Origin of the sequence: Peptoniphilus vaginalis (assembly GCF_900176605.1) — a bacterium.
Classification (GTDB): Bacteria; Bacillota; Clostridia; order Tissierellales; family Peptoniphilaceae; genus Peptoniphilus_A; species Peptoniphilus_A vaginalis.
On sequence record NZ_FXLP01000004.1, the window covers coordinates 1 to 57,671 of the forward strand.

52 protein-coding genes and 1 pseudogene (1 of these 53 running past the window's edge) are annotated in these 57,671 nt (G+C 35.4%); 14 read left to right on the forward strand and 39 right to left on the reverse strand.

Annotated elements, in window-relative coordinates; all coding sequences use genetic code 11:
• Positions 1–420: 420 nt before the first annotated feature.
• The 7 genes from CAN42_RS01450 to CAN42_RS01480 form a co-directional block, all read right to left on the reverse strand.
• Positions 421–1,221, reverse strand: a complete 801-nt coding sequence (locus CAN42_RS01450; RefSeq protein WP_085875237.1) for a putative ABC transporter permease — start codon at positions 1,219–1,221, stop codon at positions 421–423.
• Positions 1,222–1,283: 62 nt separating this feature from the next.
• Positions 1,284–1,811, reverse strand: coding sequence for a LuxR C-terminal-related transcriptional regulator (locus tag CAN42_RS01455; protein ID WP_085875238.1), 528 nt, complete (start codon positions 1,809–1,811; stop codon positions 1,284–1,286).
• Positions 1,808–2,818 carry a LacI family DNA-binding transcriptional regulator gene (locus CAN42_RS01460; RefSeq protein WP_085875239.1) on the reverse strand — a complete coding sequence of 337 codons (1,011 nt, stop codon included), beginning with the start codon at positions 2,816–2,818 and terminating at the stop codon, positions 1,808–1,810. The genes CAN42_RS01455 and CAN42_RS01460 overlap by 4 nt, the downstream gene beginning before the upstream one ends.
• Before the next feature lie 10 nt (positions 2,819–2,828).
• Positions 2,829–3,722, reverse strand: a complete 894-nt coding sequence (locus CAN42_RS01465) for a diacylglycerol/lipid kinase family protein (RefSeq protein ID WP_085875240.1) — start codon at positions 3,720–3,722, stop codon at positions 2,829–2,831.
• A 58-nt stretch (positions 3,723–3,780) separates the two neighbouring features.
• Positions 3,781–4,275, reverse strand: a complete 495-nt coding sequence (locus CAN42_RS01470; protein ID WP_062571025.1) for a hypothetical protein — start codon at positions 4,273–4,275, stop codon at positions 3,781–3,783.
• Between the two features lie 17 nt (positions 4,276–4,292).
• Positions 4,293–4,850 (reverse strand): YtxH domain-containing protein, encoded by a 558-nt coding sequence (locus tag CAN42_RS01475; protein ID WP_085875241.1) that lies wholly within the window; start codon positions 4,848–4,850, stop codon positions 4,293–4,295.
• 356 nt (positions 4,851–5,206) lie between these two features.
• The gene (locus tag CAN42_RS01480; protein WP_085875242.1) at positions 5,207–6,103 is read right to left on the reverse strand and encodes an RluA family pseudouridine synthase; all 897 of its coding nucleotides are present in this window, start codon (positions 6,101–6,103) and stop codon (positions 5,207–5,209) included.
• 75 nt (positions 6,104–6,178) lie between these two features.
• Here CAN42_RS01480 and CAN42_RS01485 point away from each other — a divergent pair, with 75 nt between their 5' ends.
• The 4 genes from CAN42_RS01485 (at position 6,179) to CAN42_RS01500 (ending at position 10,177) form a co-directional block, all read left to right on the forward strand.
• Positions 6,179–6,979 (forward strand): NAD(+)/NADH kinase, encoded by an 801-nt coding sequence (locus CAN42_RS01485; RefSeq protein WP_085875243.1) that lies wholly within the window; start codon positions 6,179–6,181, stop codon positions 6,977–6,979.
• A 53-nt stretch (positions 6,980–7,032) separates the two neighbouring features.
• Positions 7,033–7,599 (forward strand): helix-turn-helix domain-containing protein, encoded by a 567-nt coding sequence (locus CAN42_RS01490; RefSeq protein ID WP_085875244.1) that lies wholly within the window; start codon positions 7,033–7,035, stop codon positions 7,597–7,599.
• Entirely contained in the window at positions 7,563–8,417 is an 855-nt protein-coding gene (locus CAN42_RS01495) for an IS3 family transposase (protein ID WP_135100538.1), read from the forward strand. The genes CAN42_RS01490 and CAN42_RS01495 overlap by 37 nt, the downstream gene beginning before the upstream one ends.
• Positions 8,418–8,617: 200 nt before the next feature.
• Positions 8,618–10,177 carry an IS1182 family transposase gene (locus tag CAN42_RS01500; protein WP_085875246.1) on the forward strand — a complete coding sequence of 520 codons (1,560 nt, stop codon included), beginning with the start codon at positions 8,618–8,620 and terminating at the stop codon, positions 10,175–10,177.
• Between the two features lie 176 nt (positions 10,178–10,353).
• Here the strand turns inward: CAN42_RS01500 and CAN42_RS01505 are convergent, their stop codons facing one another.
• The 4 genes from CAN42_RS01505 to CAN42_RS01520 all read right to left on the reverse strand — a co-directional run bounded on the left by CAN42_RS01505 (position 10,354) and on the right by CAN42_RS01520 (position 16,062).
• Complete coding sequence (locus tag CAN42_RS01505) at positions 10,354–11,952, reverse strand: CTP synthase (RefSeq protein ID WP_062571021.1); 1,599 nt, start codon at positions 11,950–11,952, stop codon at positions 10,354–10,356.
• An 8-nt stretch (positions 11,953–11,960) separates the two neighbouring features.
• Entirely contained in the window at positions 11,961–14,033 is a 2,073-nt protein-coding gene (locus CAN42_RS01510; RefSeq protein WP_085875247.1) for a glutamine synthetase III domain-containing protein, read from the reverse strand.
• A 119-nt stretch (positions 14,034–14,152) separates the two neighbouring features.
• Complete coding sequence (locus tag CAN42_RS01515; protein ID WP_085875248.1) at positions 14,153–15,370, reverse strand: sensor histidine kinase; 1,218 nt, start codon at positions 15,368–15,370, stop codon at positions 14,153–14,155.
• A complete protein-coding gene (locus tag CAN42_RS01520; RefSeq protein ID WP_085875249.1) occupies positions 15,370–16,062 on the reverse strand; it encodes a response regulator transcription factor in 693 nt (230 codons plus the stop codon). The genes CAN42_RS01515 and CAN42_RS01520 overlap by 1 nt, the downstream gene beginning before the upstream one ends.
• 86 nt (positions 16,063–16,148) lie before the next feature.
• Between CAN42_RS01520 and CAN42_RS01525 the strand changes: the two genes are divergently transcribed.
• Positions 16,149–17,057, forward strand: coding sequence for a YihY/virulence factor BrkB family protein (locus tag CAN42_RS01525; protein WP_085875250.1), 909 nt, complete (start codon positions 16,149–16,151; stop codon positions 17,055–17,057).
• Positions 17,058–17,059: 2 nt separating this feature from the next.
• Here the strand turns inward: CAN42_RS01525 and CAN42_RS01530 are convergent, their stop codons facing one another.
• Both CAN42_RS01530 and recD2 read right to left on the reverse strand, forming a co-directional pair.
• Positions 17,060–17,662: a ComF family protein gene (locus CAN42_RS01530; protein WP_085875251.1), complete on the reverse strand. Its 603-nt coding sequence runs from the start codon at positions 17,660–17,662 to the stop codon at positions 17,060–17,062.
• Positions 17,643–19,820 (reverse strand): SF1B family DNA helicase RecD2, encoded by a 2,178-nt coding sequence (gene recD2 / locus CAN42_RS01535; protein WP_085875252.1) that lies wholly within the window; start codon positions 19,818–19,820, stop codon positions 17,643–17,645. Before recD2 ends, CAN42_RS01530 begins: the two co-directional genes overlap by 20 nt.
• Before the next feature lie 156 nt (positions 19,821–19,976).
• On the opposite strand from recD2, the gene CAN42_RS01540 reads away from it, so the two are divergent.
• Positions 19,977–21,536 (forward strand): IS1182 family transposase, encoded by a 1,560-nt coding sequence (locus tag CAN42_RS01540; RefSeq protein ID WP_085875246.1) that lies wholly within the window; start codon positions 19,977–19,979, stop codon positions 21,534–21,536.
• A gap of 171 nt (positions 21,537–21,707) precedes the next feature.
• Here the strand turns inward: CAN42_RS01540 and CAN42_RS01545 are convergent, their stop codons facing one another.
• The 6 genes from CAN42_RS01545 to CAN42_RS01570 form a co-directional block, all read right to left on the reverse strand.
• Positions 21,708–22,004, reverse strand: a complete 297-nt coding sequence (locus CAN42_RS01545) for a PspC domain-containing protein (RefSeq protein WP_085875253.1) — start codon at positions 22,002–22,004, stop codon at positions 21,708–21,710.
• Between the two features lie 58 nt (positions 22,005–22,062).
• The gene (locus tag CAN42_RS01550; protein ID WP_085875254.1) at positions 22,063–25,488 is read right to left on the reverse strand and encodes a pyruvate carboxylase; all 3,426 of its coding nucleotides are present in this window, start codon (positions 25,486–25,488) and stop codon (positions 22,063–22,065) included.
• A gap of 127 nt (positions 25,489–25,615) precedes the next feature.
• Entirely contained in the window at positions 25,616–26,008 is a 393-nt protein-coding gene (gene rpsI / locus CAN42_RS01555) for a 30S ribosomal protein S9 (protein ID WP_062571012.1), read from the reverse strand.
• Positions 26,009–26,020: 12 nt separating this feature from the next.
• Entirely contained in the window at positions 26,021–26,449 is a 429-nt protein-coding gene (gene rplM / locus CAN42_RS01560) for a 50S ribosomal protein L13 (RefSeq protein ID WP_085875255.1), read from the reverse strand.
• Positions 26,450–26,554: 105 nt separating this feature from the next.
• A complete protein-coding gene (locus CAN42_RS01565) occupies positions 26,555–28,060 on the reverse strand; it encodes a 4Fe-4S dicluster domain-containing protein (RefSeq protein WP_085875256.1) in 1,506 nt (501 codons plus the stop codon).
• Between the two features lie 16 nt (positions 28,061–28,076).
• Positions 28,077–28,349, reverse strand: coding sequence for an NAD(P)H-dependent oxidoreductase subunit E (locus CAN42_RS01570; RefSeq protein ID WP_019108415.1), 273 nt, complete (start codon positions 28,347–28,349; stop codon positions 28,077–28,079).
• A 116-nt stretch (positions 28,350–28,465) separates the two neighbouring features.
• Here CAN42_RS01570 and CAN42_RS01575 point away from each other — a divergent pair, with 116 nt between their 5' ends.
• Positions 28,466–29,110 (forward strand): Crp/Fnr family transcriptional regulator, encoded by a 645-nt coding sequence (locus CAN42_RS01575; RefSeq protein ID WP_085875257.1) that lies wholly within the window; start codon positions 28,466–28,468, stop codon positions 29,108–29,110.
• Positions 29,111–29,150: 40 nt separating this feature from the next.
• On the opposite strand, the gene CAN42_RS01580 is transcribed toward CAN42_RS01575, so the two are convergent.
• From CAN42_RS01580 to CAN42_RS01615, 8 genes are all read right to left on the reverse strand, one after another.
• Positions 29,151–29,657: a phosphatidylglycerophosphatase A family protein gene (locus CAN42_RS01580; protein WP_062571008.1), complete on the reverse strand. Its 507-nt coding sequence runs from the start codon at positions 29,655–29,657 to the stop codon at positions 29,151–29,153.
• A gap of 8 nt (positions 29,658–29,665) precedes the next feature.
• Entirely contained in the window at positions 29,666–30,163 is a 498-nt protein-coding gene (locus tag CAN42_RS01585) for a hypothetical protein (RefSeq protein WP_085875258.1), read from the reverse strand.
• An 8-nt stretch (positions 30,164–30,171) separates the two neighbouring features.
• A complete protein-coding gene (locus CAN42_RS01590; RefSeq protein WP_085875259.1) occupies positions 30,172–31,299 on the reverse strand; it encodes an FAD:protein FMN transferase in 1,128 nt (375 codons plus the stop codon).
• Positions 31,300–31,546: 247 nt separating this feature from the next.
• Positions 31,547–32,470, reverse strand: coding sequence for a branched-chain amino acid transaminase (locus CAN42_RS01595; protein ID WP_085875260.1), 924 nt, complete (start codon positions 32,468–32,470; stop codon positions 31,547–31,549).
• 574 nt (positions 32,471–33,044) lie between these two features.
• Entirely contained in the window at positions 33,045–34,052 is a 1,008-nt protein-coding gene (locus CAN42_RS01600; RefSeq protein WP_062571004.1) for an electron transfer flavoprotein subunit alpha/FixB family protein, read from the reverse strand.
• 13 nt (positions 34,053–34,065) lie between these two features.
• Positions 34,066–34,863, reverse strand: coding sequence for an electron transfer flavoprotein subunit beta/FixA family protein (locus tag CAN42_RS01605; RefSeq protein ID WP_062571003.1), 798 nt, complete (start codon positions 34,861–34,863; stop codon positions 34,066–34,068).
• A gap of 18 nt (positions 34,864–34,881) precedes the next feature.
• Positions 34,882–36,024: an acyl-CoA dehydrogenase gene (locus CAN42_RS01610; protein WP_085875261.1), complete on the reverse strand. Its 1,143-nt coding sequence runs from the start codon at positions 36,022–36,024 to the stop codon at positions 34,882–34,884.
• Positions 36,025–36,415: 391 nt separating this feature from the next.
• On the reverse strand, positions 36,416–36,850 hold the full coding sequence (locus CAN42_RS01615; RefSeq protein WP_085875262.1) for a universal stress protein: 435 nt from the start codon (positions 36,848–36,850) through the stop codon (positions 36,416–36,418).
• Positions 36,851–37,388: 538 nt separating this feature from the next.
• On the opposite strand from CAN42_RS01615, the gene CAN42_RS01620 reads away from it, so the two are divergent.
• The 3 genes and pseudogenes from CAN42_RS01620 to CAN42_RS01630 all read left to right on the forward strand — a co-directional run bounded on the left by CAN42_RS01620 (position 37,389) and on the right by CAN42_RS01630 (position 40,680).
• Positions 37,389–37,946 (forward strand): TetR/AcrR family transcriptional regulator, encoded by a 558-nt coding sequence (locus CAN42_RS01620; RefSeq protein ID WP_085875263.1) that lies wholly within the window; start codon positions 37,389–37,391, stop codon positions 37,944–37,946.
• Positions 37,933–38,967, forward strand: a complete 1,035-nt coding sequence (locus tag CAN42_RS01625; protein WP_085875264.1) for a DUF2871 family protein — start codon at positions 37,933–37,935, stop codon at positions 38,965–38,967. Before CAN42_RS01620 ends, CAN42_RS01625 begins: the two co-directional genes overlap by 14 nt.
• A 269-nt stretch (positions 38,968–39,236) precedes the next feature.
• Positions 39,237–40,680 (forward strand): annotated as a pseudogene (locus CAN42_RS01630) (IS1182 family transposase).
• A 30-nt stretch (positions 40,681–40,710) separates the two neighbouring features.
• Here the strand turns inward: CAN42_RS01630 and CAN42_RS01635 are convergent.
• The 3 genes from CAN42_RS01635 to CAN42_RS01645 form a co-directional block, all read right to left on the reverse strand.
• Positions 40,711–42,708 carry an S-layer homology domain-containing protein gene (locus CAN42_RS01635; RefSeq protein ID WP_085875265.1) on the reverse strand — a complete coding sequence of 666 codons (1,998 nt, stop codon included), beginning with the start codon at positions 42,706–42,708 and terminating at the stop codon, positions 40,711–40,713.
• 345 nt (positions 42,709–43,053) lie between these two features.
• The gene (locus CAN42_RS01640) at positions 43,054–44,139 is read right to left on the reverse strand and encodes a SpoIIE family protein phosphatase (protein WP_085875744.1); all 1,086 of its coding nucleotides are present in this window, start codon (positions 44,137–44,139) and stop codon (positions 43,054–43,056) included.
• A 69-nt stretch (positions 44,140–44,208) separates the two neighbouring features.
• The gene (locus tag CAN42_RS01645; protein ID WP_085875266.1) at positions 44,209–45,339 is read right to left on the reverse strand and encodes a THUMP domain-containing class I SAM-dependent RNA methyltransferase; all 1,131 of its coding nucleotides are present in this window, start codon (positions 45,337–45,339) and stop codon (positions 44,209–44,211) included.
• A 119-nt stretch (positions 45,340–45,458) separates the two neighbouring features.
• On the opposite strand from CAN42_RS01645, the gene CAN42_RS01650 reads away from it, so the two are divergent.
• Together CAN42_RS01650 and CAN42_RS01655 are read left to right on the forward strand one after the other, a co-directional pair.
• Positions 45,459–45,812 (forward strand): class II SORL domain-containing protein, encoded by a 354-nt coding sequence (locus tag CAN42_RS01650; RefSeq protein WP_085875267.1) that lies wholly within the window; start codon positions 45,459–45,461, stop codon positions 45,810–45,812.
• Between the two features lie 356 nt (positions 45,813–46,168).
• Positions 46,169–46,558 (forward strand): pyridoxamine 5'-phosphate oxidase family protein, encoded by a 390-nt coding sequence (locus CAN42_RS01655; protein WP_085875268.1) that lies wholly within the window; start codon positions 46,169–46,171, stop codon positions 46,556–46,558.
• 144 nt (positions 46,559–46,702) lie between these two features.
• Here CAN42_RS01655 and CAN42_RS01660 read toward each other — a convergent pair whose 3' ends face one another.
• The 6 genes from CAN42_RS01660 to CAN42_RS01685 all read right to left on the reverse strand — a co-directional run bounded on the left by CAN42_RS01660 (position 46,703) and on the right by CAN42_RS01685 (position 53,958).
• Positions 46,703–47,665 carry an ABC transporter substrate-binding protein gene (locus CAN42_RS01660; protein ID WP_085875269.1) on the reverse strand — a complete coding sequence of 321 codons (963 nt, stop codon included), beginning with the start codon at positions 47,663–47,665 and terminating at the stop codon, positions 46,703–46,705.
• Positions 47,649–48,353 (reverse strand): ABC transporter ATP-binding protein, encoded by a 705-nt coding sequence (locus CAN42_RS01665; protein WP_085875270.1) that lies wholly within the window; start codon positions 48,351–48,353, stop codon positions 47,649–47,651. The genes CAN42_RS01660 and CAN42_RS01665 overlap by 17 nt, the downstream gene beginning before the upstream one ends.
• The gene (locus CAN42_RS01670; protein WP_062571742.1) at positions 48,334–49,098 is read right to left on the reverse strand and encodes an ABC transporter permease; all 765 of its coding nucleotides are present in this window, start codon (positions 49,096–49,098) and stop codon (positions 48,334–48,336) included. Before CAN42_RS01670 ends, CAN42_RS01665 begins: the two co-directional genes overlap by 20 nt.
• 237 nt (positions 49,099–49,335) lie before the next feature.
• Positions 49,336–50,508, reverse strand: a complete 1,173-nt coding sequence (locus CAN42_RS01675) for an iron-containing alcohol dehydrogenase (protein ID WP_085875271.1) — start codon at positions 50,506–50,508, stop codon at positions 49,336–49,338.
• 8 nt (positions 50,509–50,516) lie between these two features.
• On the reverse strand, positions 50,517–52,259 hold the full coding sequence (locus CAN42_RS01680; RefSeq protein WP_085875272.1) for an ABC transporter ATP-binding protein: 1,743 nt from the start codon (positions 52,257–52,259) through the stop codon (positions 50,517–50,519).
• Positions 52,249–53,958 carry an ABC transporter ATP-binding protein gene (locus CAN42_RS01685; protein ID WP_085875273.1) on the reverse strand — a complete coding sequence of 570 codons (1,710 nt, stop codon included), beginning with the start codon at positions 53,956–53,958 and terminating at the stop codon, positions 52,249–52,251. Before CAN42_RS01685 ends, CAN42_RS01680 begins: the two co-directional genes overlap by 11 nt.
• Positions 53,959–54,054: 96 nt before the next feature.
• Here CAN42_RS01685 and CAN42_RS01690 point away from each other — a divergent pair, with 96 nt between their 5' ends.
• Positions 54,055–54,474 carry a RidA family protein gene (locus CAN42_RS01690; protein WP_085875274.1) on the forward strand — a complete coding sequence of 140 codons (420 nt, stop codon included), beginning with the start codon at positions 54,055–54,057 and terminating at the stop codon, positions 54,472–54,474.
• Positions 54,475–54,572: 98 nt separating this feature from the next.
• Positions 54,573–55,268, forward strand: a complete 696-nt coding sequence (gene pnuC, locus CAN42_RS01695; RefSeq protein ID WP_085875275.1) for a nicotinamide riboside transporter PnuC — start codon at positions 54,573–54,575, stop codon at positions 55,266–55,268.
• A gap of 194 nt (positions 55,269–55,462) precedes the next feature.
• Here pnuC and CAN42_RS01700 read toward each other — a convergent pair whose 3' ends face one another.
• The 3 genes in view from CAN42_RS01700 to CAN42_RS01710 are tightly spaced (at most 14 nt apart) and all read right to left on the reverse strand, a layout consistent with a single transcriptional unit that may run on beyond the window.
• A complete protein-coding gene (locus CAN42_RS01700; RefSeq protein WP_085875276.1) occupies positions 55,463–56,143 on the reverse strand; it encodes a GntR family transcriptional regulator in 681 nt (226 codons plus the stop codon).
• 14 nt (positions 56,144–56,157) lie between these two features.
• Positions 56,158–57,129 (reverse strand): NAD(P)-dependent oxidoreductase, encoded by a 972-nt coding sequence (locus tag CAN42_RS01705; RefSeq protein ID WP_085875277.1) that lies wholly within the window; start codon positions 57,127–57,129, stop codon positions 56,158–56,160.
• Positions 57,130–57,140: 11 nt separating this feature from the next.
• Positions 57,141–57,671 carry the final stretch of a TRAP transporter large permease gene (locus tag CAN42_RS01710; RefSeq protein WP_085875278.1) on the reverse strand. 738 nt of this gene lie beyond the right edge of the window, so only the last 531 of its 1,269 coding nucleotides appear in the window; the start codon falls outside the window, past its right edge — the gene reads right to left on this strand; it ends in the stop codon at positions 57,141–57,143.

The following is a 57,671-nucleotide window of genomic DNA, read 5'->3' on the forward strand; positions in this document are numbered from 1 at the left end:
TTTGTATGACTCATTAGTTTTCTCAAAACTAAACGAATATCTGGTTTGCTTTTGATTCTTTGACAAGAATCTGTGATTAAATCACGAATTTGTTTATCTTCACACTATTTAATTATCATGTTTCTTTCGCTACCTTTTTGAAGTAGCTTATTTATTATACTACCGTATTTTTTCTTTGTCAAGCATTTTTTACAAAGTTTTTATTTTGTTTTTACTTAACTTCTCAGTAGTTTTTCTTGCTGTCTTTAAGTGACAACTTCTATATATTAGCATCTAGAAGATTATCTGTCAACTGTTTTTTATTCTTTTTTGTAAAAAAATATAGCAGCTGTTTTTTTTGACAACTGCTATATATTACTATTTTCTTTTTTAAGTGTCAATGGATTTTTGAAAATTTTTATATTTTTATTTATTGAAGGCTTAAGTCCTAGAGAATTGATCTCTTATCCTCTCTCTTAAGTTTTCTATTTCTCTTTGCTTTTCTCCAAGTTTCTTACTTAAGTTAGGGAAGGATTTTAATATCCTTTTCTCTTCTAAGAGAGCCTTCCTTTCTTTCAACTCTTTGATTCTCTTTTCAATTTCTATAAACTCTGGTTTCTTCTTTAACTCTTCTTGTCTGCTTTCAATTTGGACTGTCTTGTCGTAAACTTTTACTCCGATCTTATCTGATACTTTCTTAATGTCTCTACTAACCTTATCTATTGCTTTAAATTCTTTATTTAATCCAACAAGTGTATTAATAGAGGCAACTAGGTCTAGAATCATAATTATTACTAAACCAATTCCAATATATTTTATAAAAGTTTCTGGCACTAAGCCCACAAGTCTTTCTATTATTGGATGGACTGCTTCGAACAAGAGGAAACAAAACATCCCCCATATTACAGAAAATTCTAAGCAGATGTAGCCACCAATGTTTAGTTTTCTATCGGAGTAGTCCCACCATCTCTCGTGAAAAATTTTTTCAAGCATAAAGCCTGCTATAAATTCTATTAGACTTGCTATGAAGATTGACCCTAGGAACAAGACCAACTTGTTCTTCTCTGCTATGTCTGTCAAAAAATATATTACTGCTATGGCTCCAAAACCATATATGGGACAGTAGGGTCCTGCCAAGAAGCCACGGTTTATAAACTTCCCCTTTGTGACTGCGTGATAGGATACTTCTACTACCCAACCTATGAAGGCGTAAATAAAAAAATAAATTAAGTAGTCTTTCATGTCTTCCTCTTTCTAATTTTATGTAAAAAAAATATGTTAGTCTCCTAACATATTATAAACTATTAATATTTAATTTGGCTGTAATTTTTTATTACTTCTTTTCTTCCACTCACGCCTAATTTTTTGTAGACAAGAGTTAAGTTGTTCTTTATTGTTTTTTCACTAATAAATATTTCTCTTGAAATCTCTTTATTGGTCTTGCCCAAAATTATTTCTTCTAAGAGTTGCTTCTCTCTCCTGTTAAGAGTTTTTAGTTTTTCAAACCTGTCGCTCCTATTAGCCTTTGCTTCCTTTAAGCTCTCTTCTATATAAATGTAACCTCTTAATGTCTTGTCTATGCTCTCTCTTACTTCATCAGCTGATGCCCAATAGCTAAGTAGGGAATAATCTATTACAAGTGGAATATTTTTCTCATCTATTAATCTGATCTTATCGACTTCAAGTTTTTCTAAATTTTTGTCTTCGAAAATTAGGATGTCAAAGTCTTCGCCCTCATCCTCATAAAAATCAAGGACTTCATATCCTTTTAGGATATTTTGAAGTCCTCTCATAATAATTTCACTTTTAGTCTCTATAGAAACTCTTGTCATCTTAGTTCCTTTACGCTTTCTCTTTCAAGAATTTGTGATGGTAGTACAAGATTTTCTGATAGGTCGCTGTCCTTCTTGTCAATTTTCTTTAGGATCTTCCTAATGGAAACTGCACCGATGTCGTAGTAAGGAATCTTTACAGTTGTAAGTTTTGGTCTATAGATATCTGAAATGTAAGATCCACCAAAGCCTGTTACGGAAATATCATCTGGTGTCTTGTAGCCATTGTCTAATAACACATTCATTAAGTGGATGGCAATTGTGTCATAGGATGTGAAGAAAGCTGTAACTCCTTCCTTCTTAATTGAGTCAAGAATATTTCCCTTTTCCTCTTCTACATCCTTTACATCACGGCCTTCAACAAAAAGATTTATCTTCTTTAAGCCAGCTTCTTCCATGGCCCTGTTGTAACCTTCAATCTTTTTCTTTTCAAAAGTCCTGTCATAATCTTTTCTGATAGCAAGAGATGCAATGTTCTTGTGTCCCTTTTCTATTAAGTACTTAACCATTTCATAGGATGCTTTTTCATAGTCTATTTCTGTTGAGAATTTTTCAATTTCATAGAAGTTTGAAATGATTACATAAGGAATCTTACTTTCTTCAAGTTTGTATTCAAGCTTAGGGTTGTGTAGGTTTGAAATTACAATAATACCTTCAACTTGCTTTTGCGCCAAGAGGTTGGCAAACTTCATTTCAGATTCAGCGTCACCATAGGAGCTTGACAATAGTATGTCGTATTTGTACATTCTTCCAATTTCTTCAACCCCTCTTAGGATTTGCGAAATAAAATTGGATCCAATGTCTTCTACAATTACACCAATTAAGTTTGATTTCTTTGTAACTAAACTTCTCGCAACTTCGTTTGGTTTATAATCCAAAACGTCAATAGCGTGTAGGACTCTTCTTCGTGCCTCAGGGCTAACAGGTTTCGAGTCATTTATTACCCTTGATACTGTAGAAATGGATACATCTGCCATTTTTGCTACATCTTTAATTGTAGATGCCATAGTTCCCTCCTTATGGTACTATTATTTTTAATTTATTTTCTAAAACTTTAAAGGTCATAGGAAGTGTTGAAGCTTTCTCTCCATCAACATCAATTGTTAAGTTTTCATCACTAGATATTTTTATGTTCTTTGTCTTTAAGTACATTACCTTGTTATGGTCCACATGTCGGCCACCCATTAGTGAGGCAAAAAGTTCAGGGACATCAGAAATCCTAATCTCCTTGAAAATAAGTACATCTAGATAACCATCTGAAATGTCAGCCAAGGGAGCCATTTTTTTAAAGCCACCAACTGAAGTTGAGTTAGTTATTAAAAACAAAAGTCCTTCCACTGTCCCAGTAAATTCTTCACTTTCAATGTGGAAATTTAGACTGTTTTTTGACTTGAAAATTTTTTCTTCTAAAAGGACCCTTGCCCCTTCAAGATAATAAGCCATATCACCTAAACTTGCCTTCTTCTCAGCTGAAACAGTATAGGCAATCTCTGTAAGCATACCACCTGCTGCTACATTAATAAAGGCTCTATCGCCAGCAAGTCCCAGGTCAATGGTCTTTGTCTTGTAATTTTTTATAATCTTATAGAAAGCGTAGGGTGATGTTGGCAGTCCCTGTGCGTTGGCAAAGTCATTTACCGTACCACTTTGAAGGATCCCCAAGGGAATATCCCTACCTGATAGGTACATTCCATTTACAACTTCATTTACTGTCCCATCTCCACCACTGCAAATTATAAAGTCTTCTCCAGAATAATCGTAGGCAAATCTTGTGCCATCGCCCTCTTCATGAGTGAATAGGAGTTCAATCTCATACCTGTCCTCACTCATTAACTCTATAAGTTCTAATATTTTGCTTAATGCTGCCCCTCTGCCTGAGTTTGGGTTGGCAATAATTTTAACTCTCTTCATTTTTTCCTCTTGTCCACTATAAAAATAAAAGGAGACGAAGAATAACTCCGTCCCTAGTTTATCTTAGAAAGACTTCTTTAATAGTCTTTGCAACTTCTTTTAAAATATAAAAATAGTCGATGGCGTTATTTGAACTAAGTGAAATAGTTTTAGCTGTATCAGAAATAACATCTGATATATTCATAACTGTATTTGACACTCTATAAGAAGTATCATCGACTTGTCTTGTAATACCATTAACTGTGTCTGAAACAGAACCTACAGTTGACATAAGTCTTTCGACTTCTGGTTTTACATCATTTACAAGCTTTGTAGCATCAGTTGAAATTGCATTCACATTATCAGAAATGTCCTTGGCATTATCCATAATAGAAGGAACAGTCTTTATTGTGTGATCAATTTCATCTTGGTTTCTCTCAACAATTTCATTAATATTCTTTAAAATTTTAAATACATTAATAAGCACTAAGAATAGTGCGACAAGTGCAGCTATACCAGCTACGTAAAGTAGGAAACTAAGTAGGCCACCTATAGTAAATGCTTGATCTAACATCCTATATTCCCCCTATCTTACTTTCTTGCTTCTTTTTCTACCTTGTCTTTTATTTCTTCAACAGATTCTTTTACATTCTCAGCTGATTTTTTTGCTTCTTTCTTAAGGTCTTCAGCGCCTTCTTTTAGGTCTTTTTTAACGTCTTTAGCTGTTTCCTTAACTTCGTCTGTTGTGTTCTTTACATCATATTTAATGTCTTCAGCACCAGCTCTTACGACTTCGCCAATTGCTCTAGCCTTAGCCTTAGCTACTTCAACATCTTCACTAAATTCATATTTCTTTTGTGCAGCTCTTTCTCTTAAATCAGCGTAAGTTTTCTTAGCTTGTTCGCCAGCTTGGTAAGCCTTGAATTCAAGAGTATCCCTAGCATCATTAGCTGCGTTAATAGCTTGGTTAGCTGCTTCTTTAGATTTATTTGCTATATCTTCACGAGTCTTTTTACCTTCTTGAGGTGCAAAAAGAATTCCACCAAGGGCTCCTAGTGCAATACCAGTACCGATTTTTGAGATTTCTTTAATTCTTCTTCTTCTAACTGCTTGGTTTCTTTTTTCTTCTAAATAATCGAATAATCCCATAATAACTCTCCTTTATTATTATTGTTTGTTTGTTATACTTGTTAATATTTTACCCTTTAATGCTTAAATTAATCACATTAAGCCAAGATTATCCAAAACAAGACTAAAATGTATAGCAATAAATTTTTAAAATAATAGTAAAAACCGCAATGCCGACACCTAATTAATTCACACCCGCCAATAATTATGGTGGGTAAAAAACTTGATAGCATATTCTGACTTCCGCTCAAAGACGGCTTGTCATAGGACGCTCATACACAGTTTCCCGTGTTTAATTTGTCGGTTGAATTAAGTAGGCATTCTTCGTACATCGCAGAATTTACTTAAATAAATTATAACTCAACGAAAGCGTTTTTTCAATAAGAGCAAGGAAAAAAGGAAAAATCTTTGGGAAGCTTTGCACAAACTTCGATTTCTTTATCACTTCTTGGTAGTTTGAATTTTAAAGAATAAGAATGAAGAGCCTGCCTCTTTATGAGATCTGACTTTTTCCCATAAAGGCTATCGCCAAGGATTGGATGACCTAGGTGGGCCATATGAACTCTTATCTGGTGGGTTCTTCCTGTGTGAAGAGTCAAGAGAACTAAGCTCATGCCCTTGTACTCATCTAGGACTTCATAAAAAGTTAGAGATTTTTTTCCGATTACATAGTTTACCTCTCGTCTTATACCATCTTCACTTGTGGCAATTGGTTCGTCGATTAGTCCTTCTTTATCATCAAGTATCCCCTCAACTACAGCCAGATATTTCTTCTCCACATCTTCTTTAAAGTCTCTGGAAATTTTATCTTGGGCGAAGGAGTTCTTCGCTGCCACAACAAGACCTGACGTGTCCCTGTCAAGTCTATTGACAAACCTAACCTTCCTCTTTAAGCCCTCCTCTTCAAAGTATCCCAAGAGATAATTTAAAAGAGTGCCATCAGCATCGTCCTTGGCAGTGTGAGTCACCATAAAGGGATCTTTATTTACAATGACAAGGTCATTGTCCTCATAAATGATGTCAAGGTCCCTATGTTCAACTGCTCCATTGGGCTCTTCCTCTTCAAACCTAAGTGACACAAGATCGCCCTTCTTTAAAAATTTATTTTTCTTATTTACTCTTGAATTCAAATAAATCTTTCCACTATTAACAGACTTTCTTATTAGCCTTGATGAAAGTCCTCTCTCCTTTAGGAAGTCATTTACCTTTATTTTATTTCCTGAATTTCCATTAAACTTAAAGTTTATAAAGTCTTTGGAATTTAATCTATACATTTTACACCTCTAGTCAAGGGAAGTTTATTCGTTTATAATATAAATAATGATAAAAAAAATCAAGGGGGTTTAGTCTTGTCAAAAATTATAAATATACTTACCAACGCAAATTACGAGTCAAAGAAAACTGCTACGAATTTGCACAAGGTTTTAACAAAATATGGATATGAACCCTTTAACGGTTTCAAAAAAAATGCTGAGCTTTCTATTTGCATTGGAGGCGACGGCTCTTTCATAAAGTCCATCCACAAGAACGACTTTCCAGAAATGCCCTTCGTTGGAATAAACACTGGTCACCTAGGTTTTTATCAAGAGATAAAACCCGAAGAAGTTGAAAAATTTGTAAAGGACTACAGGGATGGCAACTACCAAGTTGATGACATCAAGCTAATTAGGTCTGACATCTACACCAAGAGCAAGACCTACAAATTTTACTCCGTCAACGAAGTTGTCTTAAAGGCCGCTCACTCAAAGACAATTCACATGAACGTCTTTATAGATAGAAACCACGTTGAAAAATTTTCTGGCGATGGCGTTCTAGTTTCAACTCCATCGGGATCAACTGCCTACAACTTTTCTTCTGGGGGTGCCATAGTCTATCCAAGTCTTCACGTCTTGCAGATGACGCCCATCTCTCCAATGAACTCAGCTGCCTATAGGTCTCTTGGCTCATCAGTTATAGTGCCAGGAGCTCACACAATTTCACTTGTTGTCGAAAAGAGGTACAAGGACTCCAACTTGCTCTTAGTTGACGGGTCAGAATATTACTTCAACAACTTGCACAGGGTCAACATTAGACTCTCAAACAAGACAATAAAAAAACTTGTCTTTTCAAATAATTCCTACTGGGATAATTTAAAAGACAAGTTCCTATAAGAAAATGATATGTACCCTCTTTACTGGACAAACCAGTAAGGAGGGTATTTTTTATGAAATATAGTTATGAATTCAAAAAAGAATGTGTACAGTTGTATAGAGAAGGTAAATGGCCCAATACACCTGAAGGAACAAAAGAAAAAATCTTTCATAATTCAATTAGAATATGGTTTAAGTTAGAAGAACTTCATGGACCAGAAATTTTAAAACATGGAAATAATATCAATTGGACACCTGATGAGAAATTAGAAATGGTATCTAAAGTGTTAGCTGGAAATTCAATAAAGTCCATAGCAATTGAATATGGAATTAATGATGGACAACTCTATTCATGGGTTAACAAGTATAAAAATTATGGATATAATGGTCTTGTTAATAAAAAGAAAGGTCGTAAATCCAAAAATCCAAGCATGAAAAGTAAAAATAACCATAAAGCAAAAGAACTTAATGAATCTGAAAGAGAAGAGCTAATAAAACTTAGAGCAGAAAATGAATATATAAAGGCAGAAAATGAAATAATAAAAAAAGAGATCGCCTTGAGAGAAGAACGCTACGCTGCGCAACTCAAGGCGAAAAAGCAGCGATTGTCAAAGAACTCAAAGAAAAAGGATACAGACTAAAATATCTTTTAATAGCTATTGATATGCCAAGGTCAACATACTATTTTGAAATAAATAAAATTGATAAAATAAAAATTAAGAATAGTCATGTGGCAGATAAAATAACTCAAATATTTAACTTACACAAAGGAAGATATGGAGTAAGAAGAGTATATATGGAGTTGCTAAGTCAAGGTTATGTCATAAATCATAAAAGAGTTCAAAGGATAATGCATGAGTTAAAACTATTCGGAAAAAGATCTAAGGAAAAATATCACTCATATAAGGGTAAGATAGGGAAAGTAGCTGATAATATAATAAATAGAGATTTCAAGGCAGATAGACCTCTGCAAAAATGGACCACTGATGTATCAGAGTTTAAATTTTCTTGGGGTAAATGCTACATATCTCCAATACTTGATATGTATACAAATGAGATAATCTCTTATGACTTATCCTTACACCCTAATTTAAAACAAATATCCAATATGCTAGAAAAAGCATTTAACAAATTTCCAAAACTAAATAATCTAATACTGCATTCAGATCAAGGATGGCAATACCAACATAAATATTATGTGAATGAGCTTAAAAAACATGGTATAAGACAATCAATGTCAAGGAAGGGAAATTGTTATGATAACTCCATTATGGAGACATTCTTTGGAAGATTAAAAAATGAAATTTATTATGGTTATGAAAAGAGCTATAGCTCTTTTGAAGAATTTTCGAGAGCAATAGAGGAATATATTGATTATTACAATAATGAAAGAATTCAATCCAAAACAAAATGGATGCCACCTACAAAGTATAGGTTAGCATCCACTACAATTAGTTAATTGAATATTGTGTCCAGTTTTATGGGTACACATCAAAATCCTGGTCAAAGCCAGGACTTTTTTTATTTTAACTAATAAGCTTTAAGATGAAAATTAATAATAAAGATTCACAAGGCAAAAAGGGGCTGTTGCAAAAGTCCCATCATAGAAAAAAGACGAGGAAACATAAAAATCCTCGTCTTTTTTGATACAATGTATTTATGAAAACCGCTAAAAATACATCATCATTAACTAACTATACACTAGTTAATGATACAATTCAACTAAGATTAAACTTTAATACAGAAATATATATAAAAGATGATGTTAAACTAAGGCTTGTAAAAAATATAATTGAAAGGATGAATCTATCAGAACTAAAAAAAGTCTACTCATCACTTGGAAGAAAACCTACTGTAAATCCAGTAACAATGCTTCAAATAATAATATTCTGCTATTCAGAAGGAATATTTTCATCAAGAGAAATAGAAAAATCATGCAAATATGATTTAAGAATTAAGTACCTACTCGATACAGAACAACCACCAGACCATAGCACAATAAATAGATTTAGACAGAAAATACAAGAACTAACACCAGAACTACTAAATCAAATGGTACAAATACTGATAGAAGAAAAACAGATAGACCTATCAAGCATCTATATAGATGGAACAAAGATAGAAGCCTATGCCAACAGATATAGTTTTGTATGGAGAGGAAGTATAGAAAAATGGCAAGAAAAATTAATAGAAAAAATAAAAGAAGAACTAGGACTAAGTAAAAGTCTAATTCCAGGCCAAGTACTTCAAGCAGTAACAACAATCTTTAAGCAATTGAGAAAATACTGCAAAGAGAAAAAAATAAAATTCGTTTATGGAAAAGGAAAAAGAAAAACAAAAGAACAAAGAGACTATGAACATTTAAAAGAATGGAAAGAAAAACTAGAAAGCTACAAGAAACATCTAGAAATAATGGGAGACAACAGAAACTCCTACTCAAAAACAGACCATGATGCAACCTTCATGAGAATGAAAGAAGACCACATGAAAAATGGTCAACTAAAACCAGCCTACAATATCCAATTAGCAAGTGCATCAGGCTTCATCATAGGAGAAAACATATCCCACCATCCATCTGATATGTACACCCTAAAACCATTCTTAAAAGACCTTCTAGAAAAAAATCCAAACAAGCTAAACAAGATAGTAGCAGATGCAGGATACGAAAGCGAAGAAAACTATGTATATCTAGCAGAAAATAATTTAACATCCTACATAAAACCATCAAACTATGAAAAGTCAAAAACACGAAAATATAAAAAAGAGCAAGAATTTAAGAAAAGCTTAAAATACGATGAAAGACAAGACAAATACACATCACAAGAAGGCAAAGAATTCATAAGATGCAGTGACAGATACAGAAAAAGAAAAAGTGGATACGTAACAACAACAAAAGTCTACAGATGCTTCGATTGGAACAAAGAAGGACAAAAAACCAAAGGAATCTACATATCAGAAACATTTCAAAAATATAGAGAAGAATCCTTAAAAAACATAAAATCCGACCAAGGAATAGAAGAAAGAATAAATAGATCAATACAAGCCGAAGGAGCATTCTCCAAAATAAAATCAGGCTTAAACTACAACAGATTCCACCACAGAGGAAAAGAAAATATAAAAAGTGAGATATGCCTCATATCAATAGCACTAAACTTAAATAAACTGACATCAAAAATAGAAAATAATAACCTAGAAATCATAAAATACAAAGCTGCTTAAGAAAAAAATATTCATTAAAGCCAGCTTTATTAAGTGCACCCATTTTTATATGAAACAAGATAAATCTATCCAGAAAATAACTTAAAAGCAAAAAACATAATGGCTAAACTTAAATATTTGATAAAAAAATGATGTCGCAGAGTAGAATCATCTATTCTGCAACATCACCTTTATTTTTATTTATTTTTCTTTTTAATTGCTGCTTTCACAAAGCCATTAAATAATGGGTGGACCTTTGTAGGTCTTGATTTAAATTCTGGATGGAATTGACAAGCCACGAAGAAGTCTTCGTCCTTTAGTTCAATTATTTCAACTAGGTCCTTGTCTTCGTTGATGCCAGAGAAGACTACTCCAGCTGACCTAATCTTGCCCCTGAAGTCATTGTTAAATTCGTATCTGTGTCTGTGTCTTTCCTTAATTTTTTCTTGACCATAGAGAGAGTAAACTAGAGTGTCCTTTTCAATTGTGCAGTCATAGTTGCCAAGTCTCAAAGTTCCTCCAACATTTTTAATGTCCTTTTGATTTTCTAAAAGGTCAATGATTGGGTAGTTGGCATCTGGATTTATTTCTGTAGAGTTTGAATCCTTTAGTCCAAGCTTGTTCCTTGCAATATCAATTAGGGCAATTTGCATTCCGTAGCAAATTCCAAAGTAAGGGATGTGGTTGTCACGAGCGTACTTGGAAGCCAAAATCATTCCTTCAGTTCCACGTGATCCAAAACCACCTGGTACAATTATCCCGTCAAGTCCATCAAGGATGCTTTCGTCCTTTTCTATGTCTTCAGAATGTATCCACTTGATGTTTACCTTGTAGCCATTTTCGCAACCTGCATCAGTGAGAGCTTGTGTTACAGAAAGATAAGCGTCGTGAAGGCTTACATATTTACCAACAAGTCCAATAGTAACTTCGCCCTTGACGTCTTTAAATCTTTCAACCATTTCTCTCCACTTGCCCTTGGAAGCTGGCATATCTTTTAGGTCAAGTTCCTTTAAGATGTAGTCATCAAGATGTTGTTCATGGAAAACTAGGGGAACTTCATAAATAAGTTCAACATTTGTGGATTGAATAACTGCTTCCACTGGCACATCACAGAATAAAGAAATCTTTTCTCTCAAATCATCTGTAACTATTCCATTGGACCTTACAATTATTACATCAGTTTTGATTCCATTAGACATTAGCTCCTTGAAGGAGTGTTGAGTTGGCTTTGTCTTTAACTCGTCTGACCCAGGGATGTTTGGTACAAGAACTGTGTGAACAAATAGGACATCAGACTTTTTATTTTCTGAGTGAATTTGTCTAATAGCTTCCAAAAATGGAAGGGATTCAATGTCACCTACTGTACCACCAATTTCTGTTATTACAACATCAGCCTTGGACTCTTTTGCAGCCTTGTAAACTGCATTTTTAATTTCATTTGTAATGTGAGGGATCACTTGGACAGTTGCTCCATCGTAATCTCCCCTTCTTTCCTTGGCAATAACTGTTGAATAAACCTTGCCAGTTGTAATTGATGCTCCCTTAGTTAGCTCTTCATCTATAAATCTTTCGTAGTGACCAAGGTCTAAGTCAGTTTCTGCTCCATCCTTAGTCACAAAAACTTCGCCATGTTGGTAGGGGCTCATAGTACCTGGGTCAACATTTAGGTAGGGATCAAATTTTTGCATAAAGACAGAAAGTCCCCTGTCCTTTAAAAGTCTACCAATACTTGCTGCAGAAATTCCCTTTCCAATTCCTGAGACAACTCCACCTGTAACAAATATAAATTTCGTCATACTTCCTCCTAACTTAGTGAATTAAAAATATCTTCGTAAGATGGCAAAGTCATATTCTTTCGAGAGATTAATCTTTCCATTTGGTCGGCAATCCTTCTAGTTGCAAGTAATTTAGTGGCAATATTTCTCTCAACATACTCTGCCTTTTTGTATATGTCATCTATTTTATTTGAATGATCAAGGAAAAGATCAATTTCATCTCCACATTCAAGTAGATCTGTAATCATCTTGTCTATTCTATCATACTTGATCCTTAGTTTTTCATTGTTTTTGAATTTCAAAATTTGAGATAGGTCATTTAATTCAGCCATTCCCATAGGTATTAGGTCCTTGTGGATCATTGAGGCCATAGTCTTGGCTTCAAGGCTGTGATAAATTATTACTTCTTCAAGATTTATCTCATAAGAAGCCTTGATTTCTTTTTCTGTATAAATTCCCCTCTTGATAAAAATGTCATTGAAGTCAAAGTCCCTTAAGGCAGCTAGGGCATCGAAATAAGTCTTGTGGTTGGCAAGTCCCCTTCTCTTGGCTTCTTCCTTCCATTCTTCAGAATAATTATCGCCATCACAAATTATCCTGTCGTGGTTTTCCATAATTTCTCTTACAATTTCAAGGGTCTTTTCCCTTAACTTCTTAGGGTCATCTTGGAAATCCTTTAGTTTTTCATAAATATTTGCAAGAGAGTCTGCCATAGCACAATTTAATGCAATATTTAAGTCAGACCCTGTCTTTGATGAGCCAAGCATCCTAAATTCAAACTTGTTACCAGTAAAGGCAACCGCTGCTGTCCTATTCCTATCACTAGAGTCCCTAGGAACGCTTAAGAGGTTGTAACCCCTAAAGCTATTGTCAGAACCATTCTTGTATTCAATATCTTCCTTTATGTCCCTAAACAATTCCTCTAGGTCAGATCCAAGGAAGAGGGATATAATTGCTGGTGGTGCTTCGTCTGCTCCCAACCTAAAGTCGTTAGAAGTTGATGATGCACTTACTCTCAATAGACTTTGGTACTTGTCTGTTGCTTCGATAATTGCTGCAATGAATAATAAAAATACATTGTTGTTGTAAGGATCGTCGCCTGGGTCAAAGACATTTAGTCCGTAGTTTGTGACAATGGAATAATTGTTGTGCTTGCCAGATCCATTGACACTATTAAAAGGTTTTTCATGGAAGAGGCAGACCAAATTATTTTCTAGGGCAGTTTCTTTTAAGATATTCATCAAAAGTTGGTTGTCATCTATTGCCACATTTACGTTTTCGAATAAGATTGCCATTTCAAATTGATTTGGGGCAACTTCATTGTGTTCAGCTTCAGAATAAATTCCAAGCTCGTAAAGTTTTTTGTCTACATCCTTATAAAATTTTTCAACTCTTGCAGGGATTTGACCAAAGTAGTGATCTGATAACTCTTGTCCCTTAGGAGATGGAGCTCCAACAATGGTCCTTCCAATGTTTTTAAGGTCGCTTCTCTTCTTGTAGACTTCCTTATCAAGTAAGAAAAATTCTTGTTCAAGTCCAACCTTGACCCTCATCCTATAGGCATACTCCTGCTTTTCAAACAAGTTTACGACCCTTGTTCCTTCGTCGCTAAGGATTTTGGTTGAGTCAATGAGTGGACCCCTCTTGTCAAGTTTTTCTCCCTTGTAGGACATAAAAATAGTTGGGATGTATAAGACACTTCCAATAACAAAGGAATTTGCTGTAAGGTCCCAATAAGTATAACCTCTTGCTTCAAAGGTTGACCTCATACCTCCAGATGGAAAGGATGATGCATCAGGTTCCCCCTTTACAAGTTCCTTGCCAGAAAACCTATTGATTGGTTCGTTGTCAGAGGTCCTAGATATAAAGGCCTCATGCTTCTTTGCAGTGTGACCAGATAGTGGCAAGAACCAGTGAGCAAAGTGAGTTGCTCCATTTTTTAGAGCCCATTCCTTCATAGCGTGGGCGATGGCATCAGCTGTCTCCCTGTCTAGGTCTTTTTCGTTTCTTAGTGCGTCCTTCCACTTCAAGTAAATTGGATAAGGTAATGATTCCTTCATCTTCTTCTTGTTAAAACTTTTAATCCCAAATTCTTCTATCATACTTCCCCCTATTAAAAATAAAAACAAAAAAATGGCAATTAATTAAAATTGCCATTATGAAAAACCTGTGGTTTCTTTTTATTTTATTTCAATTTAAAAACTTTGTCAATAAAATAAAGTCAATCAGAATCCCTTAAGAGGAGGACGTGGACATCGAACCACTGACCATGAATTGATATCTTGACTTCTCCACCGAGAAGCTCTGCCAAGTTCTTCACTATGTTAAGACCAAGTCCTGATCCTTCAGAGTGTCGTGACCTATCAGCCTTTAAGAGTTCTTCAAAAAGTTCATCCGAATTCATATTTAGTTTTTCATCAACTATGTTCTTCACATAAAATTCTATTGTAGACTCTCTTTCTATTACACCAGCAAGGACTCTTGTGCCAGGTCTTGCGTGCTTGGCTGCATTGGAAAATAAATTTTCCACTATCCTAACAAAGAGATTGACGTCAGTGTAAATTAAAATTTCATCACTTGCTGACTTGTAAGAAAATTCTAAGTCCCTCTTCTCGAAGAGGGAGTCGTAGTCTCCATAGATTTGTAAAATCATCTCGTTTAATTCAACTAAGGACTTCTCAATAGATAAGTTGCCCGTGCTTGACTTAGAAGCAAAGACCAAGTCAACGATTAAGTCCTTTAACCTCGTTGAGTTCCTCTTAAGTATTGCAACAAAATTTTTTGCCTCATCATCAAGGACTTCCTTCTTAGACAAGAGGTCTGCGTAATTAATTATTGAAGTGAGAGGAGTCTTTAAGTCGTGAGAAATATTTGTAATTAAATCAACCTTGAACCTCTCTGACCTAAAGTTTTCTTCTAGCCTTATCCTATCACGCTTCCTGAAGTCCTCCATTAAGACAGTGATCTTGTCTAGGTACTCATTCTCAAAGGGGCTGGGAATTTCAAAGTCATAGCCATAGAGAATAGATTCTACGAGCTCAATGGAAAGAGCATTTTGAGCAAACTGAACTTCCACAATAATAACCGCCCTCAAAATCATAAAGAGGAGGACGTTTAAAAGAACTATGTCGCCACTTATGGAGTTGTAAAAAAGTACGTACATAATTATCAGGGTCACGTTCAGGGTACCAAAGAGCCTAAAATTTTTAAAACGCCTATACTTATAAAGGTTGTAAGTAAAAATTGTATCCAAAAGTTTCTTCCTCTTGATCTTTAAGAGGGCAAAAATTAAAGTTACAAGCCAAGCTAGGATAAAGTGCTTGTTGATGTTAAAGAGTTCAAAAATAATTACAGAGGACACAAAAATATTTTCAAGAAAGACCCTATCCATTAAATCAACAAAGACCCCTCTCAAAAAAACTTTAAAATCAGATAACATCACTTGACCTCAATCTTATAACCCATCCCATAGACAGACTTAATTAGGTCAGGTTTTCTTGGATTGATTTCAATCTTGTCACGCAAGTGGGAAATGTGAACGGAAATAATTTTTCTCACATCAATAGCTTCTTCTTCCCAGACTCTTTCATAAATCTCATTAGAAGAAAAAACTCTTCCAGGATTTTTTGCAAGCAAGTAAAGAATCTTATATTCATAGGGAGTTAGGTTGGCAACTTCATCTTCAACACGAACTTCTTTTAAGTCATCAAATATTGAAACTCTTCCAATTTTTAAGTCCCCAGTCTTTATGTCTGAAGCCCCAAGAGAAAAATACCTTCTTATAAGTGAGTTGACTCTCGCTGTAAGCTCAACTGCATTAAAGGGTTTAGTGATATAATCGTCGGCACCAACATTTAGGCCCACGATCTTATCTGTAACTTCACTCTTGGCTGATAAAACAATTATTGGAATATTTGTCTTCTCCCTCATCTTCATTATGAGGATAATTCCATCCATAACAGGCATCATTATATCAATAATGGCAAGGTGAATTTCATTCTCCTTTATAATTTCAAGAGCTCTGGCCCCATCTTCTGCTGTGAAGACCTTGTAGCCCTCGGCTTTCAAATAAATTTTTATTGCGTCTAAGATATCTTTCTCGTCGTCGCAAACTAATATATTGTAGTTCATAGTATCACCTTTCCCTATTTTATCATTTAATGATTTGTTATAATATGACATTTACTATATAATACTCAAGAGGTGTTAAAGAAAATATGTATAATTTTATAGATAAGGTCAAAGACAAGAAGGTCTTTACTTTTTTTGACAAACTAACTTACAGGGTCTTGGCCCACGACACCCTATCTTATGGAGGAAGTCTAACATATTTTTTAATATTATCCATCTTCCCCTTCTTAATTTCATTGATCAACGCTATTAATTTTTCGGGGATTCTTGACCCAGCATATATTTACAGACTTCTCGATGTCCTTCCTTGTGAAATCCAAGAAATTATTAGAAACTTCTTAAAAGAGCTTCATATGTCATCATCGGGATCCTTTTTCACAATCTCCTTTGTGGCAGGTCTTTTTACTGCATCAACTGCAGTCTTTAAGCTCATGAAGATAATCAATCAATCCTATGGCTTCGTTGAGTCAAGAGGCTTCCTAGCTCAAAGACTAATTGCCCTCTTCTTTACCCTAGCCCTAATCCTCATGATTTTTCTTCTTGTCCTTACACAAATCTTCGGGCAAATTATTTATGTAAACATTATGTCCCACCTGGGGATTGAGAATATATATTTCGACAAGCTTTGGTCCATTGCAAAAAATGGAATTCCACTTGCCTATATGCTCGTTACCTTTATCCTCTTGTACAAATTTTCTCCATCAAGGTCTAGAGAAAATATGGTTACAATAAAGAGCGTCTTGCCAGGTTCCATCTTTGCAACCCTTGGACTAATAATTGCCTCTTTAGGATTTAACTTTTATGTTTCCAACTTCGGCAAGTATTCCATAACCTATGGGTCACTTGGAGGTATTATAGTATTTTTGATTTGGCTCTATCTCCTATCAACTATAATTTTAGTTGGGGCAGAAGTAAACTCCACCCTCTACTCCATGAAGAACTTTAAAAGTCTTAACAACTGGCCAAGACATGATTCAATGTTTAAAAATTTTTAAGCCTAAGCAATTTCTGTGGCTGCAATTAGTGCAGTCACTTTTTTTATGCCTGCTTTCTTGGCAATCTTTGTCAGTTCAGAGATAGTTGCCCCAGTAGTTATAACATCGTCAACAATAATTATCTCTTGGGCATAATTTTTCACGTGAAAGGCATCTCTCAGGTTCTCTTCACGATCAAACTTCTTTAAGCCAACTTGAAATTTGGTGTCTAGGACTTTTTCAAAAACATCCTGGCAGGGCAGATCCAGGTTTCTCGCAATTTTCTCTGCCAAAATCTTGGACTGGTTATAACCTCTTTCCCCTTCCTTCTTCCAGTGCATGGGGACATAGGTTATGACTTGGTCCCTTAAGTTTTTATCCAAAATCTTCTCCGTCATAATTTCAGAAATTATTTCCCCATAAGAAAGCTTTCCCTTAAATTTAAAATCAACAATGAGCCTCCTCATGATGCCAGAGTAAGTGGAAGAAACTATTAGGTCATCAAGGTCCTCAATGTCATAATAGTAGGCTGGGTCCTTATTAATTAAGCTAATGCACTCCTGACAAAGACCATAGTCTTTAACTAATCTCCCACATAAGGGACACTTATCCTCTTTTAATTTCATCTTGGTCCCTCAACTTCTTTCCAAGCTTGGAATACCTCTTGCGAGTCCTATTGTTTTCAATCATCTTCATTAGATAGTCGCTTATGCCCACAAGGACAACTGCCTTTGATGCTCTTGTTATAGCAGTGTAAAGCAAATTTCTTGTGAGTAGCATGGGGGCAGCCCTGTAAATTGGAATTACAACTACGGGAAACTCACTTCCTTGAGACTTGTGGATGGTCATGGCATAGGCAAGGGCAAGCTCGTCAAGATTATCAGAAGAGTACTCAACCCTTCTCACATCATCAAAGACAACTGTCAGCTTTTTGTTTTCCTTGTCAATTTTTGAAATATAACCAAGGTCTCCATTAAAGACCCCCTTTTGCTTGTCCTCATAAAATTCATTTTCTATTTTGGATTCCAATTCATAATTATTTTTTGTCTGTAGGACCCTGTCCCCCAACTTAAATTTTTTTCCAAGGACTTCTATAAATTCGTCGCTATCATTTAAGTGGTCTTGAAGGGCGAGGTTTAAGTTTTCAGTCCCATGAACTCCCTTCTTAGTTGGGCTTAGGACTTGGACATCAGCCTGACTCACATTAAAATAATTTGGCAGCCTAGTCTTGACAAGGTCCTTGACAATTTCAAGTCCCTTTACCTCTCCTCTTTCAGAAATCATAAAGAAGTCACCACGATTTAAGATTGGCATATCCCCCTTGTTGATCAAGTGGGCATTTTTGACAATCATAGACTCTTCCGACTGTCTAAAAATTTCTTCGAGGTTGACTGACTCAATGACACCTGACTCCAAAATATCTGCCAGGACATTACCTGGTCCAACAGATGGAAGTTGGTCCTTGTCACCAACTAGGATCAAGCGAGTTGGTGACTCAATAGACTTTAAGAGAGTTTCCATTAAGAGGATATCTACCATGGAAACCTCATCAAGAATTAAGACGTCACACTCCAACTCTTCCACGTTGGCAAAGTCACCGCCAAAACCAATCTCAAGTAGCTTGTGGATGGTGAAGGCCTCTCTTCCCGTCTGCTCCTTCATCCTCTTGGCAGCCCTTCCCGTTGGTGCCGCCAACTTTATAACCTTATCCATAGACTCAAAAATATCTATCAAGACCTTTAGGGTTGTGGTCTTACCAGTCCCAGGTCCCCCAGTTATGACAAAGACCCCCTTGTTGATGGCGTCCTTGACTGCCCTTCTTTGAGTTTTTGAAAGTTCAATATTCCTAAACTTTTCAGTATTTCTAATTTTTTCATCAATATCAAAGCTTTCATCAAAGGAATTATTTAAATCAATTAACTTGCCTGCAACATAATTTTCTGCTGCCAAGTACCTGGCTATGTAGCAGTTGTACTCTTCCCCATCCCTCTCGACAAAAAAGTTTTTTTCAAGAGTTAATGACCTTGCAATCTCATCGGGGTCATCAAACTTTGTCCCAAGAATTTTTTCTCCAGCCTTGATTAACTTGTCAAGGGGCAAGTAAGTGTGCCCGTCCCTATTGGCAAGCATAAGGGCATACTTAAGTCCTGCTATCCTTCTAAAGTCAGAGTCCTTTTCGATTCCAATAGACTCAGCAATTTCATCAGCCTTCTTAAAGCCAAGCCCCCTCACTCGTCCTATCAAGTCATATGGGTTTTTCATTACAAAATCTATGGACTCATCTCCATACTCCTTGTAAATTTTTAAAATCACAGAAGCAGGAAGGTTGTACTTGGAGAAGTGAAGGAAGATCTTCCTCATGGCATACTGCTTGTCCAGGGCTTCCTTGATGTCCCTGTATTTTTTCTTTCCAATGCCCTTAATAGACAAGAGCCTTTCAGGATGATTTTCTATTACATCAAGCGTCTGGTCCTTAAACTCCTCAACAATTCTCTCAGCCATCTTCTCTCCAAGGTGAGGTATCATAGCAGAAGAAAGATAAGAGGCAACAGCAGCTTCACCTTCAGGCATAACTTCTTCAAGGTCTGTGAAGGCAAACTGCTCGCCATACTTGTTGTGGTAGGTGAAGTCACCAGTAAATTTGTATTTTAAGTTTTCTTTAAAAATTGTGGCTGAGCCAACAACTACAAGGTCACCATCACTTGAAAATATTTTTGCAACAGTGTAGCCGTTCTCTTCATTTCTAAAAATTATTTTCTCCACAAGACCTTCAAGACTAATCAATCAAAACACCTCGACAATATTGTATCAAGTAATGGAAAGATTATACAGAAATATTTGTGAGCTTATGCCTATTAAAAGGGGCTGTTGCAAAAGTCCCATCATAGAAAAAAGACGAGGAAACATAAAAATCCTCGTCTTTTTTGATACAATGTATTTATGAAAACCGCTAAAAATACATCATCATTAACTAACTATACACTAGTTAATGATACAATTCAACTAAGATTAAACTTTAATACAGAAATATATATAAAAGATGATGTTAAACTAAGGCTTGTAAAAAATATAATTGAAAGGATGAATCTATCAGAACTAAAAAAAGTCTACTCATCACTTGGAAGAAAACCTACTGTAAATCCAGTAACAATGCTTCAAATAATAATATTCTGCTATTCAGAAGGAATATTTTCATCAAGAGAAATAGAAAAATCATGCAAATATGATTTAAGAATTAAGTACCTACTCGATACAGAACAACCACCAGACCATAGCACAATAAATAGATTTAGACAGAAAATACAAGAACTAACACCAGAACTACTAAATCAAATGGTACAAATACTGATAGAAGAAAAACAGATAGACCTATCAAGCATCTATATAGATGGAACAAAGATAGAAGCCTATGCCAACAGATATAGTTTTGTATGGAGAGGAAGTATAGAAAAATGGCAAGAAAAATTAATAGAAAAAATAAAAGAAGAACTAGGACTAAGTAAAAGTCTAATTCCAGGCCAAGTACTTCAAGCAGTAACAACAATCTTTAAGCAATTGAGAAAATACTGCAAAGAGAAAAAAATAAAATTCGTTTATGGAAAAGGAAAAAGAAAAACAAAAGAACAAAGAGACTATGAACATTTAAAAGAATGGAAAGAAAAACTAGAAAGCTACAAGAAACATCTAGAAATAATGGGAGACAACAGAAACTCCTACTCAAAAACAGACCATGATGCAACCTTCATGAGAATGAAAGAAGACCACATGAAAAATGGTCAACTAAAACCAGCCTACAATATCCAATTAGCAAGTGCATCAGGCTTCATCATAGGAGAAAACATATCCCACCATCCATCTGATATGTACACCCTAAAACCATTCTTAAAAGACCTTCTAGAAAAAAATCCAAACAAGCTAAACAAGATAGTAGCAGATGCAGGATACGAAAGCGAAGAAAACTATGTATATCTAGCAGAAAATAATTTAACATCCTACATAAAACCATCAAACTATGAAAAGTCAAAAACACGAAAATATAAAAAAGAGCAAGAATTTAAGAAAAGCTTAAAATACGATGAAAGACAAGACAAATACACATCACAAGAAGGCAAAGAATTCATAAGATGCAGTGACAGATACAGAAAAAGAAAAAGTGGATACGTAACAACAACAAAAGTCTACAGATGCTTCGATTGGAACAAAGAAGGACAAAAAACCAAAGGAATCTACATATCAGAAACATTTCAAAAATATAGAGAAGAATCCTTAAAAAACATAAAATCCGACCAAGGAATAGAAGAAAGAATAAATAGATCAATACAAGCCGAAGGAGCATTCTCCAAAATAAAATCAGGCTTAAACTACAACAGATTCCACCACAGAGGAAAAGAAAATATAAAAAGTGAGATATGCCTCATATCAATAGCACTAAACTTAAATAAACTGACATCAAAAATAGAAAATAATAACCTAGAAATCATAAAATACAAAGCTGCTTAAGAAAAAAATATTCATTAAAGCCAACTTTATTAAGTGCACCCATTTTTATATGAAACAAGATAAATCTATCCAGAAAATAACTTAAAAGCAAAAAACATAATGGCTAAACTTAAATATTTGATAAAAAAATGATGTCGCAGAGTAGAATCATCTATTCTGCAACATCACCTTTTAATAAAAATCTTCGTCATTATTCTTTTGTCTTTCGTACTCATCCCTAAAATTATCGTAGCTATCTTTAAAGGGATCAGAATACTTTTCTCCATAGGACTCATCTATTCTCCCAAGTGGCTCATTGGGAATAATAATAGCAAGGGCGATGTAGACCCAAATGCTAAGTCCTCCTGGCACAATTAAAAGAAAAGCTATAAGTCTCACAAGTGCGGAGTCCATTCCAAGATACTTTGCTATCCCACCACAAACTCCTGCAAAAAACCTATCATTTCTCGACCTGTATAACTTTCTCATTTCACACTTCCTTTACAAATCTCATAAGCTAATAATAAATTACCCCAGAGAGAATTTTTTATTCAAAGTACAATAATAGCTGACCACTTTCCACCATGTCGCCTTCTCTTACTCTTATATCTTTAACTTTTCCATCAATGTTTGCAACAATATTTGTTTCCATCTTCATGGCTTCAGCAACAAAAAGGCTGTCTCCCTTTTTAACTTCGTCGCCTTCAGACACAAGAACTTTTACAATCTTGCCCGGTATTGATGAACCAACTTCCTTTTCATTCTTTGGATCGGCATAAATTTTTTCTTCTCCAAGACTTTCTCCTGCCTTTACAGTTTCGTCCTTGATCTTGATAGTCCTTCTTGATCCATTTATTTCAAAAGTTAGGTTTCTTGTTCCATCTTCTAATAGTTTACCAACTTCAATTAAAGTTACAATTAAAGTCTTACCTTCTTCAAGAGAAATTTCTGTTGACTCGCCTTCCATAAGTCCATGGAAGAATACGTCAGACCCAATTCTTGTTACTTCACCATTTTCTTTTATATAGTCAAGGTAGTCATCAAAGACCTTTGGATATAGGGCTGAAGAAATTATATCTTCTTCACTTGGACTTATTCCCTTATCTTCCAAATGTCTTTTAATTTTATCAAAGTCCTCATCCTCTAAGAGTTCTCCAGGTCTTTTTTTAATTGGACTTTCTCCCTTAAGAATCATTTTTTGTAGGTCCTTAGGAAAGCCTCCATAAGGTTGACCCATCATACCCCTAAAGTAAGTCATAACAGAGTCGGGATAGTCGAGGTTCTTGCCCTTTTCCAAAATATTTTCTGGAGTGAGTTCATTTTGCACCATAAAAATTGCAAAGTCCCCAACCATTTTTGATGAAGGAGTTACCTTTACAATGTCCCCCACCATTTCGTTGACTCGCTTGTACATTTCCTTAACGTCCTTAAACTTGTGACCAAGTCCAAAGGACTCAACTTGTGGCTTTAGGTTTGAATATTGTCCCCCAGGAATTTCATACTTATAAATTTCTGTAGAACCTGACTTCAAATCAGATTCAAAGTTTGCATAAACTGGTCTAACTGCAGCCCAATATTTTGAAATATCCTCTACCTTGTCTAGGTCGATTTCTGTATCCCTTTCAGTGCTTTTAAGGGCAGCGACAACTGAGTTTAGGGCAGGTTGTGAAGTAAGCCCACTCATAGAGTTAACTGCTGTGTCAGCAATATCAACTCCAGCTTCAGTTGCCTGCAAGATTGTGGCAACCCCGTTGCCAGTTGTGTCGTGAGTGTGAAGGTGGATTGGAAGACCCACTTCTTCCTTTAAGTTCTTGATTAACTTCTTAGCTGCATAAGGTTTTAATAGACCAGACATATCCTTGATGCCGAGAATTTGTGCCCCAGTCCTTTCAAGTTCCTTTGCAAAGTCAACATAATACTTGATAGAATACTTGTCCCTCTTCTCGTCAAGTATGTCACCAGTGTAGCACATCGTTGCCTCAGCAATTTTTCCATTTTCAAGCACTTGGTCAATAGAAAGCCTCATACCGTCAAGCCAGTTAAGTGAATCAAAAACCCTAAAGAGGTCAACCCCATTTTTTGCAGACTCTTTTATAAACTTAACAACAACATTGTCTGGATAATTTTTGTAGCCCACTGTGTTGTTGCCACGAATCAGCATTTGCAAAAGCATATTTGGCATCCTTTCACGAAGGAGCCTCAACCTTTCCCATGGATCTTCGTGGAGGAACCTATAAGCAACATCAAAGGTTGCCCCGCCCCACATTTCTACAGAAAATAGCTTGTCCATGTTGTAGTTCATAGCTTCAGCAATCTTCACAAGGTCAATAGTCCTCATCCTTGTAGCCATAAGTGATTGGTGGGCGTCACGCATACTTGTATCAGTTAAGAGAAGCTTCTTTTCCCTTAGGATATGATCCTTAATTCCATCAGGTCCAAGTTCATCAAAAATTTGCTTGTAACCCTTGAAGTCCTTCCTTTCAAAACTTGGAACTTGAGGAACATCAAAATTTTTCTCAAGAGTCTTAGTGTCATTGACAACTCTCTCTCCAATAATTTTCATTAGTCTAAGTTCCTTGTCCTTGGAAGACTTAATCTCAAACAACTCTGGATGCTCTTCGATAAAACCTGTGTCGCAAGTTCCCTCTTCAAACTCTTTGGTATTTAAAACATTTAACAAGAAACCAATGTTAGTCTTAACTCCACCAACCTTTAGTTCAGAGAGAGATCTCTTTGCCTTTCTTATGGCATCCTTCCAAGTCCTTGCCTCAGTAATTACCTTTACAAGAAGAGAATCGTAATAAGGCGAAATCACTGCACCAGTAAAGCCGTTGCCACCGTCAAGCCTTACCCCAAAACCAGAAGATGACCTGTATAAATTAATTTGCCCAGTGTCTGGCATAAAGTTGTTGAGAGGATCTTCTGTTGTGACACGACATTGGATAGAAAAACCCCTGTGGTCAATGGCATCTTGACCGCTGATTCCAATTTCTTGGCTGTCAAGCCTGTAGCCCATGGCAACAAGAATTTGTGACTGAACAATATCAATGTCAGTGCACATTTCTGTAACAGTGTGCTCAACTTGGACCCTTGGGTTAACTTCTATAAAGTAGTGGTCTCCCTTGGAGTCAACTAAAAATTCAACAGTCCCAGCGTTAGAATAACCAATAGACCTTGCAATCTTTAGGGCATCTTGGCAAATTTCTTCTCTTAGTTCCACTGGAAGAGAAAAGGCTGGAGTGTATTCAATAACCTTTTGGTGACGTCTTTGGATAGAGCAGTCCCTTTCATAAAGATGAACAATGTTGCCATACTCATCTCCCAAAATTTGCACTTCAATGTGCTTTGGCTTGTGAAGATACTTTTCAATAAACATTGAGTCATCGCCAAAGGCTTTTTTAGCTTCGTTCTTGGCAGATTGGAACTTATCCAAAAGTTCCTCTTCGCTCTGGGCAATCCTCATGCCCCTTCCGCCACCACCAGCAGCAGCCTTAATCATAACAGGATAGCCACAAGACTTTGCAAAGAGAAGGGCCTCTTCCTCATTGCGAATAGGTTTCTCAATCCCAGGAATAGTTGCAACCCCAGCTTCCTTTGCAACAATCTTTGAAGTGATCTTGTCCCCAAGCTTTTCCATAACCTCTGGACTTGGTCCAATAAAAGTAATCCCCTCTTCCTTACACTTCCTTGCGAACTCAGGATTTTCTGACAAAAATCCGTAGCCAGGGTGGATGGCATCAACACCCTTCTTCTTTGCAAGACTAATTATCTCGTCAATGTCTAGGTAGGCATCAAGAGGTGACTTGCCCTTGCCAATCTCGTAAGACTCGTCAGCCTTAGTCCTAAAGAGTGCCAGCCTATCCTCTTCAGAATAAATGGCAACTGAGCGAATCCCCATTTCTCTTGCTGCCCTGAAAATTCTAATGGCAATCTCTCCACGATTAGCAACTAAAATTCTTTTGAACTTCTTCATAATTTCCTCCCTTTTAGTTTTAGATATTATACATCAAAAACAAAGTAAATTGTAGAAGCAATGTATAAAGAATTGGTCATGCAAAAAAAGAACCCTCTTGCGAGGGCTCTTGTAAAATGATATAAAATTATCTCTTTGAGAATTGAGGAGATTTTCTAGCCTTTTTAAGACCGTATTTCTTTCTTTCCTTCATTCTTGGATCTCTTGTTAGATATCCTGCTTTTTTAAGAACTGATCTGTATTCTGGATCTACTTCTAGTAGGGCTCTAGCAACGCCGTGTCTAACTGCTCCTGCTTGTCCTGAGTATCCTCCACCGATTACTTTTACGATTACATCGAAGGATGCTTCTGTTTCTGTAAGTTCTAGTGGTTCCTTTGCAACTATTCTTAGTGTTTCAAAATCAAAGTATTCTTCGATATCTTTACCGTTGATAATAAATTTTCCATTGCCAGGTAGAAGTCTAACTTGGGCGATGGATTTTTTTCTTCTTCCAGTACCTCTGTATTGTATAGTTTCCATTCTTACCTCCAATTAAAATTCATAAACTTCAGGTGCTTGTGCTGCGTGTGGATGTTCGCTACCAGTGTAAACTTTAAGTTTTTTGATCATCTTTCTGCCTAGTCTGTTCTTAGGAAGCATTCCCTTAACTGCTAGTTCGATAACTTTTTCTGGTCTCTTTTCCATCATTTCTGCGTACACAATTTCTTTTCTTCCACCTGGGTATCCAGTGTGATATGCGTGAATTTTTTGGTTTAGTTTGTTACCTGTCAATACAACTTTGTCTGCGTTTATAACAATAACAAAGTCTCCACAGTCCACATGTGGTGTAAAGATAGGTTTTCTCTTTCCTCTTAAAACACTTGCAATTTCTGATGCTAATCTACCAAGGACTTTACCTTCGGCGTCGATAACATACCATTTTCTTTCAACTTCATTTGCTTTAGCCATATAGCTTTTCAATGAATTTTCCTCCTAAATAGTTTAAAAATTATTCCGGGGCTTTTTAAACATGACACTTATTTTAGACTATAAAGTCTATCTTGTCAATATTTATGGGGATTTTTCTTAAATACTTTCTCTTTCTTTTTCTATGTTTACATTTTCAAGTGGTGTTGGATAAGCTGAGTCCTTCTTGAATTTTTCAATTTGCTTCTTAACTCTATTTACTGAAGCTACTGTTCCCACTCCTGCTACACATCCACCTGGGCATGCCATACCTTCTAGTAGATAGCCGTCCAACTTGCCTGCCTTGGCAATTTTTAACATCTTCTTACATTCTGCAAGGGTATGTGCTCCTTGGATGTGAATGTCTTTATCTGGTGCAAGTTTTTCTGCAACTACTTTTACTGATTCGGCTACGCCACCTGCTATTGGGTATCCTCTACCAAGAGCCGATCCGTCGTCTACTACTTTTTCTACTTTTATTTCTGATGGTTCTATGTCCTTTGCTACGAACATTCCCATTAGTTCTTCAAAGGTTATTACAAAGTCTACGTCTGATTTTACCTTTGTATCTATGGCTTCAAGTTTCTTTGATGTGCATGGTCCTATGAATACTACTACTGCATCTGGGTCCTTGGCCTTTATGTGGTTGGCTGTGTATCTCATTGGTGATCCTGAGTCTGATACTTGATCAAAGAATTCTGGGAATTCATTTTTTATCATTAGGGTCCAAGAGAAGCAGCAGCTTGTACCCATAAATGGGATGTCTTTTGGCACTCTTTCCAGGTATTCTTTTGCTTCGTGTAGTGTCGTAAGATCGGCTCCAAGGGCAACTTCTATTACATCTTCAAAGCCAAGTTGTTTTATTGCTTCTATTATTTGTTCTGCACTTACGTTGGCACCAAATTGTCCTATATAGGATGGTGCTATGGCTCCGTAAACTCTCTTGCCTGATTTGATTGCCTTTATAAGTTGGAAGATTTGTGTCTTGTCTGAGATTGCTCCAAAAGGACATTCTGCTATACATCTTCCACAAGCTACGCACTTCTCATGATCTATTTCTGCTCTGCCAAATTCATCTGATGAAATGGCATTAACCCCACAAGCAGCTGCACATGGTCTGTCGTACTTTACTATTGCAGAATATGGACAAGCGTCATGGCATCTTCCACATCTTACGCATTTATCTTTGTCAATAATTGTTCTATCTTTACCCATAGAAATGGCATTGACTGGACAAACATTTATACAAGGGTGGGCTATACACTTTCTACAATTGTCTGTTGTATAGTATGCCTTTGTTGGACAAGCTTCGCAACCAAATTTTATTACGTTTATTAGTGGTTTTTCGTAAGCGTTTGTGTCTATATCAACCTTGTCAAAGCCGTCTGTTACATTTTTAAATACGCCAATCTCTCTAACATCTAGCCCCATCGCTAGTCTAAGTCTTTCATCGACAACTGCCCTTTCTCTAAAAATATCACTTCTATATTTTGCCACTTCTCCAGGTACTATCTTGTAGCTGGATTCTTCTAGGGCAGATATATCTAAATCATTATAGGCAATTCTTGCAACTTCAGCAAAAACTTTTCTTCTGATGTCGACAAGTGTTCCATATATTTCTTTCATCGTTTCACCTTATTACTTATATTCTTAATTTATCAATTATTTTTGCACTAACTTCTTGTGCAGTAGCCTTTAGCATTATCTCGTCATCTACGATGACAACTGGTGATGCTTCGTTGTTGTGAATCTTGCAATAGTTTAGACAATGTGCAAATTCAATTTCTAAGTTTTCAGCAGAACATAGTTCGGACTCTGGTCCACACAAATGATCTTGTAAGTACTCTACTGCATCATAAATAGCATTTGCTCCCATAAGAGTGCATCTAGCACCCATACAAATAGTAACTTTCATATATCCTCCTCATCACTCTATAAGGATAGTTTAACATTTAACAATCATTTCTTCAATCATTATAATTAATTTATGATAATTTTATTAAAAATGATACAATATAGAAGAGGTGGAATATGAAAAACATTGAAATCTTAAAAAATTTGACCCTCTTTAAGGGTCTTGATGATGAAGAGTTAATAGAAATAAAAAAATATTTATCAGATGTGAAGACTTATGAAGCAAGAGAAATTATCTTTACTATTGGTGATGAGATAAATTATTTTGGCATCCTCTTAAGAGGTCAAGTGGACTTGTCTCTTGAAGACGTCTTTGGCAACAAGGCAATCTTATCAAAGTTAACTGGCCCTGCCCTCTTTGCCGAGTCTGTCTTGATAAGAGATGTTTGCGAAATCCCTTTGTCTGTGATAGCAGCTTGTGACTCTGAAGTCCTTTTTTTTGACTACAAGGCCTACAAGTCATCAGCTTCATCTTCTCTCTTAAAGGTCCAAGACAATCTAATAAAAATCTTGGCGGGTAAAAATTTATTTATGCGCGACAAGCTTAACCTTCTTAGTCTTCCTTCATCTCGTGCCAAAATTTTATATTTTCTATCTAGTGAGGCTCGCAAGAGGAAGTCAAAATACTTTACAATTGATTTTAACATTAGCGAGCTTGCACAGTTTTTGAACTTGAATCGGTCTTCACTATCTCGTGAACTTTCGAAACTAAAAAAAGAAGGCCTCATTGATTATCACAATAAGACCTTCCGCATTTTATAATTTTATTTTCTTTTTCAATTTTAAAATTTTAATTAATAAATTATTCTTTGTTTTGATGGGCTACTCTTGCACAGGCTGCTGCAGCTATGGCTGCCACCAAGTCGTCGGCAAAAGTAGTCACTCTTTCTACTTTTTTCTTTTCATCTAAGTCTTTGATTATGCCAATTTTTTTCTTATCAAGATAACCAAAGTTTGTAAGACCAATTGTCCCGTACATATTTACAATTCCAAGGGTAAGTATCTCATCAATTCCATAAAGTCCCTCGTCATCTCTTATTATTGATAGCAAAGGTTCAGGTAGCTTGCCTTCATTTGCCAAGTCGTCTAGGGCAAGTCCTGTTAGGATTGCGTGGATAGATTCCCTCTTCCTAACAACACTTTCTACACTTTCAAGGCACCTTTCCAGACTCAAGTCACTAATATAATCTCCTTGAAGCTCTTGGACAAGTTTTGCAATTTCTATTAACTCTATTCCAAAGTCCTCTAGTCTCTTTACTGTAAGTTGGTAGAGTTCTTCCATGTCATATTTATATAATTTATCCTTCATAGATTCTCCTATCTTCTTCTCATTCTCGCCTTGCTTCTTCTCATCATCTTGGCTCTTGAAATTTTAATTGAGATTCCATAGATAAATCCTGGAACAAGACTTGCTACAAAAAGGCTTAGGGGGTTGTAAGCAATCCCCAAAATCTTAATAGCATAAACCTCTGGCATCAAAAAGAATTCTAAGGGGAACTTCCAATAGGACCCTCCTACTGACCTAGAAAAGACTTCTCTTCCCAAGCCCACAAAGGCAAAGGCAAATAGGACTAGACCAATTAGCCAGATTAAATTGCCTGCAAAAAAGTCCAAGCTCCTTGCATTCTTCTTTGATAGTCCCTTACCAAAATTAAAGTAGAGGATCAGGATAAGGGCCACTAAAATAACTTTAAAGGCAAGGTTGCCATAGACAAGGTTCCTCACTTGGCTAGATAAGTTAATCAAGCAAGCAAGGGCAAAGGTTATAAAAACTATTAAGATGTGAAAAATTAAAGCTCTAGTGTTATTTCTCATCTCAGGACCTACTCATTAATATATTTGCTTGCATTTTCTGTTGCCTTTATATTCATATCCTTGTCTACCCAAATAATTGCAGCGCCAGTTTTGTCTGACAAGGCTTGTATTTCCTCGTCACTTGAATTAAAGGCAGCAGTTGATAGGAAGTCACAAAGGCCAGAGTCTTCTTTGATTACAGTTGCGGACTTGATTTCATGGGCTGGCTTCAAGGTATCAGGGTCGATGATATGGCAGTATCTCACGCCGTCAAGGTCAAAATACCTTTGGTAGTCACCACTTGTAACTATGGAAGTGTTAGTAACATTTAAGGCTGCCAAAATATTTTCAGGACTTTCTAAATTTGGGTTTTGAATTCCAATATTGAAGTTGTCCCTGCCATCTATTGGTTTACCAATAATTCTAACATTACCACCAGCAGAAATTATAGAGGACTTAACTCCCCTATCTTCAAGTTCTCTTGCCACAAGTTCGGTTGCAAAGCCCTTGGCAGTCGCACCAAGGTCAAGTGCCATTCCCTTTTCAAGGTAAACTTCTTTTTTCTCTTCATCTAGTTTAATCTTGCCTACGTCTGTAAAAGGACGTAACTTTTCAAGTTCTTTATCACTTGGAAGGGCCTCACCCTTTAGGGCAATGACTTCTTTCTTAGTCTTGCCTCCATCGTAAAGTTCGCTGAACTCATTCCAAAGCTTTGTCACAGGTCCCAAGGCAATGTTAGTCTTGTGAGAAATATTGTTGTAATCATCAATAGAATCCTTAATTAGTTTAAACAAGGTGTCATTAACAACCACTGGCTTAATGCCCGCATTGTCGTTAATTGTCTTGACATTTACAAGACCTGGATATGTCTTGTAGTTGTCAAAAAGTTTGTGAAGTTCTTCGTATCTTTCCTTGGCATAAGTCAAGTTTTCCTTAGCAAACTTGTCATCGTCGGTGTAGATGGCAACCTTTACCACTGTGTCAAAAGTGCTGTAAAATTCAGTTTCTTGCTTCAAGCCATCCTTGTTGACTTCAACAGCAGCCACCTCTTGGTTTGCCTTTACGTCTTCCTTTTTTATGTTTCCAGCATCCTTGTCCTTGCAGCCAGATAAAAGTAAAAGACCGCTAAGGCATAGTGCCAATAAAGTTTTTTTCATGATATCACCTTTCTCTATAATACCATTTAAGTCGCCATTTTTTCAACAACTTTAAGCTTAGGATCTGGCTTGTGAGACTCGCCTTTCTTTGAAAAGTTTAAAATTTATTTTTAATAGATTTTAATAAGTTGAGATTTTATTTCCTAGCTCCATCCTATATAAGATAAGTTTAAAATCTTTTGACCTTTTACCCAATAAAAAAGCCAGTGGACTGATCCACTGACTAATTTCTCATAAGATTTAAGATTTATTTTTCGTAAACTGGTCTTAAGTATTCCATATATTTTGGATTTTTACCATGTGTTAGGTCTGCAAAAAGTTTTTTAAGTTCTAGACATACCTTGCCTGGTTTTCCATCGGCAACTTTTATGTCATCAACTTCAACTACTGGAGCAACTTCCATAGCTGTTCCTGAGAAGAATACTTCGTCTGCGTTGTAAAGTTCTGTTCTTGCAACAGATTTTTCTACACATTCAATTCCTAGTTCTTCTTTTGCAAGCTTCATTACAATGTCTCTTGTTATTCCTTCTAGGATGTCATCTGATGCTGGAGGAGTCATTAATTTTCCTTTCTTGTATAGGAAGATATTTTCTCCTGGGCCTTCACATACAAAGCCATTTCTATTTAGTAGGACTGCTTCATCGTAACCATTTTTTGTTGCTTCAAAGGATGCTAGGGCTGAGTTTAGGTAGCCTGCTGTAGCCTTTGTTCTAGGTGGCAACATGTTATCTGCTATTCTAACCCAAGATGATACCTTTACTTTGAAGGCTTCTCTGTCTATATATTTTCCCATAGGTTGTAAGTAAATAACTACACAGTCATCTTCGTGTCCGTGTAGACTAATGCCAACTGTTTTTCCGTCTTTGTAGGCAATTGGTCTGATGTAAGTTGTTTCTCTAAATCCATTTTTTCTTAGAAGTTCGATTGTGTAATCTGCAAGTTCTTCTGCTGTGTAGCCTACTTCTAAGTTAGCAACTTTTGCTGATTGCAAAAATCTCTTGTAGTGATCTACAAGTTTGAAAGCGTAAAGTTGTTCATCTTCTTCGTTCCAGTAAGCACGAATACCTTCGAAGACTCCTAGTCCGTAGTTAACAACTTTGGATCTAATGCTTATAGACACCTTTTCTTCTTCTACTATTTCACCATTATAAAATACATATGATTGGTTCATCTTTCTTCCCTCTCTTTAATTTTTATTTATTTTTAAGTTGCTTTTTCTTTATCATGTTACTTAAAAATATTAAAATGTATTTTATCACTTTTAAGTGCAAAATTCTAGTATTTTAAAAAAACTTTACCCATAAAATTTTTTCTATCTTTTTTTATTTATTTCTTTATGTAAGTTTTTCTCTTCATATAGATTTATTTTTACTTAGTAATTTTCTATTTTTAAATTTTCACCAAGCCCTTTTGTCTTATGAGTCAAATTTTTTTTACTAAGTTGTCAGCTTTCATAACTCTATAATTTTTTATAAAGTCATAAACTTTCACTCCTTCATAGTTTTTTATAAAGTCATAAACTTTCATTCCTCCATAGTTTTTTATAAGGCCATAATTTTTTACTTCTCCATAGTTTTTTATAAAGTCCTAGTCCCGTATAAGTTTGTCACATCTTCCTCCCTAATCCTTTTTTGTAAATTCTATTTATCCTCTCACATCTTATCAATTGTAACTCATAAATCTTCGCATCAAAAAAGAGACTACAAGTTGTAGCCTCTTCTTATAAATTTGAGATTTAATTTAGATTAAATTTCTGCTTTAATTCTTTGTTCTCTATCAATAGCTTCTATTAGTTTTGGAACAACTGCGTTGATATCTCCAACTACTCCTAGGTCAGCTACTTCAAAGATTGCTGCTTCTGGATCCTTGTTAACAGCTATGATAAGGTCTGAGTCTTCCATACCTGCAACGTGTTGGATTGCTCCAGAGATACCCATTGCGAAGTAAAGTTCTGGTCTAACTGTCTTACCAGTTTGTCCAACTTGGTGATCTTTTGTTATCCAACCAGAGTCTACTGATGCTCTTGATGCAGAGATTTCTGCTTCTAGCTTGTCAGCAAGTTCTTGAAGTGGTTTGAATCCTTCTGGTCCACCAATTCCACGTCCACCAGATACAAGGATCTTAGCTTCTGTGATATCTTTCTTGTGAGATTCTTCTTTTGCAATGTCAACAATTTTAACATTCATATCTGCGTCAGTGAAGTCTACTTTAAATTCTTCAACTTCGCCTTTTCTTGATGGGTCGTTGTCAAGTGCTTGCATTACGCCTGGTCTTACTGTAGCCATTTGTGGTCTAAAGTCTTCACAAATGATAGTAGCCATTAGGTTACCACCAAAGGCAGGTCTTGTCATCATAAGGTTCTTAGTTTCTGGATCTATTTCTAGTTTTGTACAGTCAGCAGTAAGTCCTGTGTGAATTCTTGCTGCTAGTCTTGGAGCAAGGTCACGACCTATTGATGATGCACCGTAGATTACGATTTCTGGTTCTTTGTCCTTGATAATTTTTGTTATTGCCTTTGCGTAAGGTTCAGTAACATATTCTTTTAGCATTGGATCTTCTACTACGATAACCTTGTCTGCACCGTGTCTAATAAGAACGTCTGCGTGGTCTTTTACCTTTTCGCCAAGTAAAACACCAACAACATCTTGTCCTAGGTCGTCAGCAAGTTCTCTTGCTTTTCCTAGAAGTTCTATACCAACTTTTTCAAGTTTATTGTCTCTTTGTTCTATAAATACAAATACATCTTTACTCATTTTAAACCCCCAATTAGATAATATACTTTTCTTGAAGTTTAGCAACGATAGCTTGAGCTGCTTCGTCAGCAGTTAAGTCAGTTAAAAGTACGCCCTTACCTTTACCTTGTTTAGGGAAAGATTTTCTAACTTTTGTAGGTGAACCCTTAAGTCCTATGTTTGCCATGTCAAGTTTGTCTTTAATATCTTCTAGACCCCAAACTTTGATTTCCTTTTGGTAAGCTTCAAATACTTTACCAATTGTCATATATCTAGGTTCTGCTAATTCTGCTATTGCAGTGATTAGGCATGGGAATTTAATATTAATTGTGTGATATCTATCTTCGAATTGTCTCTTAACTGTGATACCTTTTTTGTCATCGTCAAGTTCAAGTTCTTGTACATAAGATACTTGTGGAACTCCAATGTGTTCTGCGATTTGTGGTCCAACTTGTGCTGTATCACCGTCGATTGCTTGTCTACCACAGATGATTAAATCAAAATCTAGGTGTTGAAGTGCTGCAGTGATTGTACAAGATGTTGCCCATGTATCAGCTCCACCAAAGGCTCTATCAGATACTAAGATTCCTTCGTCAGCGCCCATTGCAAGTGCTTCTCTTATTGCTTCTTGAGCTTGTGGAGGTCCCATTGATAAGACTGTTACGTGGATATCTGGATTTTCATCTTTAAGTCTAAGTGCAACTTCTAGACCTGATTTATCATCAGGGTTTATAATACTTGGCACACCATCTCTAATAAGTGTATTAGTAACAGGGTCAAGTCTAACTTCATTAGTATCAGGTACTTGTTTAATACATACTACTATATTCATTTATATTACTCCTTCCGATTATTTAACGCCCATCCAGCTAGATATAACCATCTTCATTACTTCAGATGTACCTTCGTAAATTTCTGTAATCTTAGCATCTCTCATCATTCTTTCTATTGGATAGTCACGAGTGTATCCGTATCCACCAAATAATTGTAGACATCTTCTAGTAATATCACTAGCTGCATTAGCTGCAAATAGCTTAGCCATTGCTGCAAAGTGTCCATAAGGAAGGCCTGATGATTTAGCATCTGCTGCTCTATAAACTAATAATTGAGCTGCTTCTGCAGTTGTCTTCATATCTGCAAGTTCAAATTGAGTGTTTTGGAATTGAGAAATTCTTCTGCCGAATTGTTTTCTTTCAGTAGTGTATTTTACAGTTTCGTCAATTGCACCTTCAGCAATTCCTAGTGCTTGAGATGCGATTCCAATTCTACCACCATCAAGTGTCTTCATAGCGATAGCGAATCCCTTACCTTCTCTTCCAAGAAGATTTTCCCTTGGTATTCTACAGTCTTCAAAGATAAGCTCACAAGTTGAAGATCCTCTGATACCCATTTTGTCTTCTGGTTCTCCAACAGTAAATCCTGGAGTTCCTCTTTCAACTATGAAAGCTGAAATTCCATGGTTGCCCTTAGATCTGTCTGTCATTGCGATTACAACGAATACATCAGCAAATCCAGCGTTTGTGATAAAGATCTTTGAACCGTTAAGTACATATTCGTCTCCATCAAGTACTGCAGTTGTTCTTTGTCCACTTGCGTCAGTACCAGCACCTGGTTCTGTAAGTCCGAAAGCACCAATTTTTTTACCTGCTAGTAAATCTGGTAAGTATTTTTTCTTTTGTTCTTCTGTTCCGTTTTCATAAATTGGAGCACAGCATAGTGAAGTGTGAGCTGAAACAATTACACCAGTAGTAGCACATTTCTTAGAAAGTTCTTCTACTGCCATAGCGTAAGCTAGGTAGTCAGCGCCTTGTCCACCGTATTCTTTAGGAAATGGTATTCCAAAGAAGCCGTATCTGGCCATTTTTTTAACATTTTCCATAGGAACTTCTTCAGTTGCATCTACATCAGCAGCAACTGGTTCTACTTCATTTTCAGCAAAAGCACGATACATTTGTTGTAATAATAGATGTTCCTTATCCAATTTTAAATCCATTTAAAATCCCCCTAACAATAATTTAAAGAATGTTATTTAATTAACATACGTCGTTTCTATTATATCATTCTGTCTTTGTTTTTCAAGACTTTCTTTAATTTAAAACTTTTATTTAAAACAATTTCCTCTTTCATAAAAATAGAAACTAATAGTAAGAAAATCGAATTAATTTTGTAAATTTTGTCAAGTTATGAAGTCTTTAAGCTTAATAGTTTTTCATGACGTCATAGGTCTTCATAAAGTCATAAGACATTGTGACAAGGTTTTTATACATTTCTTAACTATTCGATTTCAATGACACCTTCCTAGTCAATAATTCACCACAAAGAAAAAGTCAAAAGCTACCTGAATGTTTTTGGGCAAAATAAAAGGACGGATAACCGTCCCTCTTTTAAATATCTGCCTTAACAACAAGTACAGATTTTTTTGAATGATTTATTACCTTATTTGATACAGAACCAAGTAGAGTTCTTGAGAATGCACCAAGTCCCCTGTTGCCCATTATAATAAAGTCTGCATTTTTTTCTTCTGCGAACTTACAAATTTGTTCGCCAGGATTTCCTGAAGTGTAAAAAGTTTCTACCTTGAATGGGTAACCCTTTAAATCACTTTCTGCATCCTTAAGTATCATCTCAGCTCTTTCAACATTTGCCTTGTCAATTTCAAGTGTGAAGTTGAAGTTCGCTGGATATTGCTCAAAAATAGAAGTTTCTGGTGTCACTGTGAGAATAAGTAGTTCAGCACCTAGCTTTTCTCCCATGTCTCTTGCAACGTCAATTGATTTTTTTGAACTCTTTGATCCGTCAATTGGTACTAATATTTTCATCTTTTACCTCCTATTTATTATTTCTATCTTCATTATACCCTAAGGCTTGGACTTTTAAAATAACAAATCACTTCTTTATAGAATTAAAGTAATGAGTTTAAAATTTTTAATTTTAAAATTTTATTGAGTGATATTTTCTTATGGCTTTGTAGTCTTTAACTGATTTATATTCTCTTACAACTTTCTTGTCTTTCACTAAGTCCTACTATCTTACAAGTCCATCGTCTTTAATTGAGTTCTAACATCTTACAACTTCATCTCCTTTCATTGAGTTGTTATCATCTTATGACTTCATCTTTTTTTATTAAGTCGTTATCATCTTATGACTTTACTTATTTGAATAGAGTAATACTATCCCACAACTTAATATCTTTTTTATAAACTCTTGCCCCTTCACAACTTCACTAGCCTTTCTTTAGCTCCCCCTTCTCTCTACTTTCAAATTTTTTAATCAAGATAGTCTTATAAAAAAATTTGACAAATATAATAAATAGACTTATTATTAAGTCAAGTGACAAGATGTCACTTTGGAGGTAACATGGCAAAACAAACTTTTAATAACTTAGATGAAAAGAGAAAAGAAGACATTTATAAGAGCCTCAAGGAATACTTTGAGGAAGAAGATCTTAAAAAGATTAGCGTATCTGGGATTGTAAAAAAACTTGATATAGCAAGAGGATCCTTCTACCAATACTTCGAAAGCCTTGAAGACTGTTACGACAGTCTACTGCAAAGGGAAACTGGTCAGGTCCACCACAAGTTTTATTTCCTCTACAAGGAAAACAAGGGCGACCTTGAAAGGACTCTTTGGACCTACAGAGATTATTTGGCAGAAGAACTCTACGACAAAAATTTAAAAAACTTATACGTGGCAAAATTTTTTTTGTTTGAGGATTCCTTTGTCACTCATAGCAAGAACTTTTTGATAAAAAACTTGTCAAAGGACAACTACCACCGAATGGTCTTTATCATGGCGATCTTCCACCAGCTTCTAAAGGAGTCCATTACTAGAGACTATTCCAAGGAAGAATTTTTAGAAGTGTGTGACACCTACATCAAATGGTTGTTAGGAGGTATAAATAATGAATCAATTTGAAATATTTTTTGACGGACTTTACCTAAGTCTGGTCATCTTTCTCGGCATAAGAATGCTTTTGATAAATCACGAGGACAGCAAGACTCTTGGAGCTATGACCCTACTACTTGGGCTTGGCGACTCCTTCCACCTAGTCCCAAGAATTATTGCCAACGTCATGGACAATGGCTTTGTTCTTAATTCAACTTCACTCTTTATTGGGACTAGGGTTTCTTCTATTACAATGTCAGTTTTTTATCTCTTGTTTTACTTCTATATCAAGAAGACAAGGGACTTAAAGAATAAGGGGCTTGACCTCACAATGCTTGGTCTCTTTGTGGCAAGACTTGTAACAGTCTTTATGTCCTTTAAGAGTGACGCCAATATGGACCTCATCTCAAACCTTCCCTTTGTTATTATGGGGTTAATTGACATTGTCCTCTTGTTTAAGAATAGAAATCTTGAGGTCTTTAAGGGACTTTACATCTACGTCTTCTTTAGCTTCCTCTTCTATATCCCAGTAGTTTTATTCAAAAAGGCTTATCCAACTGTTGGGATGCTTATGATGCCAAAGACTGTTATGTATGTTTTAATTGTCCTAAAGCTTTACAGGAATTTGCAAAGGGACTTTGTTAAGAGAGACCTCATGGAGTATGCCTTCACCTATCTCCTTTCAGGAATTCTTGTGGGGGCATCTTACAGAGAATTGAGCAAGGTCTTTGAAGTGACAAAGTATATGTCCCTTGCCCACACCCACTTAATTGTTTTGGGCTTTGTCCTTCCAGGTATTTTTTATCTCTTGATAAAAAATTCAGACCTTGCCGATGAAAAAATCAAAAAATTATTTAATCTTTACAATTTGGGAATTTACTTGGCATTCACTTCAATGATTATTCACGGCCTTGTGGATTCACTTATGCCAATGCGACTAACTGAGATAGGACTTATCTCTATAAGTGGAGTGGGTCACATCCTTCTCACAATTTCCATTATCCTACTTGGTACGAATGCCTTGAGGTCAAGAGAAGTCAAAGAAGTCTAATAAATAAAAATAATCTGTTGGGAAACCAGCAGATTTTTTTTGCCATTTTGCATTGGCTTATTGTTTTCTATTATAAGTTTTAAGTCTACTTGTCACTTGATCTTCTCTCACAATTTTTTCTTTACCTTCTCTAAAAGGACAAAAAAATAAGACGGCATAAGCCGTCCTCAGACTGATGACAAAGCAGGCAAAAAAGTCTGCTTTTTTTAATGAAATCATCTGAATTTACAGAAAAAAGGGTAAAAATGAATTAAGAAAGTAGGTGTCACATGCTATCAAAAAACAATAAAAGAAAAACAGATCAAATACAGATCATATCAGTAGAACAACTTGTACCAAAAAATCACATATTAAGAAAAATAGACAAATACATAGACTTTAATTTCATCTATGAATTAGTAGAAGATAAATACTCACTAGATAACGGAAGACCAAGCATCGATCCAGTAGTATTAATAAAAATACTATTCATAGAATACCTATTCAACATAAAAAGCATGAGACAAACAATAAAAGAAATAGAAGTAAACATAGCATATAGATGGTTTTTAGGACTAGACTTTTACGATAAAGTTCCACATTTCACAACCTTTAGTCAAAACTACAGAAGAAGATTTAAAGACACAAACATATTTGAAGAAATATTTCAAAACATTCTAAGCCAAGCAATGAACAAAGGATTTGTAGACGAGAAAATACAATTCGTAGACTCAACACATGTAAAAGCCCATGCCAATAGACATAAAAACAAAAAAGAAGAAATTAAAAAAGTAACAAAAGCATATCAAGAAGAATTAGACAAAGAAATCGAAGAAGACAGAAAAGAACATGGAAAAAAGCCATTAAAAGAAAAAAATGAAAAAGAAGAAACAAAAGAAATAACAGTCTCAACAACAGACCCAGAAAGTGGACTTTTCCATAAAGGAGAACACAAAGAAGTATTCGCCTACTGTGTAGAAACATCAGTAGACAAAAACGGTTGGATATTAGGTCACAAAACATTTCCAGGAAATCTCCATGACAGTACAACCCTACTACCCTTTTATGAAGAAAAACTAAAAAAATTAAAACCAGAAAAAATAGTCATGGATGCAGGATATAAACACCAGCCATAGCAAAAAAACTACTAGAAGACGGAATACAACCAGTATTCCCTTACACAGCACCAAAAAGAAAACCAAAAATAGATACAAAAGAGAATTCATATATGATGAATACTATGACTGTTACCTATGCCCAGAAAATCAAATACTAGAATACACAACAACAAATAGAGAAGGATATAGAGAATACAAAAGCAATAAAGAAATATGTAAAAAATGCCCTAATCTCAAAAGATGTACACAGAGTAAAAACCATCAAAAAGTAGTCACAAGACACCTTTGGCAGAAATACCTAGACGAAACAGAAGAATATAGGTACACCAAAAAAGGAAAAGAAGAATATAAAAGAAGAAAAGAAACAGTAGAAAGACAATTTGGAAGTGCAAAAGAATTCCATGGATTTAGATACACAAATATGATTGGACTAGCAAAGATGGAAATGAAAGCTGCACTTACATTTGCATGCATAAATATGAAAAAGTTAGCAATATTACTATATAAATTGGATCCTAATAAGGATCTAACTTTGAATAAATTAACGACTTTTTTAATAAATACATTAAAAATGCAACAAACCCAGGAAATATTCCTGGGTTTGTCTACAATCTGAAGACGGCATAAGCCGTCCTATATCTTTAATTTATTGCCAAACACTTACGTCTTCAGCCTTGTCGCCCTTAACTGCATTGTGTCCATTGGAAGCGTCTATGATTTCATAGTATGCCCAGTGGCTCATTGGCACGTCAGAGAATTTCTTCAAGCTGCTTGCATTTACATTTGCAAAGGAAGTTGCCTTAGTGTTTCTTCCAAATACAGAGTTTAGAATTGTAACAGCTTCTGCTCTTGTAAGCTTTTGATCTGGTTTAAATGTTCCATCAGGGAAGCCCTTGATTTTTTTGTTGCCATAAAGTTGTTCGATAGCATTAGATGCCCAGTGACCTTTTACATCCTTAAAGTTTGAAGATCCTGAATAACCATCCTTAACAAAAACAGCAATCATTTGTGCAAATTCTGCCCTGGTGATTCCTTTGTTAGGTTTAAATGTTCCATCAGAGTAACCCTTGATGAAGCCCTTAGATACTGCAAAGTTGATTTCATCAGAATACCAATTATTGTTGGCATCCTTAAACTTAGTAGTTGGGTTCTTAGGAAGTTCTTTTCCTTCATTAACAAGTCTTACAAACATCCTAACAGCTTCTGCTCTTGTAACTTCCTTGCCTGGTTTAAATGTTCCATCAGGATAGCCTGCTATATAAGAAGGTTGGTTTACTTCAGCAGTAGCCTTTGCTTCTTGACCTGCAATCTTAACTTCAGTAGACCTAGAAATTTTTCCAGATTCCTTAGCTTCAACCTTAATAGTTTCGCCAGCTACTAGGACCCTGTTTAGGCCGATGTTGTAAATACCAGTTGAGCCTGCAGTTGTTCCACCAAGTCTTACACCATTTGCATCGTAAACAGTAACATCTGCATAAGGACCTGCGTTACCTCTTACAAAACTTGCGCCTGCAGAAAGTGCATTTACAACTGGAATCATTGAGTAAGTAGAATTATTTACAGAAGTTCCATTTACATAGTATTCAAGACTTCTTGAAGTTGAAACGTATGGAGAGTTCCAAGTCACATTGAAGTAGCCATCAGAATCTACTTTACTAGAGCCTAGATAAGTTCCATCGTCATAAACATAAACTGTTCTTGTCTTGTAGCCCTTTAGGTAGCCAGATACTGAGTAGTTAGTTCTTGATATGTCAGTTGGATAAACTCTAGCATCATATCTGTTGTACCACCAGTCACGTCCATAGTAACCAGAGCCAACTAAAGTTTTTGTTGAATCAGTAAATCCAGTCTTTGAAACCTTAATTTCAACCTTAAAGTCTCTTCCATAATAATTGTCTAGGTATTCTTTAGAACCATTTCTTAGGTAGTAAGGACGACCATAGAAGTCTGTATAAACTTTGTTTTCTTTGTAATATTCCCAATCATACCAGTAATTCTTTCCATAATATTTAGAGTCTCTTAAATCAAAGCTATAATCACCATTAGAATTAGTATAAACTCTGTCCCACCAGCTTCCATTAACATAGATTTCAACTGTGGCATCACCTACACTATTTCCATTTAAGTCTCTTACCTTACCTGAGAATTTTCCATTGCTATATTCATTGGAAGTGATGTCAAAGTTTGTTGATTTTCTATAGCTTTCTCTTTGTTCAGCCTTATGTTCTTCTGTTTCTTCCAACTTAGCGTAAAGTTTTGTATTTTCAGTTATTTTTTTATTAGGATCAAAAGGAGTAGTTAATTCTTTATCTGTATACCAACCACTGATAGTATATCCATCCAAAGTAGGCTTTGATGGTTTTTCTGATTCCTTTACAACTTCATTGTTATTTACCTCTATAGTCTTTAAAGTTTCTTCACCATTTTTGAATGTTACTGTAAACTTTGTAGTATTTGTATCTGTTTGAGATTGAGTTCCTGATCCTCCACCGCCTTGTGTTCCACTTTGTCCACCAGTTTGTACTGTTGGGTTAGCTTGGTCACTTGTTGCTCCAGCAGATTGATTATCTGCAAATACGTTAAATGGAATTGATGTTACCATTACTCCTGCAAGCAATAGTCCTAATATTTTATTGTTTTTCATAAGTTTCCTCCTATCTAAAATATTTTCTGTTAAAACATTTTCCTTGAGCCTATTATACCCAAAACAATTGAAATTTCATTACAATTTACAAAATTTTAATAAATTTAATTCTTTTGTAACATAAAGTAGATAAACCTATGCGAGTGTATCTTTTGAGTAAACTATTTGTTAAGTCATAAATAAATTTTCGTGAGCTTCTCCCTAACAAATAAAAAATAATTTTTCATAAGCTAGGACTTAATAAAAAATAAAATTTTATTAATCACAAGCCAATAAAAAACGCAAATAAAAAAGGCAACCCTTAGATTGCCGAAAATATTTTATAAAATTTTACTTCTTAATAGTTTACCAAACACTGACAAGGAGCATTGATATGTCATCAACTTGTTGGCTATCTGTAAACTCTTCTAATTCATTGTTTATGTTGTCAAGTATGTCGCTGTTGTAATTAGTAACTATGCCCAAAACTCTCTCGTGACCAAAGGCTTCCTTGTCTGAGTTCCTTGCCTCTTCAACTCCGTCAGTCATAAAGAGGAGGTAGTCGCCAGCGTGAAGTTTTATTTCTTTTTCTTCGTAGTCAGGCTTGGCAAAAAATCTCGAGATTGGATAACCTCTTGACTCAAGCTTCATAGCCTCCCTATCTCTAACTCTAAGTGGCAAGGGCAAGTGACCTGCGTTGGAAAAAGTAAAGGTCTTCTTCTTTAAGTTATAAACTCCATAAAAGCATGTGAAGTAATTTTCTATCTCTAGCTTTAGACCTGTGAACCTCTTGCAAAGTTCCAGCAAAGTTTTCTTTGGCGAAGCTTGGACCGACTTGTCAAGGGTCCTAACCATGGACTTGATAAACATTGTTACCATAGAAGCTGCAAAGCCGTGGCCTACTGAGTCTGCGATGTACATTCCTATGTTCTCATCATCAATTTGAAAGACGTCAAACATATCTCCACTTAAAATTGTTGAAGGCTTGTAGAGGTAGTTGACCTTTAAATTTTTTATAAAGCCCTTGTCGGGAAGGACCTTCTTTTGTATTAGGGAGGCTGCATTTGTTTCGTTGGTCATAAACCTATTCTTGTCTATGAGTTCCTTTTGAAGCTTCCTCGCCATTGTTACGTTTCTAAAAACTTCTACAACACCAAGAATCTCTCCACTCTTGTTAATTATTGGCGAGCACTTAACAGAAAAGACCATGCTCCCAATATTCTCTTCCCTTTGAATGACTTCGCCACTCATTAGGGCTCTCTTGGTTATCTCTGGGTCAAAGAGGTCTTCTCCAAGTATGCAGACTTTCTTGTCTGGATCGTAACCCAAGAGGTCTTCCATGGCCTTGTTAACAAAGACAACTTTTTCTTTATAGTCTAAGACCCTAACAAGGTCTGCAATTGCATTTAGAACTTGAAAGTCTACATTTTCGTCAATTTTTTCTCTTTCCATTTTGTCTCCCATGAGTCACCATCCTTTCATCAATGATTTCAGTATAACAAATGAAGTCCTACTAAACAATTATCTTCTTGGCTTTGGACCATAGTATTGGTAGTAGTAGGTCTTTAGTCTTCCGTTATATAATTTTCTATTTCTGTCTGCTTTTTTGCCAAAGTTTTTTTCAAAGTTTTCATTGGCTGTGATTATATAATAGGACCAAGTCTTTAGTGCCCTTGCGAGTTCTCCAAGTTCCTTGTTAAGTTCGTCTACATCTTCTTTTCCAATTCTCTCTCCATAAGGTGGGTTAGTTATTATAACTCCGTAGTCATCTGGTAGGTCCAAGTCCCTTATGTCTTTTTGGAAGAAGGAAATGTCCTCCTCTAGTCCCAAGATTTCTGCATTGGCTCTCGCAATTTGGATGGCCTTGTGGGATACATCTGATGCGAGAATTTCTAATTTTTCATCGTACTTTATTTCTGAGTAGCACTTCTTCTTTTCTTCTTTAAAAAGTTCTTCGTCAAAGAATTTAAATTTTACAAAGTCAAAGTCCCTCATAAGTCCTGGTGCAATATTTTTTTCTATCATGGCTGCTTCTATAGGGATTGTGCCTGAACCACAGAAGGGGTCTGCCAAAATCCTGTCCTTATTCCAAAAACTTAATTTAACAAGAGATGCCGCAATAGTTTCTGATAGGGGTGCCTTGTAGTTTACTTCTCTGTAGCCTCTCTTGTGAAGGCCATCGCCTGATGTGTCTATGGTAATTTCTGCTATGTCATTTAAAAGTGACACTTCGATTTTTACTCTTGAACCAGACTTTTCGAACCAAGAGACCTTGTATTTCATTTTTAATTTTTCGATTATTGCCTTTTCTGTAATTCTTTGGCAGTCGGATATAGAAAATAGTTTTGACTTCCTACTCCTCCCCTGGATGATGAACTGATCATCTTCTGCGATGTAGTCCCACCAGCTTATCTCGAAGACCTTGTCGAATAATTCTTCAAAGGTCTCTGCCCTAAAGGAGTCGATCAATAGTAAGACTCTCTCTGCCGTCCTCAGTCTTAAATTTAAAATGGCAATATCCTTTAGTTGGCAAGATATTTTTATTTTTCCATCGCTAACTTCTAAGTCTTCGTAGCCAAGGTCAAGGAGTTCTCTTTTTGTAACTGCCTCAAGTCCTATGTTAGTAGTTGCGATTAATTTTATGTTTTTCATTTTACACCTCGCTTCCATTATACTAAATTTTAAAATTTTTTCCTCGAATTAAATTTAATGTGATAATTTTTTTAAAATGGGTAAGATGTAATTGTAAAATATTTATTGGGGGTAATAAAATGAAATTAACTGAAACAGTACAAACTGCTGATTGGAAAGCTGAAAAGCACGTTCCTGTAATCCACGTTGAAAGAGCTGATGGTCTTCTAAAGATTAAGGCTTTAGTTGGAGAAGAAATCGAACATCCTAACACACTTGAACACCACATCGCTTGGATCAAAGTATTCTTCAAACCTGAAGGAGAAAAATTCCCAGTTGAAGTTGGTTCTTATGAATTTGCTGCACACGGCGAAGCAGACCTATTCACTATTCCATGTGTAGAAACAGCAGTTAAGACTGACAAGGGCGGAGAAGTTTACGCTCTAAGCTACTGCAACATCCACGGACTTTGGGAAAACACAGTAGAAGCTTAAGTATAATATTAAAGGACTTTGCAAGTTGTTAATAATTATCATCCCATCATAATAGGGCTCTCTCTCGATGCTTCATGTTTAGCCCTCCGGCTCATGGAGGCGAAACTTCAGAAGAAAAGCCACTAGGCTCATTGAGACCCTAGTATGATATTGGGACGATTTATTAATTCTGCAACAGTCTTTTTTTCTATCAAATATCTTGTAATGGGTAAAACTTTTTCTTCTTACGGCATGCTTGAAATTTTTATGCTACAAGACTCTTTATTATCTAAACTTAATAACGCTAATCATTATTGACCATCTTTATCATATGTGTTATCATAATAGAGGAAAATGATATATTATGAGGTGTATGTATGAAATTAACACAAGAAATAAAAGACTTTATTGCTGAAGAGCTTGCTTATATTGCAACTGTAGATGAGAATGGCAACCCTAATATAGGTCCAAAAAGAACTATGAGAGTTCTTGATGATGAACATCTTATCTTTTGCGAAAATACAAATGGCAAGCACCATGCCAATATTAAAGATAACGGCAAGGTAGCTGTTGCCTTTGTTAAAAGAGAAGACAACAAGGGCTTTAGGATCGTAGGTACAGCCAAATCTTATACAGACGAAGAGCATATGAACCTAGCTAAGGAAAAGGCTGGAGTAATGCCAAAGGCTGCTGCTGTAATCATAGATGTAGAAAAAATCTATACCCTTGATTCAGGTCCAATAGCTGGAAAATTATTAGAAGCTTAAGTTTTATAGTTAATAATAGTTCAACAAAAAGGGACTTTTGCAAAAGTCCTAACATAGAAAAAGACGAGGAAACTAAAAATCCTCGTCTTTTTTTATATAATGCATTATTTAAAATGAAGCAAAAGCTCAACTTCATTTTAAATTTTATTTTATAAATAGTGAATTGATATCTATGTCCTTATCAATCATCTTTGTATCAAGCATAAAGTTCTTTGTTCTTTCAAAGCCTTCCTTGTCCTTGTCGGTAATTTCTGTTGAGAAGTCGTACATCTTATACATTGTATCGTAAGCTTCTTCGTCTAGGGATAGGGCCTTCATAACAATATCCTTAGTTTCCTTTTCATTGTTTGCCATGTAGTCGGCAATTTCTTTTTGTCCTTCCATTAACTTGTCTATTACATCCTTGTGTTCATTGTAGAATTTTTCAGATGTTGCTACACAAATTATTGCATCTATTAGACCCTTACCATTTGTTATTTCGTGCTTACCAGACTTAACTGCATTGTAGCCTGCTGGTCCGCCTAGCATTGCCACATCAATTGCACCTGATTCAAGAGCAGCTGCTGCATCTGGAATGGACATATTCATGTACTCTACATCATCAATTGACATACCAGCCTTTTTTAAGTAGGCGATTAAAAGTTCGTGAAGGTTTGTGCCAGTAGGACCTGCAATTTTTTTGCCCTTTAAAGACTCAGGACTTGTTAGTGATGGATCCTTTGAATAAAGTCCAAAGGCTTCGGGTGCTCTTGAATACATATTTAACACTTTTAAGTCAACTCCATTTGCCTTTGCAAGAATGGCAGAAGAGCCACCTAGGGCATATAGGACATCAACATCCCCTGATGCAAGTGCTTGCGTTTGGTCTGCTCCACTTGTTATCTCCTTGTAGTTTACCTTTACACCTGGCATAGCCTTTCCAAAGATACCTAATTCCTTTTCAACTATTGATGGTACATTAAGTGGTGATGTTACATAAGTGATATTTAATTCATTAAGGGATAATTTATCTCCCTTGTCATCTTCCTTCTTGTTGTCACTCTTGGCACATCCTGCAAGTAAAAGTAGTGACATTAAAATTAATCCTATCTTAGCTAATTTTTTCATTTCTTCCTCCTTTAATTAAATCGTTAAAATGTTCCTTTAATTCATCGCTTTCCATTTTTCTATCTTTAAGATAAAAGTCGTCAATGATTTTGCCCTGCTTCATTATTAATATCCTAGTCCCCATTACAAGTGCCTCTTCTATGGAGTGAGTTACAAATAAGAATCCAACTTTTTCTTCTTCAAAGAGATTTAAAAGTTCCTTTTGCATTTCTCTTCTTGTAAACCCATCTATAGCTGCAAAGGGTTCGTCCATTAATAAATAGTCTTTTTTTGCAACTAGAGCCCTGCCTATGCTGACCCTACTTTGCATTCCTCCTGAAAGCTGAGAAGGATAGGCTCCTTCAAAGCCTACAAGTTTTATTTTTTTTATCCACTCATCAACAAGCTTGTCATCCCTTTTGTTCTTGAGAGAGAACTCTATGTTTTCTCTTACATTCTTCCAAGGGAATAGTCTTGGATTTTGGAAGACCATAGAGGTGGAAAGCTTGTTGGTTAAAATCTCGCCTGATGAAACTTCTTCAAGTCCAGAAATTAATTTCAAGAGGGTTGACTTGCCACAACCTGACTCTCCAATTAAAACTGTCCTCTCATTAGTCTTGACTTCTAAATTTAGGTTTTTTATGACTTGGATTTCTTCGTTGCCCAGCATATAATTTTTGCAAACATCCTTAAGAATTATACCACTCATTGCGAAGATCTCCCTTTAAGCACCTTGTTGCTATCTTAACAAAAATAAAGTCAGTCAAGTAACCAATGCAACCTATCATAATTATTCCAACTATTACCCTGTCTATGCGAGACATCTGCCTAGCAAAATTTATCATATAACCAAGACCACTTGATGCTGCAATCATCTCAGCAGCTATGATGGACCTCCAACTGTATCCCAGGGCAATTCTCATTCCTACAAAAATATCCTTTAGGGCACAAGGGATAGAAATTTTTATAAATTTCTCAAATTTGTTGTAGGAAAATACATCACCCACTTCTAAGAGGTCGGGGTCAACTACCATAAATCCCTTTTGTATATTTAAGAATAGGGGGAAGAAGGATGCGAGAACAATGATGACAGTTTTGGTTCCTTCTCCTATCCCAACCCACAATATAAGTATGGGGACAAGACTGAGGGGCGGAACATTTTTTAAAAACTCAAAAATCCCCTCAAAGTATATGCTAGTCTTGGGATAAATAATAAATAAGCTGGCAAAAAAACTTGCAAGGATAAAGGCTATTGTAAATCCTATGAAGACTCTCTTGAGACTAATTAAGATATCCCTAAATATTGATCCGTCTAAAAACATTTCTCGACCTGTAACCAATACTCTTCCTGGTGATGGAAGTATGTATTCACTCCAAATATTCATCATGGAAAGAGCCTGCCACAAAATAATAATTATAAGAAATATTAAAGATTTTTTCATTCTCCTAGTCATTTATTATTATCTCCTTATGACCTTCTCTTACATAATAAATAAACTTGAGTCAGTTTACTTTAAGTTTCCCAAAAGTTTTTACTACTTAACTCATTGAATACTACTTCTTAATTAATTTTGTTTTGATAATTAGTATCAAAAAAATTATAATATATTTTCTATCTTAAATGTATAAATTTTATAAAAAAAACTATTTAAGATCCTACTCCTAAATAGTTTTTCTCTTTTATTTAATTCCTATAGTGATGCCTTATAAATTTCTAAGACGTCCTCCTTTGTAAGTTCTACTACACCTTTTATTGTTCCACCAGCATGTCTTGCTGCTGCTTCAGCCATCACTTCTAATTTTTCATCATCAATTCCAACTTCGCCAAGTGTCATTGGGATACACATATCTTGTTCAAAGAAGGCATGAAGGTATCCTATTGCCTTCTTAGCGTCCTTCATCTTGTCATCAGATGCTGTCATATTAAAAACATTTATACCAAAGTCCCTAATCATATCTACAGTTTTTTCATTTAAGATGTGCTTCAAAAATCTTGGCGTCAAAATTGCAAGTCCAATCCCATGAGTTATGTCATAGTAAGCAGAAAGTTCGTGTTCCATTGCGTGAACTGACCAGCCTGTTGACTTGCCAGTTGATAAAAGTCCATTGATTGCCCAAGATGAAGCCCACATAATGTTAGCTCTTGCTTCATAATTTTCAGCTTCTTCCATAGCTATTGGTCCGTAGTGGATGCAAGTTTTTAAAATTCCTTCGGCAAGTCTATTTTGCATGTAAGCTCCGTCGCCAAGTGTGAAATAATTTTCCATAGTGTGGCTCATAATATCAGCTATTCCTGCTGCTGTGTGCTTAACATTTACAGAATAAGTTGTTTCTGGATTCATAATTGAAAACTTTGGAAGGGTGTAGGCTGATCCAAAGCCTAGCTTTTGATTTGTCTCTAAGTTTGTTATAACTCCACCAGCATCCATCTCTGAACCTGTTGCTGCAAGTGTCAAGATAGTTCCAATTGGAAGTGCCTTCTCAATTTTTGCCTTTTTAATTACAATGTCCCAAGGATCACAGTCAAGGTAGACTGCTCCTGCAACTAATTTTGAAAGGTCGATTACAGATCCACCACCAACTGCCAAGATGAAGTCAAGATCATTTTCTCTTACAATCTTAACTCCTTCTCTTGCTGAGTCAACTCTTGGATTTGGTTCTATACCAGAAAGTTCCTTATAAAAGATGTCATTGTCTTCAAAAATCTTTACAACTTCATCGTAAAGGCCACTTTTCTTAATTGAGCCACCACCATAGGCAAGCAAAACTCTTGACCCATATTTTTTTATTTCAGGAGCCAAGTTTTTCATTTGATCCCTTCCAAAAAGAATTTTCGTGTTTACGTTAAATATAAAATCTTTCATAATTCCTCCTAGTTTTTAAACTGTGAATTGTAAAGTTCTGCATAAATTCCATCTCGTGCAAGAAGTTCCTTGTGATTTCCCTTTTCCACAATATCACCCTTGTCTAGAACCAAAATCATATCGGAGTTCACAATAGTAGAAAGCCTGTGGGCGATTACAAAATTGGTCCTTTCTTTCAAGAGGTTCTTCATTGCCTTTTGAATAAGTGCCTCTGTCCTCGTATCTACTGATGAAGTAGCTTCGTCTAAGATTAAAATTTCTGGATCTGACAAGAGGGCCCTTGCAATTGTCAAAAGTTGTCTCTGTCCCTGAGAAATATTTGATGCCTCTTCATTTAAGACTGTATCGTAGCCATCAGGAAGCTTCTCAATAAAGGAGTGACAGTAGGCCTTCTTAGCTGCTTCAATAACTTCTTCTCTTGTGGCATCTTGCCTGCCATAGAGAATGTTGTCGTAAATCGTCCCCCTAAAGAGCCAAGAATCTTGAAGGACCATACCAAAGAGAGACCTCAAATTTTTTCTTGAAACATCACTTATGTCTACTCCATTTATCTTGATGCTTCCCCTATCAATATCATAAAACCTCATTAATAGATTTACAATAGTTGTCTTGCCAGCTCCCGTTGACCCAACAATGGCAACAGTTTTGTTTTTCTCAACTCTAAGGTTTAAGTTATTGATGACCGGAGTCTTTTTGTCATAAGAAAAATAAACTTCATCAAACTCAATGTTTTCCACTGGTCTTTTTATTTCATCTGTAACAACTTCTTCTTCTGGCTCTTGGTCTAAGAATTCAAAAATTCTTTCAGCAGCGGCAATAGAAGCCTGAAAAATTGAAGCCATCTCTGCCAACTGCTCTATTGGGTTTGCAAGTCTTCTAACGTATTGGATAACTGCTTGGATGTCCCCAACAAATAACTTACCAGATAGGACTAAAAGGCCACCAACAATAGAAAGCATTACATAGCCAAGGTTGGAAATAAAGGTCATAATTGGTAGCATGATTCCCGTCATAAAGGATGCACGGTAGCTAACCTCATAGAGATTTTCATTGATGTCCAAGAATTCCCTCTCAGCCCTTCCTTCATAGTTAAAGGCCTTGATGAGTTCTGAGCCAGAGAAGTTTTCTTCAACGAAGCCAACCATGGACCCAAGGCCTTGGGACTTTCTCCTAAAGTATCCCTGAGACTTCTTTGAAATGAATTTAGTAGAAAAGTAAGTCATTGGGAGGGTAAATAAAAAGACCAAGGTCAAAATTGGCGAAATTTTTATCATAACCGTCAAAATTCCTACAATTAATACAATTGAAGAAAGGATTGATGAAATTGTCTGTTGCAAGTTCTTGCCAAGGGTCTCAACATCGTTGGTCATCCTTGACAAGAGGTCTCCAGTCTTATTTTTGTCGTAATAGGAAGTTGGGATGTACTTTACCTTTTCAGAAATTTCTCTCCTGAATTTTGCAATTAAGTCTTGGGTCACATCAACTAGGAGCCTTCCCCTGAAGAATTCAAAAACTCCTTGTAAGAGATAGACCACTGCAAGGGTGATGCAAATTTTTGTAACATAATCAAAGTCAATCCTCGTATTCATCTTCAAGTTTTCAAAAATTCTTGTAGTGATATTCCCCATGAGCTTTGGAGAAAAAATTTCAAAAATTGATGAGCCAATTGTGAGAAAAATTGCAAGGAAGAGAAAGAGCTTATAGGCTTTTAAATATAAAATTATCCTCAAAAGTGTGTTGTTAGTCTTCATAAGCTTGCCCCTGACTAATTGCGATTTCCCTGTAAACTTCATTGGTCTTCATTAGGTCTTGGTGGTTGCCATAGCCTGCCACCCTGCCATCTTCTAGGACCAAAATCTTATCTGCATTTAAAATTGTGGCAAGCCTTTGAGCAACAACAAGAACAATTTTATCTTCAAGCTTCTTCTTTAAAATTTGCCTAAGCTCATAGTCCGTCTTGTAATCAAGTGCCGAGAAGGAGTCATCAAAGATGTAGACTGATGCGTCACGAGTAAGTGCCCTTGCCACGGCAAGTCTCTGCCTTTGACCACCTGAAAGGTTCCTTCCAGCCCTAGAAATTTTCTTTCCCAAGGACTTGTCACCTAAAAATTCATATGCCCTGGCATTTTTTAAGGACTCTAGCATCTTTTCATCTTCAGCATCTTCCTTGGCATAGGATAAGTTTTCAGCAACAGTCTTTGAGAAAAAGAAATTTTCTTGTGGCACATAGGAAATCTCCTCCCTAACTTCATAATTGTTCAAAGTCTTTATATCAATTCCATTTAAGAAAAGTTCTCCATCACCTGGTTCGTAAAATTGAAGTAAAAGTCTTATGAGACTTGACTTGCCTGACCCAGTTCCACCAATGATGCCTAGACTTTCTCCCCTCTTCACATCAAAACTTATGTCATTTAAAACTTTTTGAGATGCATCGGGATAGGCAAAGGAAAGATTTTTCGCTTCGATTTCATAAATATCGCCAGATAGTTTTTTATCTCCACCAGTTTTTGTTGATTCATATTCCAAAACTTCCTTAATCCTATCCATGGAAGCAAAGGTCCTTGGAAGAAGTGACAAGAGAAAACTCATCATTATCATGGCAGATAGGACTTGGGTGATGTATTGGATGAAGGCCATTAGGTCCCCAATCCCCATCTCCCTTATGTCGATGAGCCTTGCACCAAAGTAGAGAACAAAAATAATTCCAAAATTTAAAATTATCCCCAGCATTGGTCTTACGTTGATGAGGAGTTTATTGACCTTAGCTGCCATTTCTTGATAAGAAAGGTTAGCTCCATCAAAAATTTCTTCTTCGTAAGCATCCTTTGAGAAGGCTCTTATAACCCTGAGACCAGTTAACCTTCTCCTAAAGAGTTCGTTTAACTTATCGAGTCTACTTTGTAAAATTGGAAAGTAAGGAAGACCCTTCTTAAAGACAAAATAAATTCCCATACCAATGAAGGGAATTGTGATGGGAAAGACTGCCGACAACTTGACGTTAGTTGAGAGTGCCATAATGAGACCACCAATGAACATAAGGTGACCCCTAACAAGAGGTCTAAGTCCCATTAAGACCATTTGCTCAACTTGATTGACGTCATCAGTTGTCCTTGTGATAAGTGAGGAAATAGAAAAATGTTCCACATCATCAAAACTCAGATAATTAATTTTTTTAAAAAGCTTGTACCTAAGGTCTCTCGAGAAGGCCATAGTAGTCTTAGAAGAATGATAGGCAGCAGAAGCCCTGCACATGACAGTAAAGATAACGACGATGATCATGACGCCACCAATCTTTAAAACATAATTAGTGTCTCCATAAGCAACCCCCTTATCAATGACAAGACTCATTAGCTTAGGAAGAAAAAGTTCACCAAGTGCATTGCCAAAGGTGAGAAGGACAACAACAATAATTCTTAACTTGTATTTATTTAACCCCTTGTATAAATTCATAACTCCTCCGTCATTTCATTCTAACATATAGAAAATTTAAAATAAAATTCAGTGACTAAGTCAATTACTTGCTATAATGAAGGAGAGGTGATATAAATGGAAAAAAATCCAATACCACAAGGAAGATACTTGCCAGCAAAAAAGTCAAAGGGTTTCATCTACTCAGCAGGTATGACGCCAAGACTCGATGGCAAATTAATCTTAGAAGAAAAAGTCACAAGCGACAAAGAAATTTCTTTTTATCAAGAAGCTGTAGTCCAAGCAACAAAAAATGCCCTAACAGCAATAAAAAATACTTTAGAAGATGGAGAAATCTTAGAAGAAATAATAAATATGACAGTCTATGTAAATGCCGAAGAAGGATTCACTGACCACTCAAAGATAGCAGACCTAGGATCAAACTATCTCTTTGAAGTTCTAGGAGAAAAAGGCATCTCACCAAGAACAGCCCTAGGCGTAAAGACCCTGCCAGGTAAGACCCCAGTAGAAATCCAACTCGTCGCAAGTTATAAGTAGGTATTACTTAAATTCTCTAACTTCACTTATTTGAATAAGTTTAATTTCAATGCTATACTACATGTATACATCTTATAAGGGAGGTATTCAGTATATTTTTGAAAAAATTTATTAGACATTTAAATAATTATTTTACTCGATTTGAAAAAATATTATGGTTTTTTTCATGCTCCGTAATTTTTATCACATCTTTGTTTTTCGGAGATGATGTTATATCACTGATAGCATCTTTAATAGGTGTTACATCGCTTATTTTTTGTGCCAAAGGTAATCCTATAGGACAACTTTTGATGATTTTATTCAGTCTATTGTATGGATATATATCATATACTTTTTCTTATTATGGTGAAATGTTTACGTACTTGGGCATGACAATGCCAATGGCTACTTTTTCCTTAATTTCTTGGCTTAAAAATCCATATAAAGGTAATAAAAATGAAGTAACCATATCTTTGTTAAATGCAAAAGATTATATTATTTTAATTTTTTTGACAGTGTTTGTTACATTTGTTTTCTATTACATTTTAAGTTACTTTAATACATCTTATTTAGCTCTAAGCACAGTATCCATAGCAACTAGTTTTTTTGCTGTTTATTTAACTTTAAAAAGAAGCCATTTTTATGCAATGGCATATGCTTGTAATGATATAATCTTAATATTTCTTTGGACTCTTGCTTCTGTAGAAAATTCAAGTTATATTCCCGTAATAATTTGCTTTACTATTTTCTTAATTAATGATTTATATGGATTTATAAATTGGAAAAAAATTATGAAAAGACAGATGGCTGTATGAATTTATAATCAAAAAATTATTCAATATACTTTTTTTATTTTTTCAACTAAAGCTTATTAAATTAATTTATTTAGAAAACTTCATTTTTTCAATAACTACCTTAAAAGACTGTATCTTGAAAATAACAAAAAACCAATAGAATTGAGACAAGGAATTCAACTCCATTGGTTTTTTATTATACACTTTTTTTAATTTTATAATTTTATAAACTCTTTAACTAGAACATCGTATGACCATTTCAAATGATCTTCTAAGATTTTAATTGTTTCTTCTAAATTTTTTCTTTTTATTGCATCTAATATCTCTAAATGGTACTCCGTACTCTCAACCGTTGTGTCAGTTAATGTGTAAGCTTCTTTTTGGTATCTATCGATTTGACTTTTTATGTTAGAATAAATTCCTTTTATATAATCATTCGTGGAATTTGCTAAAATTAACATATGGATTTCTTCATCTTTTCTTGTCAAATACTCACTAGAAATACTCTCAAGATTTTGCTTTTTTTCTAAAATGTCTTTCAAATCTTTTTCAAGACTGCATATTTCTAAATCTGAAATATTGTTTATAGACGATTTTATTGCTATTTTTTCCAAAGCAATTCTAAGTTCATAGATATCAGCTAAATCTTTAACCGATAATTCTCTAACTATATTTCCAACTCCATCAACACTTTTTACATACCCCTCTTGTTCTAGTCTTGTTAGAGCTCTCTTAACTGGGGTTCTACTCATATTAAGTTTTTCTCCTATTTTTTTTTCAGTTAGAAGCTCTCCGCCCTTTACTTCACCTGATACAATTAAATCTCTTAAATAAAAATAAGCTTTGTCAGATAAAGTTTGTTTTTTATTATACTTTCCTTTTACAATTGATGTCATCTACAATCACTCATTTATATTACGGGGTCTCTAGGATTTTCACCTTTTAATACAGCTTCTAGATTTCCCAAAGCAAATTCCTTCAAAGCTTTCTTAGACTCTATAGAAATATAAGAAATATGAGGAGTTACTAAAATATTTTTTTCAAATAGTATTTCTTCATCTCCTTTTGGTGGTTCATTAGTAATAACATCTACAATTGCCCCAGCTATTTCTTTATTTCTAACTGCCTTTATAAGATCTGATTCGTTTATAACCTTTCCCCTAGAAGTATTAATTATGTTGGCTGTGTTCTTCATTAATTTGAACTCATTCATTGATATTTTATTTTTATTTGCATCAATTCCCTTAAGGTTTACACTAAGATAGTCGGCCATTTTAAAACCTTCATCCCATCCAACTTTTTTTACTCCGTGTTTTTCTATTTCGGCTTCACTTAAAAATTCATCAACTGCATAGACATTTATTCCAGTACCTTTAACTTTATCAGCTATAGCCTTTCCTATTGTGCCAAAGCCTACAATAACTAAATTTTCTTCAGATAACCTATGTGATGGTTTCTCTATAACTAGAGATCCCCACTTCCCCGATCTTACATTATCTAAGCATATGTCTGCATAATATTGAATTTTTTTATTAAAATGATATATAGCAGCTAACGTATAATCAGCTAAATCTTCTGCGCAATAACCTTGTATATTAGTTACTCTAATACCTTTTTCTTTACACGCATCTAAGTCTATTCTATCATATCCACCACCATAAGTTGAGATTACTTTACAATTTTCAAGTCTTTCTATTGTGCTTCTTGGTAATTCAGCATATACTTGTGCTAAAATAGCGTCCGCTTTATGCCCAAACTCTTCAAGATCATTTTCGTAATTATAATTTGAAACTCTGATATCAACATTATCAAATACTTTTGGTAAATATTCTTTCTCTAAATCATAATCTGTCCATTCTTCATCAATAATCCAAATTAACATTATTTACTCCTTTATAAAAATATAGTTGTTACAACAGGAACAAATGTCACGAGCATTAAAACAATTAAAAGAGCTATAATAAATTTTATAATTTCTTTAGTTATTATACTCATTCCTACTTTCGATATAGCTGTAGCTACAAACAAATTAATGCCATACGGTGGTGTACAAAATCCTATCGCTAAGTTCATTGTCAACATTATTCCAAATGTTATTGGGCTCATTCCCAAATTTAGAACTATAGGTAATAAAATTGGTGTCAATATAATTGTGCCCGGTATGTTATCAATAAACATTCCAACAATTATTAAGAAAATATTTATTAAAATTAAAATAATAATCCCATTATCACTTAGCGATGTAATAAATGTTGCTATCTTTAGAGGTATTTGTTCCATAGTAAGTAATGCTGCAAAAGCTGTAGATAAACCAACCATGAATGTTGTTGCTCCATTAACTACGATAGCATCTCTAAAAGATTTATAAGCATCCTTTAGATTTAGCTCTTTATACACAAATACACCTACTATAAATGAATATAC

Bases quoted from the DNA above. Each gene is read 5' to 3' on its own strand.
- CAN42_RS01505 (WP_062571021.1), bottom strand. From the start codon at position 11,952: ATGACGAAATTTATATTTGTTACAGGTGGAGTTGTCTCAGGAATTGGA.
- CAN42_RS01590 (WP_085875259.1), bottom strand. From the start codon at position 31,299: ATGAAAAAAACTTTATTGGCACTATGCCTTAGCGGTCTTTTACTTTTA.
- CAN42_RS01575 (WP_085875257.1), top strand. From the start codon at position 28,466: ATGAAAAACATTGAAATCTTAAAAAATTTGACCCTCTTTAAGGGTCTT.
- CAN42_RS01550 (WP_085875254.1), bottom strand. From the start codon at position 25,488: ATGAAGAAGTTCAAAAGAATTTTAGTTGCTAATCGTGGAGAGATTGCC.
- CAN42_RS01660 (WP_085875269.1), bottom strand. From the start codon at position 47,665: ATGAAAAAATTAGCTAAGATAGGATTAATTTTAATGTCACTACTTTTA.
- CAN42_RS01515 (WP_085875248.1), bottom strand. From the start codon at position 15,370: ATGTTATCTGATTTTAAAGTTTTTTTGAGAGGGGTCTTTGTTGATTTA.
- CAN42_RS01545 (WP_085875253.1), bottom strand. From the start codon at position 22,004: ATGAGAAAGTTATACAGGTCGAGAAATGATAGGTTTTTTGCAGGAGTT.
- CAN42_RS01490 (WP_085875244.1), top strand. From the start codon at position 7,033: ATGAAATATAGTTATGAATTCAAAAAAGAATGTGTACAGTTGTATAGA.
- CAN42_RS01600 (WP_062571004.1), bottom strand. From the start codon at position 34,052: ATGAGTAAAGATGTATTTGTATTTATAGAACAAAGAGACAATAAACTT.
- CAN42_RS01570 (WP_019108415.1), bottom strand. From the start codon at position 28,349: ATGAAAGTTACTATTTGTATGGGTGCTAGATGCACTCTTATGGGAGCA.
- CAN42_RS01450 (WP_085875237.1), bottom strand. From the start codon at position 1,221: ATGAAAGACTACTTAATTTATTTTTTTATTTACGCCTTCATAGGTTGG.
- CAN42_RS01700 (WP_085875276.1), bottom strand. From the start codon at position 56,143: ATGACATCAATTGTAAAAGGAAAGTATAATAAAAAACAAACTTTATCT.
- CAN42_RS01595 (WP_085875260.1), bottom strand. From the start codon at position 32,470: ATGAACCAATCATATGTATTTTATAATGGTGAAATAGTAGAAGAAGAA.
- CAN42_RS01645 (WP_085875266.1), bottom strand. From the start codon at position 45,339: ATGAAAAACATAAAATTAATCGCAACTACTAACATAGGACTTGAGGCA.
- CAN42_RS01640 (WP_085875744.1), bottom strand. From the start codon at position 44,139: ATGGAAAGAGAAAAAATTGACGAAAATGTAGACTTTCAAGTTCTAAAT.
- CAN42_RS01465 (WP_085875240.1), bottom strand. From the start codon at position 3,722: ATGAAGAGAGTTAAAATTATTGCCAACCCAAACTCAGGCAGAGGGGCA.
- CAN42_RS01620 (WP_085875263.1), top strand. From the start codon at position 37,389: ATGGCAAAACAAACTTTTAATAACTTAGATGAAAAGAGAAAAGAAGAC.
- CAN42_RS01675 (WP_085875271.1), bottom strand. From the start codon at position 50,508: ATGAAAGATTTTATATTTAACGTAAACACGAAAATTCTTTTTGGAAGG.
- CAN42_RS01665 (WP_085875270.1), bottom strand. From the start codon at position 48,353: ATGAGTGGTATAATTCTTAAGGATGTTTGCAAAAATTATATGCTGGGC.
- CAN42_RS01705 (WP_085875277.1), bottom strand. From the start codon at position 57,129: ATGTTAATTTGGATTATTGATGAAGAATGGACAGATTATGATTTAGAG.
- CAN42_RS01510 (WP_085875247.1), bottom strand. From the start codon at position 14,033: ATGATAGAAGAATTTGGGATTAAAAGTTTTAACAAGAAGAAGATGAAG.
- CAN42_RS01625 (WP_085875264.1), top strand. From the start codon at position 37,933: ATGAATCAATTTGAAATATTTTTTGACGGACTTTACCTAAGTCTGGTC.
- CAN42_RS01520 (WP_085875249.1), bottom strand. From the start codon at position 16,062: ATGAACTACAATATATTAGTTTGCGACGACGAGAAAGATATCTTAGAC.
- CAN42_RS01650 (WP_085875267.1), top strand. From the start codon at position 45,459: ATGAAATTAACTGAAACAGTACAAACTGCTGATTGGAAAGCTGAAAAG.
- CAN42_RS01680 (WP_085875272.1), bottom strand. From the start codon at position 52,259: ATGAAGACTAACAACACACTTTTGAGGATAATTTTATATTTAAAAGCC.
- CAN42_RS01470 (WP_062571025.1), bottom strand. From the start codon at position 4,275: ATGTTAGATCAAGCATTTACTATAGGTGGCCTACTTAGTTTCCTACTT.
- CAN42_RS01540 (WP_085875246.1), top strand. From the start codon at position 19,977: ATGAAAACCGCTAAAAATACATCATCATTAACTAACTATACACTAGTT.
- CAN42_RS01685 (WP_085875273.1), bottom strand. From the start codon at position 53,958: ATGAATTTATACAAGGGGTTAAATAAATACAAGTTAAGAATTATTGTT.
- CAN42_RS01670 (WP_062571742.1), bottom strand. From the start codon at position 49,098: ATGACTAGGAGAATGAAAAAATCTTTAATATTTCTTATAATTATTATT.
- CAN42_RS01635 (WP_085875265.1), bottom strand. From the start codon at position 42,708: ATGAAAAACAATAAAATATTAGGACTATTGCTTGCAGGAGTAATGGTA.
- CAN42_RS01690 (WP_085875274.1), top strand. From the start codon at position 54,055: ATGGAAAAAAATCCAATACCACAAGGAAGATACTTGCCAGCAAAAAAG.
- CAN42_RS01605 (WP_062571003.1), bottom strand. From the start codon at position 34,863: ATGAATATAGTAGTATGTATTAAACAAGTACCTGATACTAATGAAGTT.
- CAN42_RS01655 (WP_085875268.1), top strand. From the start codon at position 46,169: ATGAAATTAACACAAGAAATAAAAGACTTTATTGCTGAAGAGCTTGCT.
- CAN42_RS01500 (WP_085875246.1), top strand. From the start codon at position 8,618: ATGAAAACCGCTAAAAATACATCATCATTAACTAACTATACACTAGTT.
- CAN42_RS01480 (WP_085875242.1), bottom strand. From the start codon at position 6,103: ATGTATAGATTAAATTCCAAAGACTTTATAAACTTTAAGTTTAATGGA.
- CAN42_RS01525 (WP_085875250.1), top strand. From the start codon at position 16,149: ATGTATAATTTTATAGATAAGGTCAAAGACAAGAAGGTCTTTACTTTT.
- CAN42_RS01565 (WP_085875256.1), bottom strand. From the start codon at position 28,060: ATGAAAGAAATATATGGAACACTTGTCGACATCAGAAGAAAAGTTTTT.
- rpsI (WP_062571012.1), bottom strand. From the start codon at position 26,008: ATGGAAACTATACAATACAGAGGTACTGGAAGAAGAAAAAAATCCATC.
- CAN42_RS01615 (WP_085875262.1), bottom strand. From the start codon at position 36,850: ATGAAAATATTAGTACCAATTGACGGATCAAAGAGTTCAAAAAAATCA.
- CAN42_RS01585 (WP_085875258.1), bottom strand. From the start codon at position 30,163: ATGAGAAATAACACTAGAGCTTTAATTTTTCACATCTTAATAGTTTTT.
- CAN42_RS01475 (WP_085875241.1), bottom strand. From the start codon at position 4,850: ATGGGATTATTCGATTATTTAGAAGAAAAAAGAAACCAAGCAGTTAGA.
- CAN42_RS01580 (WP_062571008.1), bottom strand. From the start codon at position 29,657: ATGAAGGATAAATTATATAAATATGACATGGAAGAACTCTACCAACTT.
- CAN42_RS01530 (WP_085875251.1), bottom strand. From the start codon at position 17,662: ATGAAATTAAAAGAGGATAAGTGTCCCTTATGTGGGAGATTAGTTAAA.
- CAN42_RS01455 (WP_085875238.1), bottom strand. From the start codon at position 1,811: ATGACAAGAGTTTCTATAGAGACTAAAAGTGAAATTATTATGAGAGGA.
- CAN42_RS01460 (WP_085875239.1), bottom strand. From the start codon at position 2,818: ATGGCATCTACAATTAAAGATGTAGCAAAAATGGCAGATGTATCCATT.
- CAN42_RS01610 (WP_085875261.1), bottom strand. From the start codon at position 36,024: ATGGATTTAAAATTGGATAAGGAACATCTATTATTACAACAAATGTAT.